The 55,587-nt window shown below is 41.0% G+C and carries 69 protein-coding genes (2 of these 69 cut by a window edge); 48 read left to right on the top strand and 21 right to left on the bottom strand.

The features are described from left to right. Positions 1-1,463, bottom strand: the 5' portion of a protein-coding gene (locus tag FGL37_RS05060; RefSeq protein WP_028070657.1) for a 3-keto-alpha-glucoside-1,2-lyase-like domain-containing protein. It extends 1,939 nt beyond the left edge of the window; only the first 1,463 of its 3,402 coding nucleotides appear in the window; it begins with the start codon at positions 1,461-1,463; its stop codon lies beyond the left edge, outside the window. A gap of 76 nt (positions 1,464-1,539) precedes the next feature. Then, positions 1,540-2,808, bottom strand: coding sequence for a Gfo/Idh/MocA family oxidoreductase (locus FGL37_RS05055; protein WP_028070656.1), 1,269 nt, complete (start codon positions 2,806-2,808; stop codon positions 1,540-1,542). Between the two features lie 399 nt (positions 2,809-3,207). Between FGL37_RS05055 and FGL37_RS05050 the strand changes: the two genes are divergently transcribed. Together FGL37_RS05050 and FGL37_RS05045 are read left to right on the top strand one after the other, a co-directional pair. Beyond that, positions 3,208-5,352, top strand: coding sequence for a glycosyl hydrolase family 95 catalytic domain-containing protein (locus FGL37_RS05050; protein WP_037533777.1), 2,145 nt, complete (start codon positions 3,208-3,210; stop codon positions 5,350-5,352). A gap of 37 nt (positions 5,353-5,389) precedes the next feature. Continuing rightward, the gene (locus tag FGL37_RS05045) at positions 5,390-6,640 is read left to right on the top strand and encodes a glycoside hydrolase family 88 protein (protein ID WP_028070654.1); all 1,251 of its coding nucleotides are present in this window, start codon (positions 5,390-5,392) and stop codon (positions 6,638-6,640) included. Here FGL37_RS05045 and FGL37_RS05040 read toward each other — a convergent pair. Then, entirely contained in the window at positions 6,592-7,038 is a 447-nt protein-coding gene (locus FGL37_RS05040; protein WP_028070653.1) for a helix-turn-helix domain-containing protein, read from the bottom strand. The genes FGL37_RS05045 and FGL37_RS05040 overlap by 49 nt on opposite strands. Positions 7,039-7,066: 28 nt before the next feature. Between FGL37_RS05040 and FGL37_RS05035 the strand changes: the two genes are divergently transcribed. The 3 genes from FGL37_RS05035 to FGL37_RS05030 all read left to right on the top strand — a co-directional run bounded on the left by FGL37_RS05035 (position 7,067) and on the right by FGL37_RS05030 (position 8,669). Continuing rightward, positions 7,067-7,267, top strand: a complete 201-nt coding sequence (locus FGL37_RS05035; RefSeq protein ID WP_081817914.1) for a DUF2264 domain-containing protein — start codon at positions 7,067-7,069, stop codon at positions 7,265-7,267. A 243-nt stretch (positions 7,268-7,510) separates the two neighbouring features. Beyond that, positions 7,511-7,762 (top strand): glycoside hydrolase family protein, encoded by a 252-nt coding sequence (locus tag FGL37_RS25685; RefSeq protein ID WP_232048637.1) that lies wholly within the window; start codon positions 7,511-7,513, stop codon positions 7,760-7,762. A gap of 10 nt (positions 7,763-7,772) precedes the next feature. Beyond that, positions 7,773-8,669 carry a YyaL domain-containing protein gene (locus FGL37_RS05030; RefSeq protein WP_232048636.1) on the top strand — a complete coding sequence of 299 codons (897 nt, stop codon included), beginning with the start codon at positions 7,773-7,775 and terminating at the stop codon, positions 8,667-8,669. Between the two features lie 120 nt (positions 8,670-8,789). Here FGL37_RS05030 and FGL37_RS05025 read toward each other — a convergent pair whose 3' ends face one another. From FGL37_RS05025 to FGL37_RS04995, 7 genes are all read right to left on the bottom strand, one after another. After that, positions 8,790-9,500 carry a hypothetical protein gene (locus tag FGL37_RS05025; protein ID WP_028070652.1) on the bottom strand — a complete coding sequence of 237 codons (711 nt, stop codon included), beginning with the start codon at positions 9,498-9,500 and terminating at the stop codon, positions 8,790-8,792. Positions 9,501-9,759: 259 nt separating this feature from the next. Continuing rightward, on the bottom strand, positions 9,760-10,377 hold the full coding sequence (locus FGL37_RS05020; RefSeq protein ID WP_028070651.1) for a fibronectin type III domain-containing protein: 618 nt from the start codon (positions 10,375-10,377) through the stop codon (positions 9,760-9,762). A gap of 728 nt (positions 10,378-11,105) precedes the next feature. Continuing rightward, positions 11,106-12,101 (bottom strand): helix-turn-helix transcriptional regulator, encoded by a 996-nt coding sequence (locus FGL37_RS05015; protein ID WP_028070649.1) that lies wholly within the window; start codon positions 12,099-12,101, stop codon positions 11,106-11,108. Between the two features lie 105 nt (positions 12,102-12,206). Then, positions 12,207-13,145: an IS66 family transposase gene (tnpC, locus tag FGL37_RS05010; protein WP_407695578.1), complete on the bottom strand. Its 939-nt coding sequence runs from the start codon at positions 13,143-13,145 to the stop codon at positions 12,207-12,209. Between the two features lie 158 nt (positions 13,146-13,303). Further along, complete coding sequence (tnpB, locus tag FGL37_RS05005) at positions 13,304-13,642, bottom strand: IS66 family insertion sequence element accessory protein TnpB (protein WP_028070648.1); 339 nt, start codon at positions 13,640-13,642, stop codon at positions 13,304-13,306. Beyond that, positions 13,642-13,923, bottom strand: a complete 282-nt coding sequence (gene tnpA, locus FGL37_RS05000) for an IS66 family insertion sequence element accessory protein TnpA (protein WP_232048635.1) — start codon at positions 13,921-13,923, stop codon at positions 13,642-13,644. Before tnpA ends, tnpB begins: the two co-directional genes overlap by 1 nt. Positions 13,924-14,116: 193 nt before the next feature. Beyond that, positions 14,117-14,974, bottom strand: coding sequence for a M57 family metalloprotease (locus FGL37_RS04995; RefSeq protein WP_160169509.1), 858 nt, complete (start codon positions 14,972-14,974; stop codon positions 14,117-14,119). A 197-nt stretch (positions 14,975-15,171) separates the two neighbouring features. On the opposite strand from FGL37_RS04995, the gene FGL37_RS04990 reads away from it, so the two are divergent. Then, positions 15,172-15,687 carry a hypothetical protein gene (locus FGL37_RS04990; protein WP_028070645.1) on the top strand — a complete coding sequence of 172 codons (516 nt, stop codon included), beginning with the start codon at positions 15,172-15,174 and terminating at the stop codon, positions 15,685-15,687. 9 nt (positions 15,688-15,696) lie between these two features. Here FGL37_RS04990 and FGL37_RS04985 read toward each other — a convergent pair whose 3' ends face one another. The 4 genes from FGL37_RS04985 to FGL37_RS04970 form a co-directional block, all read right to left on the bottom strand. Then, complete coding sequence (locus FGL37_RS04985; protein WP_028070644.1) at positions 15,697-16,578, bottom strand: hypothetical protein; 882 nt, start codon at positions 16,576-16,578, stop codon at positions 15,697-15,699. Positions 16,579-16,706: 128 nt separating this feature from the next. Beyond that, on the bottom strand, positions 16,707-17,558 hold the full coding sequence (locus FGL37_RS04980; protein WP_028071708.1) for an IS3 family transposase: 852 nt from the start codon (positions 17,556-17,558) through the stop codon (positions 16,707-16,709). After that, positions 17,555-17,833, bottom strand: a complete 279-nt coding sequence (locus tag FGL37_RS04975) for a transposase (protein ID WP_028071709.1) — start codon at positions 17,831-17,833, stop codon at positions 17,555-17,557. Before FGL37_RS04975 ends, FGL37_RS04980 begins: the two co-directional genes overlap by 4 nt. A gap of 612 nt (positions 17,834-18,445) precedes the next feature. Next, the gene (locus FGL37_RS04970) at positions 18,446-20,068 is read right to left on the bottom strand and encodes a TlpA family protein disulfide reductase (RefSeq protein WP_028071584.1); all 1,623 of its coding nucleotides are present in this window, start codon (positions 20,066-20,068) and stop codon (positions 18,446-18,448) included. A gap of 511 nt (positions 20,069-20,579) precedes the next feature. Here FGL37_RS04970 and FGL37_RS04965 point away from each other — a divergent pair. Next, the gene (locus tag FGL37_RS04965; RefSeq protein WP_028071583.1) at positions 20,580-21,533 is read left to right on the top strand and encodes a helix-turn-helix transcriptional regulator; all 954 of its coding nucleotides are present in this window, start codon (positions 20,580-20,582) and stop codon (positions 21,531-21,533) included. A gap of 287 nt (positions 21,534-21,820) precedes the next feature. Here FGL37_RS04965 and FGL37_RS04960 read toward each other — a convergent pair whose 3' ends face one another. Then, on the bottom strand, positions 21,821-22,291 hold the full coding sequence (locus FGL37_RS04960) for a DinB family protein (RefSeq protein ID WP_028071582.1): 471 nt from the start codon (positions 22,289-22,291) through the stop codon (positions 21,821-21,823). 333 nt (positions 22,292-22,624) lie between these two features. On the opposite strand from FGL37_RS04960, the gene rplC reads away from it, so the two are divergent. From rplC to FGL37_RS04790, 34 genes are all read left to right on the top strand, one after another. Then, positions 22,625-23,242, top strand: coding sequence for a 50S ribosomal protein L3 (rplC, locus tag FGL37_RS04955; RefSeq protein ID WP_028071581.1), 618 nt, complete (start codon positions 22,625-22,627; stop codon positions 23,240-23,242). A 5-nt stretch (positions 23,243-23,247) separates the two neighbouring features. Next, positions 23,248-23,877, top strand: a complete 630-nt coding sequence (gene rplD, locus FGL37_RS04950; RefSeq protein ID WP_028071580.1) for a 50S ribosomal protein L4 — start codon at positions 23,248-23,250, stop codon at positions 23,875-23,877. Position 23,878: 1 nt separating this feature from the next. Then, positions 23,879-24,169: a 50S ribosomal protein L23 gene (rplW, locus tag FGL37_RS04945; RefSeq protein WP_028071579.1), complete on the top strand. Its 291-nt coding sequence runs from the start codon at positions 23,879-23,881 to the stop codon at positions 24,167-24,169. A gap of 6 nt (positions 24,170-24,175) precedes the next feature. Further along, entirely contained in the window at positions 24,176-25,003 is an 828-nt protein-coding gene (gene rplB, locus FGL37_RS04940; RefSeq protein WP_028071578.1) for a 50S ribosomal protein L2, read from the top strand. Beyond that, the gene (gene rpsS / locus FGL37_RS04935) at positions 25,003-25,269 is read left to right on the top strand and encodes a 30S ribosomal protein S19 (RefSeq protein WP_002997495.1); all 267 of its coding nucleotides are present in this window, start codon (positions 25,003-25,005) and stop codon (positions 25,267-25,269) included. Before rplB ends, rpsS begins: the two co-directional genes overlap by 1 nt. Before the next feature lie 6 nt (positions 25,270-25,275). Continuing rightward, positions 25,276-25,710: a 50S ribosomal protein L22 gene (gene rplV / locus FGL37_RS04930; RefSeq protein WP_028071577.1), complete on the top strand. Its 435-nt coding sequence runs from the start codon at positions 25,276-25,278 to the stop codon at positions 25,708-25,710. 11 nt (positions 25,711-25,721) lie between these two features. Beyond that, the gene (rpsC, locus tag FGL37_RS04925) at positions 25,722-26,507 is read left to right on the top strand and encodes a 30S ribosomal protein S3 (protein ID WP_028071576.1); all 786 of its coding nucleotides are present in this window, start codon (positions 25,722-25,724) and stop codon (positions 26,505-26,507) included. Between the two features lie 62 nt (positions 26,508-26,569). After that, complete coding sequence (gene rplP, locus FGL37_RS04920) at positions 26,570-26,992, top strand: 50S ribosomal protein L16 (protein ID WP_028071575.1); 423 nt, start codon at positions 26,570-26,572, stop codon at positions 26,990-26,992. Between the two features lie 90 nt (positions 26,993-27,082). Then, positions 27,083-27,301 (top strand): 50S ribosomal protein L29, encoded by a 219-nt coding sequence (rpmC, locus tag FGL37_RS04915; protein ID WP_028071574.1) that lies wholly within the window; start codon positions 27,083-27,085, stop codon positions 27,299-27,301. Between the two features lie 14 nt (positions 27,302-27,315). After that, entirely contained in the window at positions 27,316-27,570 is a 255-nt protein-coding gene (gene rpsQ, locus FGL37_RS04910) for a 30S ribosomal protein S17 (protein WP_028071573.1), read from the top strand. Position 27,571: 1 nt separating this feature from the next. Next, positions 27,572-27,940: a 50S ribosomal protein L14 gene (gene rplN, locus FGL37_RS04905; protein ID WP_028071572.1), complete on the top strand. Its 369-nt coding sequence runs from the start codon at positions 27,572-27,574 to the stop codon at positions 27,938-27,940. A 2-nt stretch (positions 27,941-27,942) separates the two neighbouring features. After that, positions 27,943-28,287 (top strand): 50S ribosomal protein L24, encoded by a 345-nt coding sequence (gene rplX, locus FGL37_RS04900; RefSeq protein ID WP_028071571.1) that lies wholly within the window; start codon positions 27,943-27,945, stop codon positions 28,285-28,287. Then, positions 28,287-28,856, top strand: a complete 570-nt coding sequence (gene rplE / locus FGL37_RS04895; RefSeq protein WP_028071570.1) for a 50S ribosomal protein L5 — start codon at positions 28,287-28,289, stop codon at positions 28,854-28,856. The genes rplX and rplE overlap by 1 nt, the downstream gene beginning before the upstream one ends. After that, a complete protein-coding gene (gene rpsN, locus FGL37_RS04890; RefSeq protein WP_028071569.1) occupies positions 28,849-29,118 on the top strand; it encodes a 30S ribosomal protein S14 in 270 nt (89 codons plus the stop codon). The genes rplE and rpsN overlap by 8 nt, the downstream gene beginning before the upstream one ends. A gap of 138 nt (positions 29,119-29,256) precedes the next feature. Beyond that, complete coding sequence (gene rpsH, locus FGL37_RS04885) at positions 29,257-29,655, top strand: 30S ribosomal protein S8 (RefSeq protein WP_028071568.1); 399 nt, start codon at positions 29,257-29,259, stop codon at positions 29,653-29,655. A 21-nt stretch (positions 29,656-29,676) separates the two neighbouring features. Further along, the gene (gene rplF / locus FGL37_RS04880) at positions 29,677-30,231 is read left to right on the top strand and encodes a 50S ribosomal protein L6 (protein ID WP_028071567.1); all 555 of its coding nucleotides are present in this window, start codon (positions 29,677-29,679) and stop codon (positions 30,229-30,231) included. 5 nt (positions 30,232-30,236) lie between these two features. Then, positions 30,237-30,590: a 50S ribosomal protein L18 gene (rplR, locus tag FGL37_RS04875; RefSeq protein WP_028071566.1), complete on the top strand. Its 354-nt coding sequence runs from the start codon at positions 30,237-30,239 to the stop codon at positions 30,588-30,590. Between the two features lie 13 nt (positions 30,591-30,603). Further along, positions 30,604-31,122: a 30S ribosomal protein S5 gene (gene rpsE / locus FGL37_RS04870; protein ID WP_028071565.1), complete on the top strand. Its 519-nt coding sequence runs from the start codon at positions 30,604-30,606 to the stop codon at positions 31,120-31,122. A gap of 5 nt (positions 31,123-31,127) precedes the next feature. Then, positions 31,128-31,307 (top strand): 50S ribosomal protein L30, encoded by a 180-nt coding sequence (gene rpmD, locus FGL37_RS04865; protein ID WP_028071564.1) that lies wholly within the window; start codon positions 31,128-31,130, stop codon positions 31,305-31,307. A 118-nt stretch (positions 31,308-31,425) separates the two neighbouring features. Then, positions 31,426-31,872: a 50S ribosomal protein L15 gene (gene rplO / locus FGL37_RS04860; RefSeq protein WP_028071563.1), complete on the top strand. Its 447-nt coding sequence runs from the start codon at positions 31,426-31,428 to the stop codon at positions 31,870-31,872. A 3-nt stretch (positions 31,873-31,875) separates the two neighbouring features. Then, entirely contained in the window at positions 31,876-33,213 is a 1,338-nt protein-coding gene (secY, locus tag FGL37_RS04855; RefSeq protein WP_028071562.1) for a preprotein translocase subunit SecY, read from the top strand. Positions 33,214-33,222: 9 nt separating this feature from the next. Then, positions 33,223-34,005, top strand: coding sequence for a type I methionyl aminopeptidase (gene map, locus FGL37_RS04850; protein ID WP_028071561.1), 783 nt, complete (start codon positions 33,223-33,225; stop codon positions 34,003-34,005). A gap of 74 nt (positions 34,006-34,079) precedes the next feature. Then, positions 34,080-34,298 carry a translation initiation factor IF-1 gene (gene infA / locus FGL37_RS04845; protein ID WP_002997456.1) on the top strand — a complete coding sequence of 73 codons (219 nt, stop codon included), beginning with the start codon at positions 34,080-34,082 and terminating at the stop codon, positions 34,296-34,298. 45 nt (positions 34,299-34,343) lie between these two features. Beyond that, the gene (ykgO, locus tag FGL37_RS04840) at positions 34,344-34,460 is read left to right on the top strand and encodes a type B 50S ribosomal protein L36 (RefSeq protein WP_013665024.1); all 117 of its coding nucleotides are present in this window, start codon (positions 34,344-34,346) and stop codon (positions 34,458-34,460) included. Between the two features lie 27 nt (positions 34,461-34,487). Beyond that, positions 34,488-34,865, top strand: a complete 378-nt coding sequence (gene rpsM, locus FGL37_RS04835) for a 30S ribosomal protein S13 (protein WP_028071560.1) — start codon at positions 34,488-34,490, stop codon at positions 34,863-34,865. A gap of 10 nt (positions 34,866-34,875) precedes the next feature. Then, positions 34,876-35,265: a 30S ribosomal protein S11 gene (gene rpsK, locus FGL37_RS04830; protein WP_028071559.1), complete on the top strand. Its 390-nt coding sequence runs from the start codon at positions 34,876-34,878 to the stop codon at positions 35,263-35,265. Between the two features lie 61 nt (positions 35,266-35,326). After that, a complete protein-coding gene (rpsD, locus tag FGL37_RS04825) occupies positions 35,327-35,935 on the top strand; it encodes a 30S ribosomal protein S4 (protein ID WP_028071558.1) in 609 nt (202 codons plus the stop codon). A gap of 95 nt (positions 35,936-36,030) precedes the next feature. Next, complete coding sequence (locus tag FGL37_RS04820) at positions 36,031-37,023, top strand: DNA-directed RNA polymerase subunit alpha (protein ID WP_028071557.1); 993 nt, start codon at positions 36,031-36,033, stop codon at positions 37,021-37,023. Between the two features lie 106 nt (positions 37,024-37,129). After that, entirely contained in the window at positions 37,130-37,639 is a 510-nt protein-coding gene (gene rplQ, locus FGL37_RS04815; protein ID WP_028071556.1) for a 50S ribosomal protein L17, read from the top strand. A 160-nt stretch (positions 37,640-37,799) separates the two neighbouring features. Next, entirely contained in the window at positions 37,800-38,945 is a 1,146-nt protein-coding gene (locus tag FGL37_RS04810) for an aspartate aminotransferase family protein (RefSeq protein WP_028071555.1), read from the top strand. A gap of 125 nt (positions 38,946-39,070) precedes the next feature. After that, positions 39,071-40,033, top strand: coding sequence for a Rossmann-fold NAD(P)-binding domain-containing protein (locus FGL37_RS04805; RefSeq protein ID WP_028071554.1), 963 nt, complete (start codon positions 39,071-39,073; stop codon positions 40,031-40,033). A gap of 52 nt (positions 40,034-40,085) precedes the next feature. Continuing rightward, positions 40,086-40,883 carry an acetylglutamate kinase gene (argB, locus tag FGL37_RS04800; protein WP_028071553.1) on the top strand — a complete coding sequence of 266 codons (798 nt, stop codon included), beginning with the start codon at positions 40,086-40,088 and terminating at the stop codon, positions 40,881-40,883. Between the two features lie 27 nt (positions 40,884-40,910). After that, the gene (proC, locus tag FGL37_RS04795) at positions 40,911-41,717 is read left to right on the top strand and encodes a pyrroline-5-carboxylate reductase (RefSeq protein WP_028071552.1); all 807 of its coding nucleotides are present in this window, start codon (positions 40,911-40,913) and stop codon (positions 41,715-41,717) included. Beyond that, positions 41,707-42,771, top strand: coding sequence for a M20 family metallo-hydrolase (locus FGL37_RS04790; protein WP_028071551.1), 1,065 nt, complete (start codon positions 41,707-41,709; stop codon positions 42,769-42,771). The genes proC and FGL37_RS04790 overlap by 11 nt, the downstream gene beginning before the upstream one ends. A gap of 34 nt (positions 42,772-42,805) precedes the next feature. On the opposite strand, the gene FGL37_RS04785 is transcribed toward FGL37_RS04790, so the two are convergent. Then, positions 42,806-43,279, bottom strand: a complete 474-nt coding sequence (locus tag FGL37_RS04785; RefSeq protein WP_028071550.1) for an Lrp/AsnC ligand binding domain-containing protein — start codon at positions 43,277-43,279, stop codon at positions 42,806-42,808. Between the two features lie 229 nt (positions 43,280-43,508). Here FGL37_RS04785 and FGL37_RS04780 point away from each other — a divergent pair, with 229 nt between their 5' ends. Beyond that, positions 43,509-44,555, top strand: coding sequence for a hypothetical protein (locus FGL37_RS04780; protein WP_028071549.1), 1,047 nt, complete (start codon positions 43,509-43,511; stop codon positions 44,553-44,555). A 2-nt stretch (positions 44,556-44,557) separates the two neighbouring features. Here FGL37_RS04780 and ruvC read toward each other — a convergent pair whose 3' ends face one another. Next, positions 44,558-45,124: a crossover junction endodeoxyribonuclease RuvC gene (gene ruvC / locus FGL37_RS04775; protein WP_028071548.1), complete on the bottom strand. Its 567-nt coding sequence runs from the start codon at positions 45,122-45,124 to the stop codon at positions 44,558-44,560. A 100-nt stretch (positions 45,125-45,224) separates the two neighbouring features. Between ruvC and FGL37_RS04770 the strand changes: the two genes are divergently transcribed. Both FGL37_RS04770 and FGL37_RS04765 read left to right on the top strand, forming a co-directional pair. Next, positions 45,225-46,199 (top strand): lysylphosphatidylglycerol synthase domain-containing protein, encoded by a 975-nt coding sequence (locus tag FGL37_RS04770; protein WP_028071547.1) that lies wholly within the window; start codon positions 45,225-45,227, stop codon positions 46,197-46,199. Continuing rightward, the gene (locus FGL37_RS04765; protein WP_232048634.1) at positions 46,183-47,313 is read left to right on the top strand and encodes a glycosyltransferase; all 1,131 of its coding nucleotides are present in this window, start codon (positions 46,183-46,185) and stop codon (positions 47,311-47,313) included. Before FGL37_RS04770 ends, FGL37_RS04765 begins: the two co-directional genes overlap by 17 nt. Before the next feature lie 5 nt (positions 47,314-47,318). Here FGL37_RS04765 and FGL37_RS04760 read toward each other — a convergent pair whose 3' ends face one another. Further along, positions 47,319-48,053: a lysophospholipid acyltransferase family protein gene (locus FGL37_RS04760; RefSeq protein ID WP_028071545.1), complete on the bottom strand. Its 735-nt coding sequence runs from the start codon at positions 48,051-48,053 to the stop codon at positions 47,319-47,321. 424 nt (positions 48,054-48,477) lie between these two features. Between FGL37_RS04760 and FGL37_RS04755 the strand changes: the two genes are divergently transcribed. Next, complete coding sequence (locus FGL37_RS04755) at positions 48,478-49,851, top strand: alpha/beta hydrolase family protein (RefSeq protein ID WP_051607249.1); 1,374 nt, start codon at positions 48,478-48,480, stop codon at positions 49,849-49,851. Between the two features lie 116 nt (positions 49,852-49,967). Here the strand turns inward: FGL37_RS04755 and FGL37_RS04750 are convergent, their stop codons facing one another. Together FGL37_RS04750 and FGL37_RS04745 are read right to left on the bottom strand one after the other, a co-directional pair. Further along, positions 49,968-50,675, bottom strand: coding sequence for an SDR family NAD(P)-dependent oxidoreductase (locus FGL37_RS04750; RefSeq protein ID WP_028071543.1), 708 nt, complete (start codon positions 50,673-50,675; stop codon positions 49,968-49,970). A 2-nt stretch (positions 50,676-50,677) separates the two neighbouring features. After that, positions 50,678-51,592: a lysylphosphatidylglycerol synthase transmembrane domain-containing protein gene (locus FGL37_RS04745; protein WP_028071542.1), complete on the bottom strand. Its 915-nt coding sequence runs from the start codon at positions 51,590-51,592 to the stop codon at positions 50,678-50,680. A 263-nt stretch (positions 51,593-51,855) separates the two neighbouring features. Between FGL37_RS04745 and FGL37_RS04735 the strand changes: the two genes are divergently transcribed. The 3 genes from FGL37_RS04735 to FGL37_RS04725 all read left to right on the top strand — a co-directional run bounded on the left by FGL37_RS04735 (position 51,856) and on the right by FGL37_RS04725 (position 55,056). Beyond that, positions 51,856-52,617 (top strand): lipocalin family protein, encoded by a 762-nt coding sequence (locus FGL37_RS04735; protein ID WP_232048633.1) that lies wholly within the window; start codon positions 51,856-51,858, stop codon positions 52,615-52,617. A gap of 261 nt (positions 52,618-52,878) precedes the next feature. Next, positions 52,879-54,030: a GDP-mannose 4,6-dehydratase gene (gene gmd / locus FGL37_RS04730; RefSeq protein WP_028071539.1), complete on the top strand. Its 1,152-nt coding sequence runs from the start codon at positions 52,879-52,881 to the stop codon at positions 54,028-54,030. 99 nt (positions 54,031-54,129) lie between these two features. After that, positions 54,130-55,056 carry a DUF8428 domain-containing protein gene (locus FGL37_RS04725; protein ID WP_138096676.1) on the top strand — a complete coding sequence of 309 codons (927 nt, stop codon included), beginning with the start codon at positions 54,130-54,132 and terminating at the stop codon, positions 55,054-55,056. Positions 55,057-55,211: 155 nt separating this feature from the next. Here the strand turns inward: FGL37_RS04725 and FGL37_RS04720 are convergent, their stop codons facing one another. Then, on the bottom strand, positions 55,212-55,587 hold the final stretch of the coding sequence (locus FGL37_RS04720; protein WP_051607248.1) for a sensor histidine kinase. Its footprint extends 3,371 nt past the window's final position; only the last 376 of its 3,747 coding nucleotides appear in the window; the start codon falls outside the window, past its right edge; the stop codon is at positions 55,212-55,214.

Genomic DNA, 55,587 nt, shown 5'->3' with positions numbered 1-55,587 from the left:
AAATCCGATTCTTGTGCCACGTTTGGCACGGCTTTATAAATAGCTTCTTCTACAGCTGGATTTGTTGTTTTTATGGCTAATACTGCCTTAGACGACGCATTGTTGGATCGTTTGCTCAGAATATCGAGCAATTGAATTTTTTTATTGTCATCAACAGTCGCAAGTGCATTGTTGACCTCATTGATGGCATTCGCGTCCTTTGAAGAAAGGATAAGCGCCTTGACTGAACTGTTGAATTCCTGGTCTGTATCAAGCGCCTGTATCAAGGTGTTGGTTTCCTTACCCTGTGAGAGCGTGTGTATCGCATTTAAGCCGGCGAGCTTCGTGGCGGGGGATGTTGTCTTAGCGACCAACGCCTGTATCTGGTTTAGGCTGGCCGCCGAACCATTGTGCGCCAAGTAGTTCAATACACTTTCCTGTACGTCCGGGCTAGCCTTACTAGCGAGTGACAGCAGGCTTTTTGCATCTCCGCCATTGCCGTATTTTCCGAGCAATTGTAGTGCAAGATTACGGTAGGCGCCGTTGTCACTTTTTACAGCAGTCAATAAATTTTTTTTCTGCTTTTTAGAATCAATAGCGGCTAACAGTTTTAGAGACGCAAACTGCCCGTTGACGGATTTTGCTTTTTGTGATTCCTGGAAAAATTTATTCAGGAATTTAACCGCTTCCTTTTCGTGCTGATTATCGATCAATGACTGTGCATAATCAATACCCAGTCCTACCGCATCGAATTTGTCGTAGCCATAGGCTGCGTCGTCTAATTTATGTTCAAATAGAGACGCAGAAGCTGTTCCGCCGATCTTACTTAGGGCGATCAGGGCAGTACGCTGGAAGCTATCTGAATTATATTTCTGGGTGAGCTCCAAAATAGTGTTTTCGGTGCTTTTAACTTTTAAGTCGCCAAGAGCAGTGACAATAGCGATAGCGGTCTTTTCTGTAGCGGAAGTGGACAGTGCTTTTTCTAAGGCAGCAGCAGATTCATTGCTGCCTATGGAAACGAGCGTTCTTGCGGCGGCATCCGCCAGATAATCGTTGGTAAGGCAATTTGCGACAGCGGGGATAGCTGAATTGTCAGCACATTGACGTAATAGACGTAATGCAAACACCTGGTTTGTGGGTTCGCTGAGCTGCGACAGTGCTTTAGCAAGCCCTTCGACAAATACTCTTTTTTGCTGTTCCTTCCCAGGTTGGTTCACATAGAAGGAATAGCTGTTGGCAGCAAATTCAATTGGCGCGTTGTTGCTGCCGGGGGCTTTTAGTCCTTTTAAGAAAGCGACAATATCGTCGGATGTAAATCCTTCTAGCTCATGCATGGCCAGCAGAAATTTTTCTTTTTCTTCAGCGGGTTGCTGGGCTAAAACATCAGCTATTTTTGTGGCTGTGGTTCTATTTTGTGGCTGCTGGGCGTAGGAAGCTCCTGAGATGAGGAGCAAAACGGCCAGCGAGTTAAATATCTTTTTCATTTGGTTATTTTTTCATTTGTCGGCTCACGGGAGCGCGATATAGATATTGTTTGTCTTTTTACCTGAATTATAATGGTTAGATGGACCAAGGACCTCGCATTGGTTGATCGATTAACCGGTTTGCTGCATCATCATCGATAAACTGCTCTTTTTGGGAGTCGTATTTTAATGATCTATTCAACCGTAGTGCAGCTAATCCCATATTGACAAGTGTACAGGAACGGTGTCCATTTATTTCATTCAGTGCAAATTTTTCCCGTGTTCGTACGGATTCCAGAAAGTCGGTAATTTGCGGAGCTGGTTCGGGATATTGTGCAAGCTTTCGTTCGAGATCAGGGATATCCGATTTAAATCCTCGATATAATTTCCCGTTCGGCCCCTCGATATAAGCTGCTTTTTCATCTTTAGCCTCTCCATCCAGAATGATCTGGCATCCGTCGGCGTACGTAAATGTAATGCGCCTCCAGGTTCCGACGGCGTCAGGGTGCTGCTGGGGTGCGTCCACGTCTACGCTGACAGGGCTCTCGTTATCTTTTCCAAGAAAATATTGAACGGGGTCCATATAGTGCTGGCCCATATCTCCCAAACCACCGCCATCATAATCCCAATAGCCTCTAAAGGTAGTATGTACACGGTGCTTGTTGTATGGTTTATACGGGGCCGGACCTAACCAGAAATCATAATCCAGTTCAGCAGGAACCTGCTCCTCCGGAAGATTTTCTTTGCCTACCCAGTAGAACTTCCAGTCGAAACCCGTATGCTTACTGATGGTCACCTTCAGTGGCCAGCCCAACATGCCGGTGTCAACAAGTTTTTTGATTTTGCTGACCGGTACATTCATTCCATAAAAATCATCTTTGAAGCGAAACCAAGTGTTGAGGCGAAACATGTTGCCATGTTGTGCGATTGCTTCTTTCACCTTTTTTCCTTCGCCGATAGTCCGTGTCATCGGCTTTTCACACCAAATGTCTTTACCCGCTTTTGCTGCTTCAATGGACATCAGGCCGTGCCAATGCGGTGGAGTTGCAATGTGGACAATATCCACTTCTGGTGATTTAATGAGCTCCCGAAAATCATGATATTCTGTTACGCCACCCCCGAGGTCTCTTTGAGCTGCTGCAAGATGAGTTTTGTCTACGTCACAGATGGCTACTGTTTTCGTACCTGCGTAACCGAAGTGTCCACGTCCCATATTACCGACGCCAATTACGCCTTTGGTTAGATGATCGCTTGGAGCAAGATATCCTTGGCCCCCAAGTACAAAGCGTGGTACAATAGAAAATGCTGCAGCACCTATTGCTGATTTTTTAATGAAATCACGCCTCGACGAATTCTTTTCTTTCATGTTGGTTGGATTAGTTGTTTTATAATTGATCCATCATAGCATTATAGGCTATCACAAATAACTGCATTGGATATTGATTCTAAAAATAAGTAAAAAACTGATAAAAGTAAATTGATAACTAAAATTTTACTCATTGTATCTGTTTCTTTTGTTAAAAAATAACAAAAGAATGATGCTAAACCTATTTATTTCCTGTGTTGACTTTGCATTTTCTGATATAAGGCAATATTTTGATACAGATTTGTTACAGGACGAGCTGTTTTGCTGATATGCTTTTGTATAAGGTTCTCTGAATGATCCGCTGTATTTCCACTCAATCGTTTTCGTAAAACGAGCTTGGTAATGGCCGAATAATCCAGCATCTTTATGGCTGTCTTTAAAAGATAAATAACCATTAAAATGAAGCGAAGAGTTCTGCTTTCCATTATTTATACTTTAGTTCTGTATCTCAGTGCGGCTTTAAGCCAAGTCAAGGTGGCACCGCTTGGCAGGACGATTTATGAGGGAATCTTTACAGGCAATGGCCTGCTGGGAACCATGACCTATGTATCGGACCAGAATTCATTGCGAATTGATATTGGCCGAACAGATGTTTACGATCATCGTCCTCATTCTGCCGATAAGTTGTTTGACAAGGCCCGTATGTCATTGGGACATTTTAAACTGGATTTCGGAACTGCGATCCTCGGAGCTGAGGGCGATATTTATCTGCAAGAGGCGTTTGCCGATGCGAAAGTTGAGACGGATAGGGGAAGTGTCAGCGTGAGGACGACCACGCTTTCCGAAGATAATATTATCGTCGTGGAGGTATTCGGAAAGAATTTTAAAGGTCAGCATACACTACTGTGGGTGCCGGATTCGGCCATCAGTCCGCGCATGAAATTTTCCTATACACAAAAGCCGAAGCATTATGTTCCCAATCCAAGGGGATCCCAGGGCCAACGGGGCGATGTAAAGTACTTTGACCAGCCGTTGACTGCAGGTGGAGGATATACAACGGCCTATCGGCGATGGACATCCGGAGATATGGATACCTATGTGATCACAATAGGCTATAGTCAAAAGGGACAAGATTATACAGCAAAAGCAATTGATTATCTTGGAAACTTTGACCGCCGGAAGATTGCATCAGCGCTTAAAGTACATCGGCAATGGTGGGCCGACTACTATAAGGCCTCTACGTTGCGATTGCCGGATGCCAACTATCAGCGATTCTATGATATGCAATTATATAAGTTGGCCAGTGCAACCCGTGCCGACAAACCCGCGATAGATCTACAGGGTCCATGGACCAGTCCTACACCATGGCCTGCTTATTGGCATAATCTAAATATTCAGCTTACCTATTCGCCGGTCTTTAAAGCGAATCAGCTCGGTATTGCCGAGTCCTTGATCCAGATGGTCGACCGCAATCGAGAAAATCTCCGTCTCAACGTCCCCGAACCGTATCGTCATAACAGTATTGCACTAGGCCGGTCTTCTGCTCCGGATCTCTGGAGTCCGGTCGCGTTGCAGAAGAATGTTTCCCTGGACGGAGTGCCCGACGAGAAAAAAGAATTAGGCAATCTACTATGGCTTTTGCATAGCTACTATCTCTATTACAGAGCGACGATGTCTTCGGAGGTCTATGACCGTCTGTTTCCCCTGTTAAAATCGGCGGTCAGCTATCATCTGCATTTATTGGAAAAAGATCATGCCGGTAAATACTATATCAGTGTCAAAACGTATTCGCCGGAATACTCGAAAGGATTTGCTTACAATACAAATTATGACCTTTCTATTCTTCGATGGGGATTGAAAGCTCTTTTGGATTTAGATAACGAACGGGGGGGCAGAGACAGTCTACATGGCATGTGGAAGGATGTGCTCACCCATTTAATAGCATATCCACAGGATGAAAATGGCTTTATGATCGCTACCAATGTTCCCTACGCAGAGTCACACCGCCATTATTCGCATCTAATGATGATCTATCCCTTTTATGATGTGAATTGGGATCAGCATGAAAACAGGTCGCTTATTGAACGGTCTGTTGCTCATTGGCAGAGCAAAAAGCAATGGCTTCAGGGATATTCATTTTCGGGTGCGGCATCGATGTATGCCATGATGGGAAAAGGAGATGCTGCACTCGCATCGCTCGATACACTATTAAACCGGTATGTCAAGCCAAATACCTTATATGCAGAATCAGGACCTGTGATCGAAACTCCTCTGGCGGCGATGGCGAGTATTCAGGAATTGTGCATGCAGCACTGGAACGGCGTGTTACGTATATTTCCTGCTGTACCTACAACATGGCGGGAACTGTCGTTTATCAATTTTTTGGCTGATGGCGGGAATTTAGTATCCGCAAATCGACGGAACGGAAAGACTGAACGTGTTCAGATAAAAAGTCAGTATGGAGGCACTGTCGTTTTGAAAGTAGACTTACAGGATCCTATTGTAAAACTGGATCGTAAAGGTCAGTACACGATACAGGAAAATGGCTTCATTCGATTGAATCTGAGCAAGGGCACTACCGCGCTTATTTACGAACGGAAATAACCGACCAAACGTAATCATTGATTAAAAGGAATATATAATGAAATTAAGAACGCAATTTTTGATGATGCTGTGGACGGCTTTGGGAACAAGCACAATGGTCCATGGTCAGGTAGTAAAACCGAAGCTATCCAAAGAATTTATTCAGCAGCAGCTTGATGGAGCTGCCAAACAGATCAAGGTACTGGCGGAGCAGACACCAGCGGACAAATTTCCAAAGACTTTTGAGCATAACAAGGAAGTTTTCTCCTCATCGAGCTGGTGGTGTTCGGGTTTCTATCCGGGAACATTGCTCTACCTGTACGAGGGGACCAAAGATCAGGATCTTTTGAAAAAGGCGGAGGAGAAACTGACCTATCTTGAAAAAGAAAAGAATAATAAAGGAACACACGATTTGGGTTTTATGCTGTTCTGCAGTTTTGGCAATGCCCTCAGGATAACCGGTAACACGGCGAAATACGAACCCGTACTAACCACGGGAGCAGGTTCATTGGCATCCCGTTATAATCCGCAGACGAAAACCATCCGTTCCTGGGATCATGGGGCGTGGCAATATCCCGTGATTATAGATAATATGATGAACTTGGAGTTCCTGACACAGGTATCTAAATTGACCGGTGATAAAAAGTATTACGATATTGCTGTCGCCCATGCTGAAACGACATTAAAAAATCATTTCCGCAAAGATTATAGTTCGTATCATGTCATTGACTATGACAAAAATACCGGTAAGGTCATCGGCAAAAAAACACATCAGGGTGCATTTGATGAGTCTGCCTGGGCAAGGGGACAGGGCTGGGCCTTGTACGGCTATACCATGATGTACCGTGAGACGGGGAAAAAGGAGTTTTTGGAACAGGCTCAGCATATAGCGCAATATATTTTAAACAACCCCAATCTACCTTCCGATCTCATTCCTTACTGGGACTTTGATAAGGATAAGATCGCAGCGTCGGATAAGATGTATCCCAATAAAGATCTACGGGATGTATCCGCAGCGGCTTTGTACGCTTCGGCTTTCCTTGAACTTTCTCAATATAGCCAAGGAAGCGAATCTGGAAATTACTTTGCAAAGGCCGAAACCATCATTAAAAACTTAGCTAAGGCGCCTTATCTGGCAGCGTATGGCCAAAATGGCGGATACATTCTCCAGCACAGTGTCGGCGCACTACCGTTGAACTCCGAAGTGGATGTGCCGCTTACTTATGCTGATTATTATTATGTGGAGGCTCTGGTACGCTATCAGCGTCTACTGGCCGGCGAACCCATGGTTAAGGAACTAGCAAAATAAATGAGAGCCGGAGCTGCTTGCTTTTGAGTAACTTGCGGCTCCGGCTTTTTTACTCGATTAATCCCGGCGTAGCGTCTCTCCGATGGATTGTATCCAAACTGTTTTTTAAACTCCCTACTGAAATACTTTCGCTCAGAGAATCCCACCGCGTAGGCCACTTCACTAATATTCATGGAGGTTTTTAAAAGTTCTTTCGCCTTCTTTAGTCGATAGATTTTGACGTAATTATTGATCGAAAGATTGGTTATGGCTCTCAGTTTTCGGTAAAGTACCGGTGCGCTCATTCCCATCTGTCGTGAGATAAAGCTGACATCGAAATTATCCGACTGCATGTTTTCTTCGATCAGCTGATCTAATGATGCGATGAACTGTTGGTCAAGATCATTGTCGAACTCCACTTCTTGAAGCTGGAATTCGTGGCTTTTTTTGTTGGTCCGAGCAGCATTGACGTCGGTGCTCAGACATATTTATACCGATAAGACGTTTGCGCCGTCCGGATGGCTTCGCATGGGAGTAGTCGGCGATAAGCAATCAAACCTTGCTGATTATTATACCAATGCGGGTTCGATGTATGTTGCATCGTTGTCTTTTCTGCCGCTGGGTTTACCGGCGGACGACGAATTCTAGACTTGTGCTCCCGAAAAGTGGACCTCGCAGAAATGCTGGGATGCAGAACCGTTTCCAAAGGATTATTACGTCAATTACTAGGTCAAAATAAAATGTCTCACTCCTCAATACTCATTAATCAATATTCATGATGAAGATACGAAACTATATTACAGGAGCTTTGCTAGCTGGATTTGCATTGCAGGGGGTGTCCTGCTCCAGCCAGCAGAATTTAGGGCCAAGCTGGGGCTTGACAAAGAATTTGTGCATTCCAATTTAGAAGACGCCCGAAAACAGATCGCTTACTTGGCTAGATCGATCAATGAATCGGATATGCCAACAACTTATAAAGATGGAAAATACATAAACTGGGGGACCGACTGGTGGTGCTCAGGCTTCTATCCGGGGACGGTACTCTATCTGTATGAATATACTAAAGACGAAAAGCTGCTGGATGAGGCCAGGCGAAAATTAAAGTACCTGGAAAAGGAGAGGTATAATAAGGGAACTCCATGATCTCGGTTTTATGCTCTACTGCAGTTTCGGAAACGCCCTGCGTTTGACAGGTGATTCGGCTGCCTATAAGGAAGTGCTGAGCACGGGTGCGGCTTCGCTGGCAACGCGTTTCCACGAAGCCCCTAAAACAATCCGTTCGTGGGACGGTGGTAAAAACTGGGATGGGCAGCCCTGGACATATCCGGTTATTATCGACAAAATGATGAACTTGGAGTTTCTGACCGAAGTTTCGAAAATCACCGGCGATAAAAGATATAAGGATATTGCTATAATACACGCTAATACAACCATGGTGAACCACTACAGAAAGGACTACAGTTCTTACCACGTCGTGGATTATAATCCAGAGGATGGTAGCATTATTTCCAGAAAGACTGCGCAAGGTGCATATGATGAGTCTGCATGGTCGAGAGGCCAGGCCTGGGGTTTATATGGTTATACGATGATGTACCGTGAAACAGGTGACAAGAAGTATCTGGAACATGCGCGCAAGATTGCTAAATTCTACTTGAATCACCCCAATCTGCCCAAAGATCTGATTCCTTATTGGGATATGGATCAAAATAAGCTGACCAAGGAAAGTAAGTACTATAGCCAAAAGGATCTACGCGATGTGTCTTCCGCTGCCGTTACGGCTTCTGCACTGTTGGAATTGGCTCAATATACAAAGGACAATGAAAGTCAGTTGTACATTTCCAAAGCTGAGCAGATGTTAAAGTCACTTTCTTCGAAACCTTACAAAGCAGATTACAAAGAAGCCGGTGGTTACATATTAAAACATAGTGTAGGTTCTATTCCGCATAAGACTGAGGTAGATGTGCCGCTGACCTATGCTGATTACTATTACGTTGAAGCACTGGTCCGGTATAGCCGGTTACTTAATGACGAAAAGGTAATTAAACAATAACGTTGGTACAGAAGGTAGGTATGAAGCAATTTTAATACCTGTGCATCAGATGTCAAAAAAATCACGATCCAGCTATTTTGAGTCGTGATTTTTGTTGTGGCTTAAGCAGTTGGCATCAGGTCACGACAGTTTATCCTGGTCAGTAAGGTCGTCCAGCCGCTTGTTGACGATTTCGGCTCGTTGGTAGCATTCTTTCGATCGTGCCTGCAGTGTATTGAAGGATTCGAACAGGACCTGGCCATATTCGTTATATCTATCCTGCAGCTTGAAAACTTCGGACAATGCCTCTTTAAATTCCTCCTGATCACGATCTAAAGATACAATATCGACCTGAGCTTCCAGATAATTGCTATAGATCTGATGGATATCGTTCCAGAGCTGTTCGTCAATCCAGCTTTCTTTTTCATAGATCATCTCAAAATGGGTATTGAACCACTGGTATGCTGCTGATACATCATTATAAAGATCCTGCATCCGCTGGTTGTGGTAAATGACTCCCTGATAGAAGTCTGCGATATCAATGCTGACTTCAATACCGTCATCGTGTCTGTCAAAAGGCAGAACAGAAGGGTCTTTGATTTTCAGAAATACTTCGAGAATATCCAGATCCTGCTCAATGGGTAATAGGAGGTATTCAAGTTCTGCTATTTCATAATCAATCTCCTCCAAAATGCGATATTGCTCCTGCAGTGCCTGTAGCATGTCCCAGGTAAGGTCGTGCATGTGATAGTGGGCATCGAGGCCTTTCTTCTCAAAATCCGGTTGCGGCTTCGCGAGGTCAAAGCGAAGGATAATCGGTCTCAATGGATGTTTTCTGACGATTTCTTTCATAATTGTGGTGTTACATCTGGAATTACCGTCATTTTCAGCTTCCTGACCGGTCTAATTTTAAGCTTTCCGGTATCAAGATAGAAAATGACGGTATTTTTTCCAAATCTGTTCATTCTTTCCGTGCAATACATACACGCTGTCGTTATTCATTTTATACCCCTGATCCAGGAGTTGAGGTTGTTCCAGAAAATTTCATGTTTCCAAGGCTATTTGTATTTTATAGTCCATGGAAAAGCATGTCGCTGTGCAACTGTACAGGCTATAGCACGTAGCTGCTTGTTAGATCACTATAATTTGGGGTTGGATTGATCCCGATATAGGTCACCCTGAACTCGTACTCCTTAAAGGTTTCCAGCCCTTCAATAATACAGGAGCTCTTTGAACAGAGCTGCGACGACCATTCCGCATTGCTCCCTTTGAGCCTGAACTGGTATTCATACATTCGTGCTCCGGTCCATGCGACGGTCTTCAGGACAATACGTCCGCTGCCTATCTGACCAGGTTCGGCAATCGGGCGCTGTGCCCTGGGGACAAAGCCGTCATAGGAAGTATTTGTTTTCCGGATATTGAATCCCGCAGCCAGTACGATAGTGTCATCATTGTTGGCAATGGTGTCCACGTATTTACCGAGCTCTTTGAGGATATACACAAGTTCCTGCCTTTTCTGCTTACGGATCATAATGGCCCTTGTATCCCTGTAGGCCGCTTCGGTGGCCGAATTGCGGAAGGCGGTGAGAGCCGCATTGAGCACCGACAGCGCCGGTACCGGATCCGGAAACAGTGTGGTCTCATTGGCCATTTTGGTTGCAATCTGTTCGGCAGTCTGCATTAACTGTACATCTGTCTGCCCTCTTTCATTAATTGTTAACTGACTCATAATTTGAAATGTTAAAAGTTTAAAAAATAGTATTGTGCTAGCAACGATACAAACATACGGAAGAGGTAAGGACGCGAAGGGGGTAAAATTGTCCCAAAATGCATAAAACTGAAAATTCTTTTTGGGACAATTTTACCTCTTTTGTTTATAGAATTAGGGTGAAATTTTTCTCAAAAACTCGTCTTGGAGATAATAGAAGCAGATTCTGCGCAGTTGATTCTGTGAAGCTGATCTTCAGGTAAAAGTAAATTGCATCAAAGGATTTTAACAGCGCACCGAAGTAGAAGCCGGGAGCACCGGGGTAAAAGCAGATCACATGCCGGAGGCGTTGTTATGCATCAGCGTAAAGATCTCTGCTATCGTTGCGATACTCATTTACAAGGATGTTATTTGGCCGTACACAGATGCAAAAGTTTGGGACACTGCTGTCATGGTAAATTTACTTCACGAGATTTTGTTATGTGTCGGTGCCGAAGGGCACAACCTGCGTGCGGGGGTAAACTGTGTTAATGAAATTTTGCGGTACACTGCTGTAAATGACCGGTGCGGTGGTGCGGCAGTAGATGACATGGAGGAAGTTTGCTGATACATGAAATAAAAAGATCATGGCATCGGTGTATCAGTAGGCCGCATAAGGGATGTCCTGCAGTACGCTCCAGAGACATCCGTAGCCAGGAGGGCGAAACTGTATGCTTGTACACTTTCGTTGATGATTCCGGTCATCAGGATCATTGCCGGTTCTTGTTGCCCTTGTTAAAGTTGTAGTTTGGTCCGGGCGGCGGCGGATGTAGTTTTCGTTCCATTGCCGGCGTATGCCCGAAATAGCGGACATAGGTTTTAATAAAATACTTGGCGGTTGAAAACTGTAATGTAAAGGCGATCATGTCGACAGATTCGTTGGATGTGCGGAGCATTTCGCGACCTTTATGGATCCGTATGGTTTGAATTGCTCTATTTATGGTGAGATTATTTTCTTGGAAGACACGACAAAGTGTAGTTTTGCTCGTTCGAAGAGCTTTCACTATTGTGTCCACCCGGAGGCCTTCATCCATATAATGTTCATAGATATATGCCTTTGCACGATGCAGAAGTGAGATGTCTTCCTGTTTTGTAGATTTGCGTTGTTCGACTAGGTCCCGGTGGTACAGCTCGATTAAATTGCTGGTGTAGAACTGTAATTTAGTCATTAGTGAATAAGGGGCGGGGCGGGTCTGTTGAATAAGCTCTAAGGCCTTTCTGATGCGGTAGCCGATCTTTTCCAAATCAAATACCTGGGTTGCCTGTAATCTGTCGATCTGTAGCGTGTCCCATTCCTGTGTGAACCGGGCCGAATCTTGTATGTGCTGTCCGATCAGGATCATGGCCACTTTACCTGCTTTTATGTGATAGGTGACTTCTTTGTCGGTATTAACGTAAGCCAGGTACTGCTGGTGGGCCAGAACGGACTGGTCAATAGCTGCTAAGCGGGAAGATCCGTGAAACTGAAACGCAAGCCACAGCGTCGTCTGGCTATTATGGATATTAAAACTCCAGTCTTCGTCAAAAGTTCCGGCTACTTCCAAAAAAGTGTGCGTACCTATCTTTTTATTGGCAATGTATTGGTTTTTGGTGCATAGGATGGCATCTTCGGAAGCTATAAAATTAAAATATAGTCCTTTGGGTGCCGTATGTCGCGGTGCTAAATGGTAGGGATATTTAAGGTCTATACTCTCATTGACCAGCATACTTTATCAAAAAATTGGTTAGTGTCGTTAAGATACAAAAATGTTTCGGTAGGAGCAAGTTGAATAGATAAATGTACGTTCATTCTGTGACCAAGGAAATTGTTTTTATCTTACTGTCAATATTAATTCACTTTTTTGACGATGTAGCTGTAATAGAGTTAGCAAAGCCTTTTCAGCTCTTGCTTTATCATTATCTAATGCTTTTTCAAACTCACGACCGGCATGCGCCCAACAGGCCAGGTGCCTCACCTCTTTCTTTTTGCCATACTTTTCATACACGGCATAGCCGTCTGTCTGGAGATAACCTTTAAAGTTCCCTAACATGGGGGCAGCGGCGATACCACCACGGGTAAGACTATAATCAAATAAAACGGTTCCTTCCAATGGAGCGTGGTATACCCAATAATAACCCTGATGGGCAGCTCCTTTTTTATCGCTGTCCAATACTTTTATTACCGTTTCGTCTACCTGTAAATATCCCTGTGCCTTGGTATCGAAGACCAGTTGTTCATACAATGGCTCGAGTTTTTCCAGTGCCTGTCTGGTCCATCCTTCGATCGTTGAGGATGGTATCTGTATATTTTCTCTGGCGAAGATCTGTTTCTGTCGGTATAGCGGAAGGTGATCCATATATTTAGCGGTAAGTATCATCGCCGGTAAGCTCGGCCCTGCAATTCCTTTATCGATGACCCGTTCAGGAAGTTCGGCGATGGCTACGGCAGATTTATCTTTAGCCGCATATTTATAACGGATGTAACGTTTGATGTAGAACTTAGCAGGATCCCACTCCAGTTCTTCGGTAATTTCTTTGCCGATACAGACCATTTGGGATAGATCTCCCTCGGGGTGGATTTCAATCTCTTCTACAGGAAGGTGTGCCGGTAATTTAGCACGTCCTTTATGATTAGTTCGTTTACGCACATACTCGATCTTTTCTTTGATTTCTTCCTGTTGCTGCTCTACTTCAGCAGGCTCTGCTTCAAAGGGAAGCATGGTGTGATTGGGATCGCCTTCGAAGCGTTCACGCTTCTGACCGAATTGCATATACGGCGAAGCATTTCAACCTGAGATTTTAAGTGATCGCGCTCCTGTGTGAGATATTCTATCTTTTGGTCGCGACTGGAAATGACCTTGAGAAGGTCTTCTTTTGATAGGTTTTCCAGTGCTGTTTCCATACGGTAAATATACGGCAAAAGCGGCTTTTAAGTCAAATAAAAACGTCTTTTTTGAATGCTTTTTACAACCTGTATGCCTTCAACCATCAGGACCAGGTCACTCCAAGACAACTCGCTGTTTTTTGTGTCTGGCGCCAGAAAAGTTCCCCTTTCCAAACGTTTGTAATACAACACAAAGCCATCCTGCTCCCAATGCAACAGCTTCACGTGCGTACGGCTACGGTTTAGGAATACGAACACCTCTCCACTGGTAGCCTGTCGCTGCATCCCTGAACTGACTAGTCCACAGAGGCCATCAAAAGACTTCCTCATATCGCAAAAACCATTATAAAGATAAAACCTATGCGATGAGCCCAGCACAAACATCAGTATAAACGTATCAATTGAGAAAGAAGCCCAAGGTCGTTTTCTACCTTAATACGTACACCATTGGGATAGATAATTTCAATATCACTATGTTTACCGGCTTTATCGATTGTTAAAAAGCCAACAGCAGAATTATCAATTTCCTTGATTCGGGAAATCCAATAATAAAACTTGGTCTCATTGATCCCTTTTTCAGCACAATATGACTTCTTACTTTTTCCGCTCTGCCGCCAGTCTGCTATCAGCGACAGCATATATTCTCTTTTTTCCTGTATGCTCATGCAACAAAGATCGAAACTAGGCTTCCTTTATAAAATATGTACTTGGTAGGGCGGATATCTTCTATGTTGATTGGAATACAAGGTTTGCCTTCTAAGGCAAATTTGGCGATAATTAATACGAAATAGAAAAGCCAGCAAAACATTTAATTCTACTGGCTTTTTCTCAATAAAGCTTTGGGATTCATGAAAGCTATTATCTACTAGAAGTCTGACCCCTAGTAATAAATTTGATAGAATGTATATCCGCATCAGAAAACCCGTTCCAAGAATACCCACAAGTATACGAGTTAAATACAGAGTTAGGATCAGGGTTAGCAGAGCTGTTTCCAGTGAAAGGAATCCCATATGCTCCATAACCGCCTGAATATTGAGGCTCATCGGTTCTCCAATTCGTATGTCTAAAACCGAGCATGTGTCCAAATTCATGAACAATTAAAAACTTCCTTTGCGAATCATTAAGGTTATTCCTAAATTGGCCAATGTTAATCCTTAAATTTCCGCCAATCTGCACAGCATTAAAACCATTATCTATTACGGCCGATGGAAAGTCTGCCTGTCCGCATACATTCGAAGGTAAGTTTGCCTGTACAACACTCACACTGTGCGGATCAGCGCTGTTTGTTGTATAGGTTATCGAAAAAAATCCCATAGTTGGAGGGAAATTCGAGCTTAAAAACTCATTAATTCCCGACTTGATGACAGCGATTTCTGAGCTAGTAAAACCAGTACTCCCAGACTGGGGCTGAATATAAACCTTTAAAAAAAGATCGTCATATTTTATAAAAGGAAAAGCGTGTGTAGTTGCCTGACGGGGTTTAGTTTTATCCAATAATTTAGACTTGTAGAGAATAATATCCCCCTCAACAATAATGGTGTCACCATTGATTTCTACATCGTCATAATTGAATCCAAGTGCCTTTAATCCATCTTTAATTAACTGATCTGGGTCTTGTGCAGACTCTTCTACTGCATTTTTTGATTGGTCATCCTTACTACAATTTGAGAACAAGAGGACTGACGCAAATAAGGGTATAATAATAAATTTTCTCATGTGTGATAAAATATTGGTTATATACATGGGATAACATATCATTAATAATATTGTTTTAATGACAAATTGAGAAACAATAAAACTCCTTTAAAAACTACACTATTGTGTAAAAAACAAAATACTTAAATCATGTAGCAATTTTAAAAATTATACGTTATATTTTATATGAACATTCAATAAAACTATATTATAAAGTTATGAGAAATCTAATTTTAATTTTCGGGGCATTACTGATTAATGTAGGGTGCACTAAAAACGATAACCTTTATTTTAAAGCAGATACTATGGTTGAAGTCGTTATCGTCAATGATAAGAATGAGGATCTACTCAATCAGAAATTAGATATACCTAGTAAAATACATACAGATAAACTAAAGATTGAAGCTTCTGGTAATAACGATGCTAATCCATCGCCAACTGGGGGAAAGCTTGTTCCAGACATGCTCTCGCCGGAATATTTCACAATAAGAGAAGTTGACGGCAAAAACCGTCTCATCTTAAACTTCTATCCAACTTATTCGACTTCGGTTTTAAAATTAGTTTATGATAACGAAGGTTTTCCACCAGACGAATTAAAAGCGGAACTAACTAACAAAAGCGGAACAGTTGTCTATGAAAAGCTGTACCTGAATGGTAAATTAGTGTGGGATGGAAAAGGTAAAGAAAAATTAATTACAATACAAAAAGGGAGTGATACTCACCCCCCTTTATAAAAAGTATATTTAGATACCGTATATTAAACCGAAGGATACTCCTGTTGTATAGTAAGACGACCCGTTAAATCGGGTCGTCTTACTATTACCATATTTATAATAAGCGATATCAACCCCATCAGATGACGATTGTTTACCCGATAGCATACCTATATATAAATTAAATCGGTCAGCAATTTTTCTTTCAACCTGTATTTTTATAGACCATCCATTCCCATTCGCCCATTGCTCAAAACTCAATGGATGCTGAAAATCTTTGATAAGATTCCAGTTCGCTTTAGAACCGTATTTTATAAATGAGTAGGCCACTTCTGAACTGATAGAAGTTTCCTTATTCATAATATAGTCAGCACCAATATTTAGCGATAAAACTTTCCATCTAGTATCGTAAGTCGTATTAAGGTCTGGAATCTCATCTTTAAGTAGATAAAATCTATGTTTATTTTGATTAATATGGGCACCGGTGTTAAATGATATTCTATTGAAATTTAAAAAAGTATAACGTCCTCCTAGTTTTATGGAACTTTGATACCCTTTATTGCTTAAGAAAGTTTCATCATATGTCATATTTGTCCGGTTATCCCCCGAAAAATCACGATCATTAGCCTTTCCAGAAATAGTCAATCCTCTTTGATAATCAAGAAAAACACTAATTTTTTTGTGAACCCGATATACAAATTCTAATTCAGGGCCAAGTGTAAGAACGTTGCTGTATTTTAATTCGGAAAGTACATTAGGGTCTGTTCCATCAATAGTCCCAGCAATTGACCAGTCTAACTTGGAAATATATAATTGGGAGCCAACAGATATTTGAAAATCCTTATCCTGAGCATAGGAATAATTCAAGGAAAATATTAATGTTATAATTAGCCAGTTGAAATAGTTTTTCATTTAACAGTTTTGAGTCTTTCTACCCTAACTTAAATATCTAGTAAATCATATTGCACCTTTATTATCAATCGTCTTTCCTGCTGAAATTGTATGATACTCCCCATTGGTTGGACAACTATTTCACTAAATTAAGATACATTTTTCACTTTATCTGCATATTTTTCATCAGGTGTAACCCTACCGATAGATTTGTGCCGTCGCTCAGAATTATAAAAGGCGATATAATCTCTGACCTGTCGGTAGAGATCAACCCCTCCATTAGGGGGATTGATATAGATTTTCTCCCTTTTGATTGATCCCCAGAACCTTTCAATAAATATGTTATCCAGTGCACGGCCCTTACCATCCATTGAGATCTCGATATGATGATCCTTTAGCGCTTTGGTGAATACGGGAGAAGTGAATTGAGAGCCCTGATCGGTATTGAATATTTCAGGCACACCATAAGTCCCTATGGCTTCCAATAACACATCCCTGCACCATTCCACGTTCATGGTATTGCCCACAGACCAGCCAACAATCTTCCTGCTGTACACATCAATAATGGCAAACAGGTACATAAAGCCACGGAACATGGGGATATAGGTGATATCGGCCTGCCATACCTGATTTGCACGTTCGATTTTCAGTCCCCTGAGCAGATAGGGATATTTGTAATCCGCTTTATTTGCCTTGCTCAGGTTCTTTTTCGGACAGATAGCTCTCAGGTTCATCATGTGGTAAAGACGTCTTACCCGCTTTTCCCCCACTGGATGACCCAAGTCATATTTCAGGTAGGATGTCATCCGTTCCACTCCATAGAAGGGACAGTCAAGGAATTTCCGATCTATCAGCCTCATTATTCTCTGGTTGAACAGCGATTCCCCTTTGGGTCTGTAGTAATAATTACTGCGCGGAAGGCCGATAAGTTTGCACTGCTCCGAAACGCTGATCTTTTTTTCGGACGGGGAAACCAGTTTGCGTTTCGCTTCCATGCTCATTTCCCCAATACTTTTTTTAAGAAATCCACCTGGATCTGTAACTCACCGATCTTGGAATAGAGTTCTTTCTCTTTCGAATCATCTTTCTCTTCTCTCTTTTCACTGGCGAACACCTGTTCGGCATTGGCCAGAAATTCACGTTTCCAGCTGTTGATCTGCGTGGGATGTAACTCATATTTCGCCGCCAGTTCCTGGATGCTCTGTTGCTCTTTAATGGCTTCTATGGCTACCTTCGTCTTAAAGCCTGAACTGAATTTTCTACGTTCCTTTTTCATTTTCAACTGCTAATTTAAACATTTACGCAGTTGTCCAGTTTTTGGGGAGTACTATACACCATCGGTACCCCCCATTTTCTTACCTTCATAAAGGCCTTTCATCGCTTCCTCTTTGAAGCGATCAAAATCAAATTTCTCCTTGTTCATTGTCTGTGTCTAAATATATAATTTTTTTATGTGACACAGTTCAATTTACACCCTCGAACTTGGAAAGATTGCATTTAAGACGCTATACGCAAGATTGACATCATCAATATATTCAATCTGTAAAACATAGTCATAATTAACAATAAATGCCCCTTTAAAGGATTTCTTCAAAATAAGTGCATCCTCGCATGTAACCACGCCCTTTACTCCTCATGCTTTATACTGTCAATTGCTCCTTCAAATGGGATGCTACTATTATAAAACTTCCCACCTATGGGTGGATAAAATTTTACTTCAGTCAAGTAATGTGTATGAATATCTTTATCATATTCAATGATAAGGGTTGAAGTTTGATGCTTTCTAGTCTGGCAGTTGCCTGTGACAGAGGTAAGTATTAAAAGAATAGAAAGAGATATTATGTATCGTAGTCCCATCATGATTCTCGTTTTTTTTATAAAAAGGTTTTTACCGTTCGGAATGGTAATTCTCAGCTATTGTATCCGGATCAGAGTGATTGAAAGTTTGCGATGTATCTGATTTATGAAATTCATCAATTTCGGCTAATAGTTTCTTCATCGAAGAAGGGCGGGCGAGATCTTTTTTTATAATATTTCCTTTGGGATCGATCAGTATATAACGTGGAATCGATTTTAATTGAATGTTTTCTTTAAATTCATTATACAAAGATTGAGAAAGCATTAAATGGCAGCCCTTAAGATCATTATTGATAATGTATTTTTCCCATTTAATACGATTTTCACGATCGTCAATTGAAGCATAAACATATTGCATATTTCGACTCCGGAGTTCTTCATACAAAATTGGACTATACTTGAATTCTTCAATGCAAGGGTGGCACCATGTGGCCCAAAAATCGACCAATAAAAACCTGCCATTTGCGATTTCCTGAAAAAAAGGTTTGATCTGCTCTTTTACTTTACTCAAGCCTAAGCTTTTATGGTTAGGCATATTGAAGAAACACAATGTACGTGAGGTGTCTGTAAGATCATTTCCAGTTTGATAGACGACGGGATTTTCTTCATAATGTTTGAGAAGAGGTTTTAAGAATGCGGTTCGGGAACCTTTAGGAAAGGTCTCCATAAATAATTTAGCACCTTTAATAAAGTTAAATTCCGAAGAACTGTGTTCATATTGCCACATTATAGCATTGAATGCGATGTGCTCAAAGAAATTACTTGGGAGTATGCTTGAATCCGCATATGGTCCAAAGAGGTTGTATACCCCGAAATTTGTGACAGATTGTTCTCTTGCTATTTTAGATTGATAGTCACTCAACAGAAAATTATGAATTACAGTTAATTGTATGGAGTCCAATTTTGTTTTTCGGGCAGTGATGCTATCTGTTAACGACCTCCGTCGCATAAAAACCGAATCCTTTTCTTCGGGATTATGTCTATTGTAATTATAAATTAATCCTACGGAAAGAGCACGGTCGGCTAAATTGCGCTCGGCTATTTTATAAAAGGTACTATCAATTTTTTTTTGAACTAAAAGCTCATCCAATGGTTTAATAAAACGTCGATACAAATGAAACGTGCTATCCAAACAACGTCTGGTATCCATTGTATCTTTGTTCATAATCAAAAAATCAGTAATCTCTTTCAAAGGCTCTCTTTTCCAATATAACTGCTGAAAGTTTTTGTTTTCGGTGGAAAGATCGCCATGGAAACTAACATCTATTTCACCAAGACGTCCTACATTGATATTCAACTCCAAAATAGACATAGGCTTTACGAAAATATAGATTTTCTTGGAGCTAATCTTCAATTGGAGCATAGTCGGCATTTCCAGATTAACCGCCGCTTTAAAACGCCCTTTTGAATCCACTTTAATTCTCTTTTTTATATACTTATTAAATTCATACCCATTATGAGGGGGAAAAACAAATAGTTCATCGGTAAAATATTTGTGGCTCTTCTTTTCCAGATCCTTGCTAAAATAAATAGTCCCCATGACGACGGCTTCGTCAGATTTCTGACCGATACAAAGGAATGGCATGAAAAAAAATATGAGAAATAGAAGATTAAAAATATAATAAGACGGTTTTTTCATTTCGTTATTATCCATGTTTTTAAAGTTTAAATTTCATGCTTGCTAAAAACTGCCTAGGTCGTATTTCGAAATAAGTCTGTATCAGTTGATAGTCTGTCATATATTGCTGTAGGTAGTTTCTGTTATTAGATATATTCAGCACTGAGAGTTCGATATAGGTTGAGGGTGAGCTTTTTTAATAGCGCCATATTGATACCGTATTAAAAAATTAGTTTATAATTGGTTAAAATGTCTTAATGTATAAAGATGTAATGGTGTTGTTTTTTGTCAACGATCTTTGTTTCTTTAAGCTCTATCCAATTTATATATAAAAATTCCCTTTTCAAAGAAAATAATGGTTTACTACACAAAAGTGTGATAAATAGCTGTTAAGACGTTTGTTCACGTCCTTTCGATTCGTGAGTAGCTCCTATAAGTCCAAATACTGCGAGAAAAGATATTTTGTCCTCCGTTGGAGGTACTTTAGATGTTGCCGCACCCTTTTGGGGATAGCATGCGAAATGTTTTTTGTCGTACCTTTATCCCTATGACCGACATTCAGAAAAGATTTGACCGTATACTTGCTATTTATATGCATCTGCAGGCCAAGCCTGTGGTAACTGCAGCTTCGCTGGCAGAAAAATTTGAAGTGAGTCTGCGCACGATATATCGTGATATCCGTTCTCTAATGCAGGCTGGTGTGCCCATCTATGGTGAGGCAGGAAGTGGCTACTCATTAGTAGAAGGCTATAAAATGCCACCCTTGCAGTTCACGCGGGAGGAAGCACTGAGTTTTGTTGCGGCTGAAAAATTGGTCGAAAAATATACCGACAGGAATCTGGCGCATCACTTTGCGACCGCTCTCCTGAAGATGAAGGCGATACTGAGAGGCAACGAAAAGGAACAGGTCGCCATGGTGGGGGATAAGTTCCTTGTGCGGGGAGGACGTCATCAGTTTAACGAAAAGCTGACTTATGGAACCAATACCTTGATCGAAAGTATGGCTGCCAGAAAATGCGTCGAAATCTATTACGCGAAACCGACAGACAGATCTCCAGAAAAACGGGAAATTGAAGCGGTCGGTATTTTTGTGGAAAGCAAATTCTGGTATATCCTCGCTTTTTGCAGACTGCGGAATGACTATCGGCAGTTTCGCCTCGACCGGATCAGCAATATACGTATGCTGCCTGACGATTTCAGTAAGGAGCACCCCGAACTTTCCTTTTTCCTGAATAAAAGACACGAACTGCCGACGACAAAAGTGGTGGTGCAGGTGGATAAAGAAATAGCGAGATATATGGAATGGGACCGCGACTATTTTGGTTTTCAGAAAGAGGTGGTGACAGACAATCATGTCGAAATGCATTTTGACTGTATCAATATGGAGAATGGCTTTGCGCGCTGGTATCTGATGTTTGCAGATCGGGGGAAGATTATCGAACCACAGTCACTGAAAGAAATCGTGAGAGAACTGCTGACTGCCGCACTCACCCAAGTCTGAAGCCATTGAGTCAGGGCTTTATCCCTTGGAACATATTTCGAGTATTTGCCAAGTCCAAGATGATTCGATCTTTATGATAAAATCCTTAATCATGCCGTTATCGGCAATAATTAAGCAATATGTAGTTGTAATTTGTCGTATATTTGCCGGTAACGGCAGATATAATCAAAAGCTATGAATTATATTTCAGTAAGTGAGTTTGCAAAAAAATGGAATGAATACGTGCCCGGATTTCAACCCGAACACGTATGTCTCTTGTTCTCATCCTAAAATATCAGACTTGCTGATTATTCCCGCTCCCAGAAAAATGGAGGTTCAATACCAAGTAAGCGCAGGTAAACGTATCCCTGGCCACGGTGATGAATTTCATTGTCGATAAAATAAAGTATGCTGTGGATGATCGGTGACTTGTATTGTCCAAATAAGTTGAACTCTTCCGTAAAACGGTCTTCTGGAATTTTTCCGAACAATTCGATGATTTGTGGGGTGGCTTCGTCCCATGCCTGCAACAATTGCGCTTTCGTTGAATAATTCAGGTTCTCATCAAGCTCACCACTTTTGTTATCGACAATTTCCTGAAGTCCGGGTACGGCGATCCCCAGCAATTCTTTGACCATGGCAGCAAAAGGACGCATACCTTCCACCTTAAAATTGAATAATTCCTCTTCTGGAAATCTATCAATTGTCTGTCTTGTTAGATTTCTGTGGCCCAGCCAATGCTCGAGCAAAGTGTTTTTGGAAATGATTTCTGTTTTCATATCTATTTAATTATTTCATGAGCGCACGCCGCTCGGTTCGTTTGTCCCTAATGTTGTAAGACAAGTCAAAATTACCACAGGCTACGACAGCTGTATGGCAGCAGAAAAAATAAAAAGATTGTTTTCAGATTATTTTCGATTGTCGGTGACAGCGGGGAATGGGGTACGGAGAGTAGACTCCATGAAATGGAGCTAAGAAATATAAGAAAAATAATTCATTAATTATTTGACAGTTATAAAAATGTTTGTAACTTTGCAGTCCCTTAATGGGAATAGTATGTCTTGAGCGAAGCCCTACTGCTTCGAAGGACTTTTAATTAATTAATTTACAACATGTCAGGTATTATTGGAAAAAAAGTAGGAATGACAAGCCTGTTTAATGCTGAAGGGAAAAATATTCCTTGTACAGTGATTCAGGCTGGGCCGTGCGTGGTTACGCAGATACGTACGGAAGAAAAGGACGGCTACTCGGCAATTCAACTTGGTTTCGACGAAGCTAAGGAGAAAAACACGACAGCTCCTTTGAAAGGGCATTTTGCGAAAGCAAATACAACGCCTAAGCGTAAGTTGGTAGAGTTTAAAACTTTCCCAGATGCAAAACAACTTGGTGACGTAGTTGACGTTACAATTTTTGAAGAAGGTGAGTACGTAGATGTAGTCGGTACTTCAAAAGGTAAAGGTTTCCAAGGGGTAATGAAACGTCATGGATTTGGTGGTGTAGGTGGTGCGACTCACGGTCAGCACAATAGACTACGTGCTCCAGGTTCATTAGGTGCTTCATCATGGCCTTCACGCGTATTCAAAGGTATGCGCATGGCTGGTCGTACAGGTGGTGACAGGGTTAAAATTCAAAACTTACAGGTGTTGAAAGTTTACGCTGAGCAAAACCTTATCGTTGTTAGTGGTTCCATTCCAGGAGCTAAAGGTTCTTATGTAATCGTAGACAAATAGTAGAGATGGAAGTTAAAGTTTTAAATTTATCAGGTAAAGAAACAGGTGCCAAGGTGCAACTTCCTGAGTCGGTATTTGGGTTAGAGCCTAACGATCATGCGATCTATTTGGATGTGAAACAATACTTAGCGAACCAACGCCAAGGAACTCACAAATCTAAACAACGTAACGAAATCGCGGGTTCTACTCGTAAATTACACAAACAAAAAGGTACTGGTGGTGCTCGTGCGGGTTCTATCAAATCTCCATTGTTTAATGGTGGTGGTCGTGTATTCGGTCCTCAACCTCGTGACTACTCGTTCAAATTGAACAAAAAATTGAAACAAGTAGCACGTAAATCAGCGCTGTCTTACAAAGCGAAAGATAACAATGTAGTTGTTTTGGATGCAGTTCAATTCGATTCTTGCAAAACAAAAAACTATGTTGCTTTAGTAAACGCGTTGAATATTGCTGATGAAAAAACCTTATTGGTTTTACCAGCATACGATAAAAATGTTTATTTATCAAGCAGAAACTTGAAAAAAGCAAAAGTTGTTGTTGCTTCAGATTTGAATACATATGATGTATTGAACGCGACAAAATTGTTGTTAACTACAGATTCTGTTAAAACTTTGGAGGAAGCACTAGCTAAGTAATATGGAAATTATCAAAAAACCTATCTTGACTGAGAAAGCTTCTATCTTAACGGAAAAATTGAACCGTTACGCTTTCAAAGTAGATCACAGAGCAAACAAAATCCAGATTAAATCAGCTGTTGAAGCTATGTTCGGTGTTACAGTTGTTGCTGTAAACACTGCGGTAGTAGCCGGTAAAGCGAAAAGCCGTTACACGAAAGCAGGTTTTGTATCTGGTAGAGCTCCTAAGTATAAAAAAGCTATCATTACAATTAAAGATGGCGAAACTATTGACTTTTACAGTACTATATAATAAAAAATGGCAGTTAAAAGATTCAAACCGGTAACCCCTGGTACTCGTTTCAGAATAGGCGCAGATTATTCTGATGTTACTACAAACGTTCCTGAAAAATCGTTGGTAGTAAAAATCAACAAGAAATCAGGTGGTCGTAATAACTCCGGTAAAATGACTATGCGTTATATCGGTGGGGGACACAAAAAAGTATACCGATTAATAGATTTCAAACGCGATAAAAAAGATATCCCTGCAAAAGTAGCTACTATCGAGTACGATCCAAACCGTACTGCTCGTATTGCCTTGTTGCACTACGTTGATGGTGAAAAACGTTACATCATTGCTCCAGCTGGTTTACAAGTTGGTCAAACTGTAATTGCAGGCGATCATGTTGCCCCAGAAGTTGGTAATACATTGCCATTAGCAAACATTCCATTGGGTTCTATTATCCACAACATTGAATTAAATCCTGGTCAAGGTGGTTCAATCGCTCGTTCGGCTGGTACTTATGCTCAATTGTCTGCTCGTGATGGAAAATATGCCATCATCAAATTACCTTCAGGCGAAACACGTATGATCTTATTGACTTGTGTGGCTACAATTGGTTCGGTATCGAATCATGAAAGATCTAACCAAGTGTTAGGTAAAGCTGGTCGCAAACGTTGGTTAGGTCGTCGTCCAAGAGTTCGCGGTGTTGCGATGAACCCAGTTGATCACCCAATGGGTGGTGGTGAAGGCCGTGCTTCAGGAGGTCACCCACGCTCACGTACAGGTGTATTGGCTAAAGGCTTCAAAACACGTTACAAAAAGAAAACATCGAATCGTTACATCATTGAGAGAAGGAAAAAATAATGGCTCGTTCAATTAAAAAAGGTCCTTATATCGATCACAACTTAGAAAGAAAAGTTCTTTCTATGAATGAAACTAACAAAAAGTCAGTTATCAAAACATGGTCTCGTAGATCAATGATTTCACCTGATTTTGTTGGCCATACCTTCGCAGTGCACAACGGGAATAAATTTATCCCTGTTTATGTAACGGAAAATATGGTAGGTCACAAGCTTGGTGAATTCGCGCCTACGCGTACATTCAGAGGCCACGCAGAAAAGAAAAAATAATAGGTAATGGAAGCAACAAAAAAACTTAAAAAGTCTGTCTTAATTAGACAACGCAAAGAGCAAGAGAAAGCTCAACAAGGTGGAGCTTCGGATGCCAAATTATTGAACTGCCCTACTTCGCCTCGTAAGATGCGTTTGGTGGTAGACTTAATTCGTGGTGAGCGTGTTGAAAATGCATTATACATTTTAAAACACTCAAGCAAAGAAGCTGCTGCTCGTGTAGAAAAATTATTATTATCTGCAATCAAAAACTGGGAAGCCAAAAACGAAGGTAAATCAGTGGAGGATAGCGAACTATATGTAAAAGAAGTATCTGTAGGTGGCGGCCGTCAATTGAAAAGATTACGCCCAGCACCTCAAGGTCGCGGATACAGAGTTCGTAAACGTTCAAATCACGTTACATTGGTAGTTGATAGCAAATTAAACGTTGAACAAAACTAATTTATTGAGAAATGGGACAAAAAGCAAATCCAATAGGTAGCAGATTAGGAATCATCAAAGGTTGGGATTCTAACTGGTTCGGAGGTAAGAACTATTCCGATAAATTAGTTGAAGACGAAAAAATCAGAAAATATCTTTCTGTTCGTATTGCAAAAGGTGGTGTAGCTAAAGTTGTAATCGAAAGAACTTTAAAACGTATCACTGTTACGATTCACACAGCTCGTCCAGGTATCGTTATCGGAAAAGGTGGTCAGGAAGTGGACAAGATCAAGGAAGAGTTGAAAAAATTGACAAAGAAAGATGTCCAAATCAACATTTTCGAGATCAAACGCCCTGAATTAGATGCGAAGTTAGTCGCTGAAGGTGTTGCAAAACAGTTAGAGGCACGTATTTCATTCCGTCGCGCAATGAAAACTTCAATCGCTTCGACCATGCGTATGGGCGCTGAAGGTATCAAAATCATGTGTTCTGGTCGTTTGGGCGGTGCTGAGATGGCACGTACCGAACAATATAAAGAAGGAAGAACTCCTTTGCACACATTGCGTGCCGATATCGACTACGCTTTAGCTGAGGCATTGACTACTTACGGTAAAATTGGTATCAAAGTTTGGATCTGTAAAGGTGAGGTTTACGGTAAACGTGACTTATCTCCAAACATTGGCCAAGCATCAGGTGTGAAATCACGTGGCAACCACGAAGGTGGTGGCGAACGCCGTGACAACCGTAAAGGTGGCCGCGGAGGAAACAACCGTGGTGGCAACAACCGTGGCGGCAACCGTGCTCCGAAAAAAGATTAATAGAGTTTATTTAGATTACAACAAAAACCTGCTGAAGAAGCAGATTTAAAAAGTATACGAACATGTTACAGCCAAAAAGAACGAAGTTCAGAAAGATGCAGAAAGGCCGCATGAAAGGTAACGCTTCTCGTGGAGCGGAGTTAGCTTTCGGTTCTTTCGGTATCAAAACAATGGAGCAAGCATGGATCACTAGCCGTCAGATCGAGGCAGCTCGTATTGCGGTTACACGTTATATGAAACGTGAAGGTCAAGTTTGGATTCGTATTTTCCCTGACAAGCCTGTTACGAAAAAACCTGCAGAGGTACGTATGGGTAAAGGTAAGGGTGCTCCAGAATACTGGGTAGCAGTAGTACGCCCAGGCCGTATGTTATTTGAAGCAGAAGGTGTGCCTTTGGAAGTTGCCAAAGAAGCTTTACGCCTTGCTGCTCAAAAACTTCCGGTTCAAACTAAGTTTGTGATTCGTAGAGACTACGTTGAAGCATAAAATCTTGGTAATGTCATCATTTAAGCGTTAGGGCCGTTACCCCTAACGCTATATTAAACTGATGATAACCCAAATAACAACTGAAAAAACATGAAAAATTCAGAAATTTTAGAATTATCTAATGAGGACTTAGCAGCTCGTCTTGCAGAGGAGAAAGCAGCCCTTACGAAATTGAAATTTGCACATGCTGTTTCAGCTATTGAGAACCCTAACGTGATCAAAGCAGCACGCAAGACTATCGCTCGTATCAGTACAGAGATCAGTGCACGCAAAGCTGCAGCTAAAAATGAAACAGCCTCTGAGGCGTAAAATGTAAAGTCGAAATGGAAAGAAATTTAAGAAAAACAAGAATCGGCTTAGTAGTTAGCAACAAGATGGACAAATCTATCGTTGTAGCTGTTGAACGTAAAGTAAAACACCCTATCTACGGTAAATTCGTTAAAAAAACTACTAAATTCAAAGCTCATGACGAAACAAATACCTGCGGTATCGGCGATACGGTATTAATCATGGAAACTCGTCCGCTGAGTAAGACAAAAAACTGGAGATTAGTTGAAATTATAGAAAGAGCTAAATAACATGGTACAACAAGAATCAAGACTTAATGTAGCTGACAATAGCGGTGCTAAAGAAGTTTTAGTAATCCGTGTATTGGGCGGTACGCGCAAGCGTTATGCATCAATCGGAGATAAGATTGTTGTATCGGTGAAAAGCGCTTTGCCTTCTGGAAACGTGAAAAAAGGTTCGGTTTCCAAAGCAGTAGTAGTTAGAACTAAAAAGGAAATCCGTCGTAAAGATGGTTCTTACATCCGTTTTGATGACAATGCTGCTGTATTGTTAAATAATAATGATGAGCCACGTGGTTCACGTATCTTCGGCCCAGTTGCCAGAGAATTGCGTGAGAAACAGTTCATGAAAATTGTATCATTAGCACCGGAGGTTTTATAATTATGGCACAGAAAACAAAAACAACTAAGCACAAAATCAAAATTAAAAAAGGTGATTTGGTGAAAGTTATCGCTGGTAACTCTAAAGGTGTTCAAGGAAAAGTATTGACTGTTTTAGTGGATAAAAATAGAGCTATCGTTGAAGGCGCTAACATCGTAAAAAAACACACTAAACCAAGCGCAGCTAATCCTAATGGTGGTATCATTGAGAAGGAAGCTGGTATTCACATCTCTAATTTAGCGTTGATCGATCCTAAGACAGGTGAAACTACACGTGTAGGTCGTAAGTTAAATGCAGATGGCAAATTAGTTCGTTACGCTAAAAAATCAGGGGAGGAAATTAAATAATGACTTACGTACCAAGATTAAAAGTGAAATATGCGGAGGAAATCCGTAAAGCACTTCAAGAAAAATTTCAGTATAAAAGTGTTATGCAAGTTCCTAAACTTGAGAAAATTGTTGTTTCACAAGGCGTAGGAGCTGCTACAGCTGACAAAAAATTAATCGATAACGCTGTGGCTGAGTTGACTTTGATTACTGGTCAACAGGCTGTTGCTACAAAATCGAAAAAAGATATCTCAAACTTTAAATTGCGTAAAGGTATGCCGGTAGGCGCACGTGTTACTTTGCGTGATAATAACATGTACGAGTTCTTGGATCGTTTGGTAGCAGTATCGCTTCCACGTATCCGTGACTTCCGCGGCATCAACGATAAAGGTTTCGATGGTCATGGTAACTACAACTTAGGTATCACTGAACAAATCATTTTCCCTGAGATCAACATTGACAAGATCAACAAGATCCAAGGTATGGATATCACTTTCGTGACTTCTGCAAAAAATGATGTTGAAGCTTTAGAATTGTTGAAACAATTCGGTTTACCATTTAAAAATCAAAATACTAATAACAATGGCTAAAGAAGGATTAAAAGCACGCGAAGTAAAACGCGCTAAATTGGTAGCTAAATATGCGGCAAAACGTGCAGAATTAAAGGCTGCTGGCGATTACGTTGCATTAGATAAATTACCTAAAAATGCTTCTCCGGTACGTTTGCACAATCGTTGTAAATTGACTGGTCGTCCTAAAGGATATATGCGTCAATTCGGTATCTCTCGTGTAACTTTCCGTGAGATGGCTTTAGATGGCAAGATCCCAGGGGTGAAAAAAGCTTCTTGGTAATTAAAAAAAAATACTTAATTTTGCCCGGGCAATTCAGTGAAGGATTGCCGGGTTTTTTGCATTTTAAAATTGTTTAACAGATAGTAGGTCCCATACCAACGGTTGGGAGGGAAACCGCTGTCATAATTTTCATATATAATGACTACAGATCCAATTGCGGATTACCTTACACGAGTAAGGAATGCCATCAAGGCCAACCACAGGGTTGTTGAAATTCCTGCATCGAACCTTAAAAAAGAGATCACTAAAGTTCTTTTTGACAAAGGTTACATTGCTAATTACAAATTCGATGACAGTAGCGTACAAGGTACGATCAAAATTGCATTGAAATATAACCCAATTAGCAAAATTCCGGCTATTCGTACGTTGACACGTGTGAGTAAACCTGGTTTAAGAAAGTATGCAAGTGTTGAGACTATGCCTCGTGTTTTGAATGGTTTAGGTATCGCTATTTTGTCTACATCGAAAGGTGTGATGACAGACAAAGAAGCTAGACTTCAAAATGTTGGTGGTGAAGTTTTATGTTACGTTTATTAATCTAGGTAAAAACACAAAGAAATGTCAAGAATTGGAAAAGCGCCTATCGCTATCCCTGCTGGGGTAACTGTAACTATTTCGGACAAAAATTTAGTTTCAGTAAAAGGTCCTAAAGGCGAATTAACACAACAGGTTGACCGTGACATCAAAGTCGCTCAAGAAGATGGTAACATCGTGGTGACACGTCCAACTGATCAAAAGAAACACAAAGCATTACACGGTCTATACCGCTCCCTGTTGAACAACATGGTTTATGGTGTGACTGAAGGTTACAAAACTACTCAAGAGTTAGTCGGTGTAGGTTACCGTGCTTCAAGCACTGGTAGTGTATTAGAGTTAACTTTAGGTTTCTCTCACCAGATTGTTTTTGTATTGCCAAAAGAAGTTAAGGTATCAACTACTGCTGAAAAGGGTAAAAACCCTACGATCACTTTAGAATGTGCTGACAAACAATTGATCGGTCAGGTAGCGGCTAAAATCCGTGGCTTCCGTAAACCAGAGCCTTACAAAGGAAAAGGTGTCAAGTTTGAAGGGGAAGTGTTGAGAAGAAAAGCAGGTAAATCAGCTAAAAAATAATAATCATGGCAGGACAAAAAGCATCTCGTAGAGAGAGAATCAAAAAAGGAATCAGAAAAAACCTTGCTGGAACGTCTGAACGTCCACGTTTATCGGTTTTTAGAAGTAACAAAGGTATCTATGCACAAATTATTGATGACAACGCAGGTAAAACACTAGTTGCTGCATCTAGCTTGTCTAAAGAATTAGTTGCATCTGGTAACAAAGTTGAACAGTCTAAAGCTGTAGGTAAATTGGTTGCTGAAAAAGCGTTAGCAGCAGGAATTAATAAAGTAGTTTTTGACCGTAATGGGTACTTATACCATGGCCGTATCAAATCTTTGGCTGAAGGTGCTCGCGAAGGCGGTTTAGACTTTTAATCATAGAAAAGAAATGGCATTAAGCAATATAAAAAGAGTAAAATCGAGCGAAATTGAATTAAAAGATCGCTTAGTAAGTATCCAACGTGTAGCAAAAGTTACTAAAGGTGGTCGTACTTTCAGCTTCTCTGCAATTGTTGTAGTAGGTGATGAAAATGGTATTGTTGGTTATGGCTTAGGTAAAGCTAAAGAGGTAACTGAAGCAATTACTAAAGGTATCGACGATGCAAAGAAAAATTTGGTGAAAGTTCCTGTAATCAAAGGTACTGTTCCTCATGAACAATATGGCAAATATTCTGGTGGTTCTGTTTTGATCAAACCAGCTATTGCCGGTACAGGAGTTTTAGCAGGTGGTGCGATGCGTGCAGTATTGGAATCTGCTGGTATCAAAGACGTATTGGCTAAATCATTAGGTTCTTCTAACCCACACAACGTGGTAAAAGCAACTGTTACTGCTTTAGCAAACATGCGCGATGCATATACAGTGGCACAACACCGCGGTGTCGATTTAAATAAAGTATTTAACGGTTAATTATCATGGCAAAAATCAAAATCACCCAGATAAAGAGCGTTATCGACAGAAGCGAGCGCCAAAAGAGAACTATTGAGGCTTTAGGTTTAAAAAGAATCAACCACTCAGTAGAAGTTGAAGCTACTCCAGCAATTATTGGAATGGTACGTAAAGTAAACCATTTAGTAGCTATCGAAACTATTTAATATTAGCATATGGAAAGGCTCTTTGAGCTCTTTCCATTACTTGTTATTAATAATCAATATTTTTTAATCGCTAGTACCTGTTTAGTGAGAGCGAAGGGCTAGCACAATTTAGTTTAAGATGAACTTAAGTAATTTAAAACCTGCAAAAGGTTCTGTAAAGAGTAGAAAACGTATTGGCCGTGGTACTGGTTCAGGTCGTGGTGGTACTTCTACACGTGGCCACAAAGGTGCTGGTTCTCGTTCAGGTCACTCAACGAAAATCGGTTTTGAAGGTGGTCAAATGCCTTTACAACGTCGTGTGCCTAAATTTGGTTTCAAAAGCATTAACCGCGTGGAGTACAATGGTATCAACTTGGATACTTTGCAAACGTTGATCGAGAAGCACAATTTGACAGCTGTAGATTTCGATGCATTGAAAGCTCATGGATTGGTGTCTAAAAATGACAAAGTTAAAATCTTGGGCCGGGGTGAATTGAAAGCTAAAGTTGAAGTAACAGCGCACGCGTTTACTGCTTCTGCTCAAAAAGCTATTGAAGCTGCAGGCGGTTCTATCGTTAAAATTTAATAAATGAAGAAACTAATCACAACCTTAACCAATATTTGGAAAATCGACGATTTACGTACGCGTATTCTAAATACGTTACTTTTTCTGTTGATTTACCGTATTGGATGTCACGTGGTATTACCAGGTGTAAATCCTCACGCTTTGGCTTCTGGCCAGAAAGAGGGTTTATTGGGCCTATTGGATATGTTTGCGGGAGGATCTTTCTCTCGGTCGGCAATCTTTGCTTTAGGGGTAATGCCATATATCTCGGCATCCATTGTTGTTCAATTGCTGGGCATCGCGGTTCCTTACTTCCAAAAGATGCAGAAAGAAGGGGAAAGTGGTCGTCAAAAAATGAATCAAATTACCCGTTATCTAACATTAGGGATTACTTTGCTTCAGGCTTTTGCTTATGTACGTACTCAGATTGAGCCAAGTGCTAAGACAATTGCAGACCCATTGTTCACCATTCTGACTGCCATAGTTTTGACAGGCGGTACATTATTTGTGATGTGGTTAGGAGAGAAAATTACGGATAAAGGTATCGGTAATGGTATTTCCTTGATCATCATGACTGGTATTATCGCACAATTGCCAAGTGGTATCACTGCGGAATGGGTTTCTAGAATGGCGAAAGGTGGTGGTGGTCCAATTCCATTGTTGCTTGAATTTGTAGCTTTGTTCTTCGTTGTGATCTTTACGATTCTGATTGTACAAGGGGTTCGCAAGATTCCTGTACAATATGCGAAGAAAATTGTAGGCAATAAACAAGTCGGTGGCGTTCGCCAGTATATACCTTTAAAGGTAAATGCAGCGGGGGTAATGCCGATCATTTTCGCACAGGCAATTATGTTTGTGCCAATGAGTTTGGGACAGTTTTTCCCGAATCTTCAGTCTGAATTTTTGACCTCGCTGAGTAACTATACTTCTGTTGCGTATAACGTGACATTTGCGTTTTTGATTATCGCATTCACGTTTTTCTACACAGCAATTATGGTTAATCCACAGCAAATGTCGGACGACATGAAGAAGAACGGAGGATTTGTTCCGGGTATTAAACCAGGATTGGAAACTAGTAATTTTATAGACCGCGTAATATCAAATATTACATTTCCGGGGGCAATTTTCTTAGCGATCATTGCTATTTTACCTGCTATTGCAAGTTTGTTTGGTATTAATAATCAATTTGCGCACTTCTACGGAGGTACGTCCTTATTGATTTTAGTAGGTGTGGTGTTGGATACTTTGCAACAGATCGAATCCCATTTATTGATGCGTCATTATGACGGATTGATGAAAACAGGACGTATTAAAGGCCGTTCGGCCGCTTCTGTAGAGGGAATGGATCATTCGGCAATTTAATTTCTTTAGATGTCTAAAGTATTTTATAAGTCAGCAGACGATATAGAGCAATTGCGAAGGTCAGCAGATGTGCTTTCGCAATTGCTTGGTGAAATCGCAAAAGTGATTAAACCTGGAATAAAAACTATATCTCTTGATAAATTAGCTTATGAGTATATTCATGATAATGGTGGAACGCCAGCGTTCTTAAATTATCAGGGATTTCCATATTCTTTGTGTATTTCAGTCAATGATCAGATTGTTCATGGTTTTCCGGGTGATTATGAAATTAAAGATGGTGATCTTGTTTCGGTCGATGGTGGTGTCAATCTAAACGGTTTTATCAGTGATTCAGCTTATACCTTTGGTGTAGGCGAAATTTCTGAAGAGGCGCAGTTGTTACTGGATGTCACAAAGGAATCATTGTATAAGGGTGTTGAGCAGGCTGTGGCCGGTAAACGCGTCGGGGATATCTCTTCTGCTGTCCAGGAGTATGTCAATAAATTTGGGTTTGGCATTGTGCGCGAGCTGGTGGGGCATGGCGTTGGATATCACTTACATGAAAAGCCTGAAGTTCCGAATTATGGAAAACGCGGATCTGGCCCCAAGTTGGAGGAAGGTTTGGTCATTTGTATCGAACCGATGATCAATGCGGGACGAGCTGGTGTCCGTTTTTGGGACGATGGCTGGACGGTAAGTACAGTTGATGGAAAATTATCGGCGCACTTCGAGCAAATGGTGGCGATCCGTAAGGGGCAGCCAGATGTGTTGCTGACATTTGAACATGTAGAGAAAGTTTTGAATAAAAAGTAGTTGGTTTTCAATTATTTTTATTTATCTTTGCACTCCTGTTCGCAGGCTTTTAAATTAAATTTAATCGAGAATATATGGCTAAACAAGCCTCAATAGAACAAGACGGTATAATTAGAGAGGCACTTTCTAATGCTATGTTTAGGGTAGAATTGGAAAATGGACATGAAATCATTGCCCATATTTCAGGCAAAATGCGTATGCACTATATCAAGATTTTGCCCGGGGATAAAGTTAAGTTGGAAATGTCTCCTTATGATTTGACTAAAGGAAGGATCACTTATCGCTATAAGTAGTAGGTAAGCCTTTAATTAGCGCAAGCTTTTGAAAAAATAAATATCATGAAAGTAAGAGCATCAATTAAAAAACGTAGCGCGGACTGTAAGATCATCCGTCGTAAAGGTAAAGTTTTTGTAATTAACAAAAAGAACCCTAAGTTTAAACAACGTCAGGGTTAATCATTAAAAATAATAGCTTAATATTATATGGCAAGGATAGCAGGTATTGATTTACCTAAAAACAAAAGAGGTGTGATCGGCCTTACCTATATTTTTGGTATCGGTCGTGCAAGTGCTCAATATATCTTGGAAAAAGCTGGTATCAGCGAAGATGTGAAGGTGCAAGATTGGAATGATGAACAATTGTCAGCAATTCGTAACATCATTAATGACGAATTGAAAGTTGAAGGTGCGTTGCGTTCGGAGATTCAATTAAACATCAAACGTTTAATGGATATCGGCTGTTACCGTGGACTACGTCACCGTAAACACTTACCAGTTCGTGGTCAGCGTACTAAAAACAACTCACGTACTCGTAAAGGTAAACGTAAGACAGTTGCAAACAAGAAAAAAGCTACTAAATAATAAATAAGAAATGGCTAAAACTAAAAAAGCTGCAAAAAAGCGTATCGTTGTTATTGAACCTGTAGGTCAGGCTCACATTAACGCAACGTTTAATAATATCATTGTAACTTTGACTAACAATCAAGGACAAACTATTTCTTGGTCTAGTGCTGGTAAAATGGGTTTCCGTGGTTCTAAAAAGAACACGCCGTACGCAGCTGGTCAAGCTGCTCAAGACTGTGGAAAAGTTGCTTATGACTTGGGTTTGCGCAAAGTAGAAGTGTTTGTTAAAGGACCTGGTGCTGGTCGTGAATCTGCAATCAGAACATTACAGACTGTAGGAATTGATGTGACAACTATTAAAGACATCACTCCACTTCCTCACAACGGTTGTCGTCCTCCAAAACGCAGAAGAGTTTAATTAATTTTAAAGATAAGATTCGTCGGCTACAGGCTGATAGATACTTTAATTGTAAAAGAAAATGGCTAGATATACAGGACCTAAGTCCAAAATTGCCCGTAAATTTAGAGAGCCGATCTTCGGCCCAGATAAAGCGTTAGAAAAGAAAAATTATCCTCCTGGACAACACGGAGCTTCTAAACGCAGAGGTAAACAATCTGAATACGCTATTCAGTTGTTGGAAAAACAAAAAGCAAAATACACTTACGGTGTGTTAGAGCGTCAATTCTCTAACTTATTTGTTAAAGCTGCCTCTAAACAAGGTATTACAGGTGAAAACTTCCTAAAATTATTGGAAGCTCGCTTAGATAACGTAGTTTACCGCTTAGGTATTGCTACTACTCGTGCTGCTGCGCGTCAGTTAGTATCTCATAAACACATTACTGTTAACGGAGAAGTTGTTAACATTCCATCATATAGCTTGCGTCCAGGTGACGTTGTAGCCGTTCGTGAACGTTCTCAAACACTTGAAGCCATCACAAATTCAGTTGCAGGTCGTACTGTAAATAAATTTTCTTGGTTAGAGTGGAATGCGAAAGAATTGAAAGGTACTTTCTTAAGCTATCCAGAAAGAGCTGATATTCCTGAAAACATTAAAGAGAACTTAATCGTTGAGTTATACTCTAAATAATAAATAAAATAGAAGCATGCATAGTCCAATTTTTGGGGTATGCATCTTCTATTGTATTACAATTATTATTACAAATAAACATTAAAAGAAAATAAATGGCAATTTTAGCATTTCAAAGACCGGATAAAGTTATCATGCAAAAATCTACGGATTTTGATGGTACGTTTGAATTTCGTCCATTGGAGCCTGGTTTTGGTGTAACCATTGGTAATGCTTTGCGCCGTATTCTATTGTCCTCGTTAGAAGGATATGCAATTACGTCGATAAGGTTTTCTGGCGTTTCGCACGAATTTTCAACGATCAAAGGTGTTGTTGAAGACGTAACTGAAATTATCTTGAACTTGAAACAGATCCGTTTCAAAAAAACAGGTGAGATTGGCGACAGCGAAAAGGTATTTGTAGTAATCAATGGTCAAGAACAATTCTTAGCTGGTGATATCACAAAATTCTCTAATAACTTTACTGTCTTAAACCCAGACTTAGTAATCTGTAATATGGATAACTCAGTGACAATTGAATTGGAATTGAGTATTGCTAAAGGTCGTGGATACGTAAATGCAGATGAGAACAAGGTTGCCGATGCTCCAGTTGGTGTTATCGCAATCGATTCGATCTTTACTCCGATTAAGAATGTTAAATATACCATTGAGAATTACCGTGTAGAGCAAAAAACCGACTATGAGAAATTGTTGTTGGATATCTCTACAGATGGCTCAATTCACCCCGAAGAGGCTTTGAAAGAGGCTGCTAAGATTTTGATTCAACACTTTATTTTATTCTCCGACGAGAATATGCTTCTTGAGTCTCAAACGAAAGAGGAAACTAAGGTTGTTGATGAGGAAATCTTACATATGCGTAAGATCTTGAAAACAGAATTAGTAGATCTTGATCTTTCAGTTCGTGCATTGAACTGCTTGAAAGCTGCTGATATCCGTACATTGGCTGAGTTGGTAACATACGACGTAGCTGATATGCTGAAATTCAGAAACTTCGGTAAAAAATCGTTAAGTGAAATTCAGGAATTGGTAAAATCGAAAGGTTTGTCATTCGGAATGAACTTAGCCAAATATAAATTAGACGAAGAATAATAAATTATTAAGCGACCACTAGTCGTAATTCCTTTTGGCCAATCCTATGGGAGTATTTCCATAGTTTACATACAAAAACGGTACGATTAGTATAATAAAATCCAAAATGAGACACGGAAAAAAAGTAAATCACTTAGGCCGCACGGATAGCCATAGAAAAGCAATGTTGGCTAACATGGCAACGTCATTGATCAAACACAAACGTATTACTACTACTTTGGCTAAAGCTAAAGCGTTACGTACCTATGTTGAGCCTTTGATTACTAAATCTAAAAACGATACGACTCACTCTCGTCGTACAGTATTCGCTTACTTGAAAGATAAAGATGCAGTTTCTATCTTATTCCGCGAAATATCTGAAAAAGTAGCTAACCGTCCAGGTGGTTATACGCGTATCATCAAAATGGAAAACCGTTTAGGTGATAATGCGGAAATGGCTTTCATCGAGCTGGTTGATTACAACGAAATCTACGGTAAAAAAGCTGCTGCTGCTGAGAAAAAAGCTACTCGCCGCCGTGGTGGTAAAAAAGCTGCTGCTCCTGCGCCTGCTGAAACGGAAGCTCCTGCTGAAGTGAAAGCTGAGGTTGAAGGTGAAGAAAAAGTTGACGGAGAATAATAGTTGCTCTGTTCTATAAAATAAAAAAAGTCTCCTTTTTAAGGGGACTTTTTTTATTTTATAGCCAATCCTACCGTTATAACTGATATATTTGTAATGCTAAAATCTGATCGCTTTTCTGATGCTAGCTATTTCGTTTATCAATCTATAATTCATTAAGATGAAACCATTTGATGTTTATCCCATTAATCCCATTAACATAGTTAAGGCTAGTGGGTCTACGGTGTGGGATGCCGAAGGAAATGCTTATTTGGACTTGTATGGAGGGCATGCCGTGATTTCAATCGGCCATACCCACCCACATTATGTAAAGCGTATCACGGATCAGTTGAACCGTATTGGCTTTTACTCGAACTCTGTGGAGATTCCAATTCAGCGTGAACTGGCTCGATTACTTGGAGAGGTTTCTGGCAAGATGGATTATGATTTATTTCTTTGTAACTCCGGAGCCGAAGCGAATGAAAATGCGTTGAAACTTGCTTCTTTCTATAATAAGAGACGAAAGGTGATCGCTTTTTCGAAATCCTTTCATGGAAGGACCTCATTGGCCGTAGCTGCTACAGATAATCCGAATATAGTGGCGCCTGTTAATGAAACTGAAAATGTGATATTTCTGCCATTTAATGATGAAAAAGCTCTTCAGGACGCTTTCGGCACCTATGGCGACGAGATCTCGGCTGTGATTATTGAGAGTATTCAGGGTGTTGGCGGGATAAGGGAAGCTTCTATTCCATTTCTCCAATTGATCCGCTCGCTATGTAATCAGTATAATGCGGTATTTATAGCGGATGAGGTACAATGTGGTTATGGCCGGACGGGTCTTTTCTATGCACAGGACTATTCAGGGGTGGAGGCCGATATTTATACGATGGCGAAGGGTATGGGCAATGGATTCCCCATCGGAGCAATAAGTATATCTCCGAAATTTAAAGCTGTTCATGGTAGCCTGGGTACGACTTTCGGCGGTAACCACCTAGCCTGCGCTGCGGCATTGGCCGTACTGGAAGTGATTAGGCAGGATAACCTGATGGAGAACGCACTGCAGGTTGGACAATATCTTATCGATGAACTGAAGAAAATTGACGATATCGTTGAGGTCCGTGGCCGAGGGCTGATGATTGGGATTGAATTGCCCGCTTCTTTGGCGCATGTTAAAAAAGACCTGCTATTAAAGGATCGCATTTTCACTGGTGAAGCCAAGCCGAACGTTATACGCTTACTACCGGCATTGAATATCACCAAACAGCATGCCGATCAGTTTCTGTCGGCTCTACAACAGCAATTAAAGGCTGTTACAGTACTGTAATATACTATGATGTTGCTGTATCCGTTATTTAAGATGGGGCGGCGAATGGTATGGGTTAACATTAATATAAATGGAGTGAAACTAGCTTAGCTGTTTAGAAGACACTCATATAGATAATTACATTGATGAAAAAGTTTTTCTCTGTTAAGGACGTTGACAGCGTAGCGGATGTTGTGCAAGAAGCCTTGGCGTTAAAGTCATCACCTTTTGATTTTCAGGAGCTTGGTAAGCACAAGACTCTGGGGCTGGTGTTTTTAAATCCTAGTTTGCGTACGCGTTTGAGTACGCAAAAAGCGGCGATGAATCTGGGTATGAATGTGATGGTGATGAATATGGACAAAGACGGTTGGGCTTTGGAGACTCAGGACGGTATTGTTATGAATGGCAGTACAGTGGAGCATATTCGTGAAGCAGCAGCAGTAATGGGAGAGTACTGTGATATTCTTGGATTGCGTTCCTTTCCAAAGCTAAAAGATCGCGAAGAAGACTATAGTGAAGATCTGTTTAATAAATTCATTAAGTATTGCGGCGTGCCTGTCGTTTCCCTTGAGAGCGCCACGCGCCACCCACTGCAGAGTCTGACGGATATGATCACGATTACTGAGCATAAGAATGTGGCCAGACCAAAGGTCGTATTGGCGTGGGCACCGCATGTGAAAGCCTTACCTCAAGCTGTGCCAAACTCATTTGCTGAATGGATGTGCAAAGCTCAGGAAGAAGGATTGGTGGACTTTACAATCGCACAGCCCATGGGCTACGAACTGAGCGACGACTTTACTAAAGGAGCGACCATATCAACTAATCTGAATGAAAGTCTAAAGGGGGCCGATTTTGTCTATGTGAAAAATTGGTCGTCTTATGAGGAGTATGGCGAAGTGTATACGGTGGATGAAGACTGGATGATGGACAATGAAAAGTTAGCCGTGACAAACAGTGCTAAAGTCATGCATTGTCTGCCTGTACGACGGGATCTTGAGCTGTCATCGGAGATTTTGGATGGGCCAAATTCACTGGTTATTAAAGAAGCGAGCAATCGTGTCTGGGCGGCTCAGGTTGTCTTAAAACGTATGCTGGAAGAGCTAGGATAAATCCTAACCTTTTGATTATTGGAAAAACTATTTTATAGGGAAAAGTTGCGTAATGGCAAATAGTGTATTAAATATTATAAAAATCGGCGGAAATGTTATAGATGATGAAAGTCAGCTGGATTCCTTCCTGGAAAAATTCTCCGCATTATCAGGGAAAAAAATTTTGGTGCATGGTGGCGGTAAGATCGCTACCCGCTTAGCGAACGAATTGGGTATACAAGCGCAAATGGTCGAGGGGCGAAGAGTGACCGACGAGGATATGTTACGCGTGGTAACTATGGTGTATGCAGGCTTGACAAATAAGACGATTGTAGCTAAACTGCAAAAATTAAAATGCGACGCAGTGGGCCTTTCTGGCGCCGATGGCGACGTTATCAAGGCGATAAAGCGACCAGTTAAAGATATTGACTACGGCTTTGTCGGAGATTTATTGCATGATTCTGTCAATACACTGGCGATCAAGAAATTTTTGGAAGCCGGATTTGTTCCTGTATTCTCGGCGATAACACATAATGGTCTGGGTCAATTGCTGAATACAAATGCAGACACGATCGCGTCTTCGCTGGCAGTTTCATTGGCTTCACTTTATGAAACATCGCTAGTCTACTGCTTTGAGAAAAATGGCGTGCTCCGGGACATTACGGACGAAAACTCCGTAATACCGGCAATCAAATCCGAGGAGTTTGAATATTTAAAGGAATCAGGCGTGGTAAACGAAGGCATGATCCCAAAATTACAAAATGCATTTAACGCTATAAACAAAGGCGTACAGGAAGTGTATATTGGCAACGCCAACAACCTACACTTGTTTCAACAAGGGCAGTTTGGTACCTGTTTGACATTAAAATAATATGTAATCTAACCTAAACCGAATACTATGAAAAAGGTCACCATCATTGGCAGCGGAAATATTGGTCTTTCACTGGCCAAGGGGCTTGTAAAGAGTCAATTTGCACAAGCTTCTGATATTACACTGACGCGAAGAAATTTAAACGCTTTAGCTGAGGAGGCGAGTCAAGGATTTATCGTAAGCAATGACAATAAAGCTGCTGTAAAAAGTGCTGATATTGTTGTATTCGCTATTCTACCACAGCAACTCAAAAAGGTGTTGATGGAGGTATCTCCTGTCGTCGACAAGGGAAGACAGATTTTCGTATCTATTGCCTCTGGTGTGTCCTGTGCTGACCTGAAGGCTGAATTGGGGGAGGACGCGACTGTCATACGTGCTATGCCGAACACGGCGATTGCCATCGCCCAGTCGATGACCTGTATCGCCAGCGATAGTGCTTCAACAGAAAGTTTAGAGCAAGTAGAGAAAATGTTTGAGACGGTCGGATCGGTTGTGATCATCAACGAGGACCTGATGACCTCGGCGACAGCGCTCTGCGCCTGTGGGATTGCATTTTTTCTGCGTGCTATACGTGCAGCATCCCAGGGTGGGGTTGAAATAGGCTTTCATGCACATGACGCACTGAAAATGGCTGTTCAGACCGCCAAAGGTGCTGCAGATCTCTTGCTGCATACAAATGCTCATCCCGAGAGAGAGATTGATAAGGTGACCTCTCCAAAAGGATGTACGATTGCCGGCCTGAATGAAATGGAACATAATGGGTTTAGTTCTGCATTTATTAAGGGTATAAAATTGTCTGCAGATAAAGCAGGAGGGTTATATAATGAGGGATAAGGATGGCTTATTTCGTGATAGCCTAGCATTATTGAAAAGGTTAATCAGCTTGCCGTCCTTGAGCAGGGAAGAAACCTTAACGGCAAACTTGCTTGTGGAGTTTTTTAATGAGCGCGGTATCAGAACTTTTAGGAAAGGCAATAATGTCTGGGCATACAATGCACATTACGATATAAATAAGCCAACCATTCTACTTAATTCACACCATGACACAGTAAAAGCGAATACAGGATATACGCGCGACCCACTGGCGGCGACAGAAGAGGACGGCAAACTGTATGGCTTGGGTAGTAATGATGCTGGAGGCTGTTTAGTGTCGCTAATCGCAGCTTTTAGGTACTTCTATGAACATGCTGACCTAAAGTATAATTTCTGTTTCGTGGCAAGTGCAGAGGAGGAAATTTCAGGTAGAGATGGTATAGAGTCTGTGCTTGCGGATATCGGCCCTATCGATTTTGCCATCGTGGGTGAGCCGACGTTAATGCACTTGGCTATTGCGGAAAAAGGGCTCATAGTATTGGACTGCGTAGCTAGGGGAACGGCAGGACATGCTGCCCGTGACGAAGGTGACAACGCTATTTACAAAGCGATCAAAGATATCCAATGGTTTAAGGACTATACCTTCGAGAAGACATCGCCGACATTGGGCCCGATTAAAATGTCAGTGACTGTCATTCAGGCTGGTTCGCAGCATAATGTAGTGCCTGCTACCTGTAGTTTTGTCGTGGACGTGAGGACGACTGACGCTTATTCTAATGAAGAAACACTGGAAATCATAAAATCTCATGTTGCTTCTGAAGTAACTGCGAGGTCCACCCGGCTAAAATCTTCCTCCATACCAGAACAGCATCCCATCGTGCAGTCCGGACTGTCGTTCGGCAGGAAACTATATGGCTCACCAACAATGAGCGATCAGGCGCTTATTCCCGTGCCTTCGTTGAAGCTTGGCCCCGGAGACAGTGCAAGATCCCATATGGCGGATGAGTTTATTTATATTGATGAGATTAAAGAGGGGATAGACCTGTATATAGCGCTGCTGCAAAAAATAGTATAAAAAAGCCTCCTACATGGAGGCTTTTTTTATTAGATTAGAGCAGACTAATCTGACGTTTAATGCTTTCTTCGAGAGAAATGATTGTCTCTGTACGTTGTATTCCCGGTACAGATTGGATATCTTCATTCAGTACCTTTCTGAGGTGCACCGTATCCCTGCAGATGATTTTCGCAAAGATACTATACTGTCCAGTACAATAGTGTAATTCAACAACCTCTTTGATTTCTTTTAATTTGTCTACCGCATCTGCATATTGTGAACCTTTTTCTAGATAGATACCCAAGAACGCAGTAATATCAAAGCCTACTTTTTGTGGATTGATAATCAGGTTTGAACCCCGGATGATACCTAACTCTTCCATCTTCTTCATTCTAACATGAATTGTGCCGCCGGATACAATCAGCTTTTTAGCTATTTCTGTGTAAGGGATGGAGGCATCGTTCATTAGAATAGACAAGATTTGGATATCCAAATTGTCTAGATCATAGTTTGCATATTGATTTTCCATTAACAATGGTTTTTTTATGTTTTCATCATTTGGTCAATGCACGTAAATCTGACCAACAACTAAAATAATTAAATTTATTTCAAAATTACTAAGAATTTTCGGTTTATAGATGTAAATTTAATAAAAAATAGTTATTGATATTGATAATGTTATTATCGAATACCGTCTCTACAGATGTACAGATGACGGTGCCAAGTATTCAGATATCAATATAAATGCGAAAAATAAAATGGAAGAGGTTCAAGACGTTAAGATTTCGAAGAAGAAGCCAATTTTTGAAGTGGGAGAAGGGCTTCATAAATATCTTCGAATGTATCAGCGGGATGAAAAGTTGCCTATCGGGTATAAGGACTTATTGAATTTTACCGAAACAGTACCCGTAATGGACAAATTTGGGAAAGATACATTCTGGGAGACACCACTTTACCCGCAACATCTGATCGACCAGCTGTATGATGGACTAAAAGTCATTTATGCCAAACTCAAGGCTTCTGGAAATACACGTATTGTACAGCATAAGTATATTGACCGTGTTGAATATTGCGGTTTTGGAAATACAAAACCGTTTCGGATTCGTATTGTCAACCGCCTGAACGATGTCTATGACTATTTCTATATCAAGCAGGCTGATGCTTCGCGAATTTATGGATTGGAACTCGAGGAGATATTGTCTCCCAACCAAGTGAATTATATGGTGGATCAAGATACATTGGTTGAGGAACATATTGTTGGTATTCCGGGCGATACATTCTCGCAGACGAGGATGTTTTCGCCGGATTACAATTTGACTCGTATTTCCAAGGAATTTGTCAAATTTAATGAACGCTGTATCATCACCTTACTCGGCGATATGCGTGCTTATAATTTTGTCATGCAGATCACGCCCGATTTTGATGACTTTCAGTTCAGAATCAGGGCTATTGATTTTGACCAGCAGTTTTATGAAGGCAATCCGAAAGTATATATGCCACAATTTTTCAAGGAAAATTATCCGTATGTCAAACTGGCAATGGAGCATCTCAATGAGAAAACGGTCTTGCAATATCAACAGGAGGAGCGATCTTCCATTGTCCACAGAGTGCGCAGTGAAAGACACCGGATTGCTGACCTGCGGGATGCTTCCCAGACTCAGGTACTATCCACGCCGGAAAATATCAGACAATTGCGAGAAGGTTATGCGGAGTTTTACCAGAATAATTCTTATCTGAAATGCAGAACCATGACCGATATAGTTGAACTGAATGTGAAAAATGTGATCCGTCAGGTGCAGATGTAACTCTATCGGATCCGGTCCTTATTATCGTTGATGAAGGCAGACCAGCCAGAATAAGATTTAGCGTTGCCCGATGTGCTATTTTTCTGAAAAGAATGGCATACAGCAATAGCCAGACCATCTGTGGCATCGAGAAACTGAGGTGTTTCTTCAAATTTTAAGAGTGTTTTGAGCATCGCAGAAACCTGCTCTTTGGTCGCATTTCCGTTTCCAGTAACAGATTGCTTGATTTTTCTGGGTGAATACTCAAAAATAGGAATGTCTTGCGCGAGGGCTGCCGCCATTGCTACTCCCTGTGCACGGCCCAATTTGAGCATGACCTGAATATTTTTTCCATAAAAGGGCGATTCCAAAGCGACACAGTCTGGATTATATTCCTGCATTAAGGCTGAGGTTTTCTTGAAGATCCGTTGCAATTTCAACGCATGATCATCGAGATGTCCCATTTTGATGACTCCCATGGAAATAAGGGATATCGTGTTGCCGACTTCTTTGATGATCCCGTAGCCAAGTACTACTGTGCCCGGGTCAATTCCCAAAATTATTCTTTCTTTCGCCTTTTCCTTCTGCATGTACAATATTACAAATTTTGCTTTTTATTAGCGGATTGCACGCGACAAAAGTTAATGATTTGGCTAAAATTTAGTAACATTGCTCTCTAAATATCGAAAGTTGACGGGGAGACAAAAAAAATATATCGGTCTACTAATAAAGATACTGGTTTTCGTACTTGCAACGTGGTACATTGTTGCGAAGGTGTCCGATCAGAGCAATATAAATAAATTCAAGACCTTGATTGCAGGATTAGAGCAGCATTCAGTAGTCTTGACATTGCTGTTGATCGTAGTGCTGATGCTAGTAAATTGGCTGTTGGAAGTCGTCAAATGGCGCTATCTGGCATCCAAATTAGAGCATCTTTCCTTTTGGAAGGCACTCCAGTCGGTCTTCTGTGGCCTTACCTGGGCTATTTTTACGCCCAATAGGATCGGCGAGTATGGTGGTCGTGTACTCTTCTTACAACCGCAGAACAGGGCACAGGGTGCTGTGGCGATGGGCGTTGGGCTATTTGCCCAGTTGGTGCTAACCAGTGTTGCTGGATCATTGAGCATCGCTTGGTTTATCTGTCAGTTTCTATCTCCACCGCTATCTGTTCAGTTCAGCGTCTGGTTGCTGGCGATTATCTATGCTGCAGGATTTGTTATTTTGTATTTTAACGTACGATGGGTGGATCTGCTGGTTGGAAAGATTAAATTTCTAGCCAAAATCAAACCCTTCTTTGGGGTATTAGAGCATTATACGACACGCGAGCTTTGCGTGGTACTGCTAAATTCATTGGCGAGGTTTATCATCTTCACCTCACAGTATATCATACTCATGAAATTGACCTTGCCCGAACTTCCGGTTCTGTCGATGGTGTTGATGATCTTTATTCTCTTCTTTGTTCAGGCAGCACTTCCGACGTTGGATATTTTTGATTTTAGCGTCCGCAGTTTTGTCGCAAGCAATCTTTATAGTTATATTACAACGCAAGAAATAGCAGTAATGGCAATTGTATCGTGTATCTGGTTTGTGAATCTCATACTTCCTGCTATATTTGGTTCTATATTTGTTTTTAAGATTAATTTTTTCGGTGATACAAATCCTTAGTTATTTACTGATCATTTTTGCCTGTGTATACGCCATTTTGGTCCTATGGATGCGTAAAGGCTGGATGGGGCTTCAGGTACACAAGTGTCTTCCGGAAGCGACGAAGACGGTGTCAGTCATCATTGCCGCCCGCAATGAAGAGCTAAACATCCGTCGGACAATAGAAGCGATATTGGGGCAGCATTTTCCCAGAGAGCAACTTGAACTGATTATCATCGACGATCATTCAGACGATAATACTTCTGCCATCGTGCAGGAATATCAGGGGGAAGGTGTTAAACTGATCCGGCTCAATGAAAATGGTCGTCTGAATTCCTATAAAAAGCTCGCGATCTCCAGAGCAATTGATTGTTGCTCTGGAGACATCATAATAACAACGGATGCGGATTGCAGGATGGGGCCAAAGTGGCTCGCGACAGTGGTTGGCACTTTTGAAAAGGAACATGCTTACCTATTGTCTTCGCCAGTTGTCTATTCGGAAGAAAAAAGCTATTTTGAACAGCTGCAGACGCTGGAATTTTTGTATCTGATCGGTTTGGGTGCTGCAGGTATTGGCAACGGCAAGCCAACCACATGTAACGGAGCAAATTTGGCCTATCGGAAAGATGTCTTTTGGGAAATGGGTGGATTCAATGGCATAGATGAGCTGGCGTCAGGTGACGATGAACTGTTTTTGCATAAAGTTGCAGAAAAATACCCGGAAAAAATTATATTCTGCAAGTCAAAGGACGCCACCGTGTATACGGATGCGAAGCCGGATTTGAAATCGTTTATTAGTCAGAGAAGACGTTGGGCTTCAAAAAGCACCAAATATAAAAACAAAGGTGTAATCGCCCTTGGAATCTCCATTTGGCTTTTTAATGTGTTGCTGCTGCTGTGTGGGATACTAGCGATTGCCGGAGTAAAACTGATCGGCTGGGTGGTGCTCTTTGCTCTTTTTCTCAAGATGGCAGTCGAATTTTTCTTTATTCAGCCCCTGACAAGGTTTGCTAGCCGGAACGAGCTGCTCTGGTATCTGCCGATATTGAGTGTATTGCATGTTTGTTATTTAACTTATATCGGTATGTTGGGTAACATCGGAAAATATGACTGGAAAGGTCGGCAGGTAAAATAATCCTTTTACTTTTCTACTTTCATTTTGATCGTTTCTTCTGCCAGTTTCACGATTTCTTCGGCACTTTTTCCTTCAGTAGATAAAGGATCAAGAACCTGCCATGTCATATGCAAGAAGGGAGTCAGTGGATACATACCGTATTGCACCATTTCGTACGATCCTGTAATCGCAACGGGTACAACCAGGGCATTCGGATTTTTCTTCAATAAAGTAGCGATTCCGCCAACATGAAACGCTTTCATTTTTCCGGTCTTTGATCTTGTTCCCTCCGGGAAGATAAAAGCTGACCAATTTTTAGTTTTCATATTGTTCGCCAGTTTTAGTATCTCCGCGATAGACTGTTTGGGATCATTACGGTCAATATTCGCCGCTCCGCCATGTTTTAGGTTGAATGATATGCTTGGGATGCCGCTAGCGAGTTCAATTTTAGAAATAAACTTGCCGTGAAATCGACGCAGAAAATAAATAAGTGGTGGAATATCAAAAGTACTTTGGTGATTTGCGACAAAAATCACTGGCTGGCCCAATGGAATCGATTTATTGTCGATAAAAGTTACCCGGTTAAATAATGTGTAATAGGAAGCAACTAAACACGCATTCAGCATATCCACGCTTTTCTTATGCGCACCATAACCACCCAGCTTCAGGCATAACCATTGGATCGGATGAAATATAATCAGGGACAGACCAAAACAGAACCAAAATATAATTGATAGGATATAACCCAAAACTTTTCTCATATGTTTTATTTAGTGCTACAAATATATCATTAAGCAATGATTTTTGAAATACATTGACAGTATTGTGTCTTTCATTGAATAGATATACCTTATATTTAGCCGCGAAGAGGCTCACCAGGCTGATAAATACACTCAAGTATTAGCTAGTGTTCATAACGCTGTTGACTATAAGCTACGGACTATCTGGTAAAAGCTTGTCATCCCGTCTCCTGATGCCGTGACCAGGGACATGCAGCATGCTTAGCTTGCCAGCAACAGTAGTAGTATTTAGACAATCGTAACAACGAATAATCTCTTTCGACAGCGGTATGGCAGGTGGGCCATGATAATCATTTTGTCGGGTGATTCGAATGTTGACTATTATTGTGGCATTATATTTTATGATGGGAAATAGGTATATTTTTATTTTGATTGAAAAAGAAATATGAAGAAGATTCTTTATTTATTTTTGATCTGCTTGCACTTTTCCTGTAGCAATGCACAGTCATTCGATGGGTCGTGGAAAGGGGAGGTAGAGGTCTCAGGACAGAAATTATTGCTGGTCTTTAATCTTGAGCAAGATAGCAATGATAGATGGATCGGTACATTTGAAAGCCCGATGCAGACTGCACAACGTTTTCCGATTGACGCTATTAAAGTGCAGAAAGATTCCATATGGATGGATGTCAAAGCGATCAGACTCTTTTATGCGGGATACCTGGACAGAGACAAAGATGTCATGAAAGGCGTGATGAAGCAGGGGAGCTTTGAATCAGCGATGATATTAGTTCGGAGTGAGAACGAAATGAGTGGGCTGTCCCGCAAACAGGACGTTTTCCCTCCTTATGACTATTTGGAGCAGCAAGTCTCATTTCGTAATCCCAAAGGAAATGCATCCCTCGCTGGGACTCTGACCTATCCAAAGGGAGGAGGGCCGTTCCCGGCCGTTGTTTTGGTCAATGGCAGCGGACAGCAGAATAGAGATTCGGAAGTTTTTGGGCACCGCCCTTTTAAAATACTGGCCGATCACTTGAGCAAAAATGGTTTTGCTGTATTGCGGTACGATGATCGTGGCATCGGCGGTTCGAAAGGAGAGGTAAATTTAGCTACCACTATTGATTTTGCTTCAGATGCAGATGCTGCAGTGGATTTTCTGAGCAAACAAAATACGGTCAAGTTAGGCAAGATTGGTATTGTGGGGCATAGTGAAGGAGCTCTGATAGCTGAAATAGTGGCAGCCGAAAACGATAAAGTCGATTATGTTGCATTATTGTCCGGCCCAGTTATTAAAGGTGATTCTTTGCTGATTTTACAGAGCTATGCGCTCGGAAAAGCGAGCGGATTATCCGAATCTGTACTGAATGAGAATAAAATCAGCAATCGCAGGATATATAATATTTTATTGCGAGACGAAACACCGCAGGAACTTTCGGGAATGCTGGAAAAGGAACTTGTACGCCAAAACCGTGGCAACCCATTAACATCGGATATGAAAATTAAACTGAGCCCGATGCTTATCCCTTGGTTCAGGACTTTTCTTCGTATCGATCCTGCCTATTATCTTAAACAGTTACGCGTGCCGATATTTGCCTCCTTTGGTGGGAAGGATGTGCAAGTGCCTGCAAATGAAAATATTTATGCTTTGCAGCATTTGCGCCTTAATACAACGGATGTTACGATTAAAGATTATCCCAATCTGAATCATCTTTTTCAGCAGGCTGAAACCGGAAAAATCGAAGAATATTTTGAAAATTCTGAAAGTTTTAATGAGCAACTGATGGACGATCTGACTCATTGGCTTAAACTGAAGGCGAGATAAATAGACTTGACTGGATTTTCGGCAAGGCAGCCGTCGTATAGAACGGAATACTCTTTCAGACAATTTTTACATTTCTAAAATTGTCTGAAAGAATTAAATGACCGGAGTCTTAATGATTAAGGAGTGGTATTTGCAACCGGCAATACTTTGCCATTGAAATAATGGTGACCTGTTTGTGCAAAATCAGCAATATATCTCCCCATTTCATAGGCGAGAGTACCGGCTTGCAAATCTGGGAAGGCCGCTTCGAACATCTCCGTTTGTGCAGATCCCAAAGCCAGACAGTTGACTTTAATACCTTTATCTTTAAACTCTTCGGCCAGGCATTCTGTCAATACTGCGAGTGCGCCTTTACTGGCCGAATAAGCTGAAAGTCCAGCAAATTTCATTGATCCCTGGAATCCGCCCATACTGCCGATGTTTACAATATGTGAGCCTTCATGCATCATTGGGACGACATGCTTTATCATGTTGACGTGCCCGATCACGTTGGTCTGTAGCATTTCAGCGAAATCTTGAGTGTCGGTTTCCATGAAAGACTTGTTAATCAAAGCACCCGCGTTATTGATCAAAATGTCCACACTATCAAACTTCGATTGGATGAAAGGTACAAGTGTAGCATAATCGTCATAGACAATATCGAATTGAGCGGGATAAAGTTCGCCGCCATCATAGTTGAGCTGGCTGGATATTTCATGCAGTTTCCGCAGCCTGTCGGCTGATCTGGCCAGGGCGATGACCTTGTTGTCTTTTTTTGAGGTCAAATCTAATACGGCTTCAAACCCTACACCGCTGCTTGCTCCGGTAATAATAATATTTGCCATGTCTATTCTTCTAGTTTTTGACTTTGTTCAACTTCTTCTACGGAAGGCAATTTATCTTCGCCAATTGCTTTCGGATGAAAAATAAAATAAATTCCCGATACAGCCACAATAGCCGAAATAATATAAAACAATAAAGTGATTAATACTGCGTTGTGCGAATCCACATGAAATATGCCCGCTCCCCACATAATGACTAACTCGCGCATGCCCAATCCGCCCACAGAAAAAGGAATGATGGAAACCAGGGAAGAGGCCAGAAATAAAAATAAGTAAGGAGAGAATTTACCGTTGAATCCTAAGGCGTAAAGAATGAGGATAGCTGCAATAACTTGCATGGACTGTACGCCTATCGCTTTTAAATGGGCTTTCAGAAAAGTAGTTTTATATTCTTTAAAGAACTTTGTGACGACCACATAATAGATGCCGCTGCCTAATATAAATAAAAGGATGGTCAGATAGTTCGGAATGCCTAGCTGTGGCATATAAGTGACCAGGGCAGCGATAATAAGGCACAAGGCCCATAATCCGCTGAGGCGATCTAGGAATAATGCAGTAAACAATTTTCTGCCTTTAATACTGAATCGTTTCCTGAGGAAGAAAATTTTATAGCCATCACCGCCAACGCCCCCAGGTAGAATCAGGTTATAGAACAGTCCCAGTTGGTACAGTTTCAGATTATACTTTTCAGACACATCCAGACCAATTGCTCTCAAGAAGGTGAGCAGCCGGGAGGAGGAGATCAGGATTGAAAGACTATAGGAAAGCAAGGCCAGCAATAAATAAATAGGGTTGGAATTAATGACAGCTTCCTGTAGATCTTTGAGTGAGACTTTGCTGAATACCCAGTATAAGGCTCCAATGGTAACGACAACCTTTAGTATGTTTTTTGCTATTTTTAACCCTTTTTTTTTGTTCATAGAATTTTTGCTTCCGTTCTGATCGGCGTTGTTGTCGATTTTGGAGAATCCAAAGTTAGGAACTTTGGCGAATTAAGCAATTTTAGTTACGCGATCGCTGGGTAAATTCTTGAATACAATAATATCAAATATAGAATGCCGAAGATTGTGGCCAGAGAAAATAGCCAATTTAGGTCAATTCTATTATATTTGTGCTTTAACACGGCTATCATCAATCCCAGGATAAAACAGAATAGCAATACGGGTGCGACAAGGGCAGCTTTGTGGGTGAATGCGAGGCTGATGTGACCCAGTTTTGCTTTCGATTCCTGTCCCAGAAAGAGTGGATAGGCGGCAAACGCCAGGAGGATGATAAACAACCTCATAAGAGTTTTCGCGATTATCTTGCTTGTGGTATGATTTTTGGCTGTGATCTTCATGATTTGTGGACTTATTTACTCCAAAAATACAATTTGAAATTAAAATTTATAGATATGAATCGATTAGTTTTATCATTAGCAACTATTTTTGCTACGGTGACCTTATTCTCTTGTGGTGCACAAAAGCAAGGTACATCATCTGGAAATGTTTCCAATACCAGTGTGTCTTCGGGACCAAGTGCTTCGGAATGGAAGTCCGCCGTTAAAGGAACTTGGACACTGAATTCAATCGATAGAGAAAACTTACCATCTACCTTTACTATTAAAAGTGTATTTGAGGAGGCTCCTGCAGAATGTTTTGTAGGGAGCACATGGAATTTCATAGGTAATGGAAAAGGGTCGATTACGTTCAACGCCCAAGGAACATTATGTGCACCCGGTGCTTCCCGTGAGATCTTTTGGTCAATTTATAATCCGGGCAAAGGCCTGGGTGAGCCACAGTTTCAGTTTAAAAAAATCTACGCAGGTGATAAAGCTAAAAATGTGACTACTGGTTATCGTATGGATCTCTCATATTCTGACGGTAACAAATTAGTCATGAAAATGCCCCTGACAGTTGCAAACGGAGAAGCGTATTTGGTGTTTAATTTCTCCCGAGTAAACTAAGTCAATAATAAAACCCAACAATAACAGAAAGCTATAGGAATTCCTATGGCTTTTTTTGTTTAAAATTTAATACTTTTACATTCCGAAATCTTCCGGATCTATGCAATGGGCTGTGAGTTTTAGAAAACAGTAAAAGAAACTGTTCATGATAACTTCGGTGCTGGTCTGGCAATGAATTCTACCAGCGCTTTTAGGCAACAGAAGAGGCTAAACATGTAGTATGTCAAAGGAACAAGGAGATCGGACTAATAAGAGAGAAATATGGCTGAACAAAACACGAAAACTGCATTAATAACAGGTATAACAGGTCAGGATGGCGCCTATTTGGCTGAATTCTTACTGAAAAAAGGGTATAAGGTGCATGGCCTAAAACGGAGAAGCTCCTTGTTTAATACGGATCGTATCGATCATCTTTATCAGGATCCTCATCTTGACAATAGAAATTTTACCTTGCATTTTGGTGATTTGACCGATTCGACCAACTTGATCCGCATTATCCAGGAAACACAACCCGACGAAATTTATAATCTGGCCGCACAATCTCACGTTAAAGTTAGTTTTGATACTCCTGAATATACAGCTAATGCCGATGGCATTGGTACGTTACGCATATTAGAGGCTGTCCGTCTGCTGGGATTGGTTGAAAAGACCCGAATCTATCAAGCATCCACTTCCGAATTATATGGACTGGTACAGGCGGTTCCACAAAGTGAAACAACGCCGTTTTATCCCCGGAGCCCCTACGCCGTCGCCAAGATGTATGCTTATTGGATTACCGTAAACTATCGTGAGGCGTATAATATGTATGCATGTAACGGTATCCTGTTCAATCATGAAAGCCCTGTCAGAGGAGAAACGTTTGTAACCCGCAAAATTACACGTGCTGTGGCTAAGATAGCATTGGGCTTGCAGGACAAGCTTTACTTGGGAAATCTTTCCGCGCAGCGGGATTGGGGACATGCCAAAGATTACGTAGAAGCGATGTGGCTTATCCTTCAGCAGGAAAAGCCGGAAGACTTTGTTATTGCTACCGGCGTGACGACCACCGTTCGGGACTTTGTCCGTATGGCATTTGCTGAACTGGGGATGGAAGTAGAATTCAGTGGTAAGGGTGAACAGGAAAAGGGCGTTATCATCGATGTGGATGAAGAACGTCTCGCCGCTTTAAATATTGATAAGTCCCTGATCAAGTTTGGTCAGACCGTTGTTAAAGTTGATCCTGCTTATTTTAGGCCGACTGAAGTTGACTTGTTAATTGGCGATCCCACTAAAGCCAATACAAAATTGGGCTGGAAACCAAAATATGACCTCCAGTCATTGGTAACAGATATGGTACAATCGGATCTACACCTGATGCGTAAAGAGGAATACCTCAAACAAGGTGGTTTTCAGACCCTAAACTACTTCGAATAAGTCTCCTTGGATAAAGGAAAAATAAAACTGGAATAATTTTTGTTTAAACATTTAATAGAAATGATGAAAAAACATCTACTATGAATATGACAGGCTATTATGATGAATTCAGAGGTTGTTTCGAGTAAACAGGAAGAGGAAAAAAAGAAGGATTCTTCTAAGATTTATTTCTTTATAATTGCAATAGCAGCGTTACTTGCCACCAATATATATTTTTATGTCAAATTTAAGACAAATGGTGAGAAAGTGTATGCATTGACTGTGGAGAAAGAAAATCTCCAAGTTCAGATTGATCGGATCGAAGCGGAATTGGATAAGATTGACGTCGAAAATGTACAGCTTACACCGGAGATGACGCTACAAAAGGAAGATTCGAGAGCTGAAATTGCAATTTTGCGAAAAAAATTGGAAAATCAAAGCATCACGGCTAGAGAAATTGATGATGCGCAACAAAAAATCAACCGGCTAAAAAAGCAGGTGGATAGCTATCGCATCAATGTACAGCGGTTGATTCAGGAAAACCAGATATTGTCAAAGCAAAATTCCAATCTTAGCGAATCTGTTGTTGAAAAGGAGAAACAGATTACGTCATTGGTGAACAGTAACTCCGAATTAAAGGAGAAAGTGGCGACAGCGTCTGCCCTGAAAGTCTCCAGTATAAGTATTAACGGTCTGGCTGTTAAAAGAAATGGGAAAGAATCGGTCGAAGAACGCGCCAAACGGGTAGATAAATTGAAAGTCAATTTTACTATTGCCGATAATGCGTTGGCCAAAACCGGTGAGCGGGATATTTTTGTACGGATTATAGATCCGCAAGGTAATCTGGTTGTGCAAGGTGACAACATTTTCTTTGTACATGGCGAAAAGTTGCAGTATACCTTTAAACACAACATTATGTTCACGAACAAAGGAGAAGAGTATATCGTCTATTGGGCTGCCGAAAATGGCTTTTCAAAAGGAGCTTATACAGTACTTCTTTATGAAGACAATGCGATCATGGGAAGATCAACCATTGTATTGCGTTAGGACTAATTATTGTTAGTCGATGGCGAAAGAAATAGATGTATATATGTGCTGCATTCAACAGCAATAAATATAACGGGTTAGATGCATTAGGGATCTAACCCGTTTTCATTTGGTCAATATCCCCCGAGCTTCAGACTCCAGCGTTCCATGCTTCATTAGGACTCGATCTGCTGCAAGGGCAATAAGATATGAAATGTGGTGCCTTCACCTTCCGCCGATTCAAAGAATATTTGGCCATTACATGCTTCTATTGTTTTTTTTACCAACACCAAACCCAAGCCGTTGCCCGAACTTTTTGTCGTAAAGTTGATTTGGAATATCTTGTCCTTCATGGCTTCGGGGATGCCGTAACCGTTGTCCCGCACGTCGATTTTTACAAACTTGTCCGAATAACGTTCGATGGAGATCTCTATTTTCATGTTTTTCCGGCCATATCCACCTTCGATGGCATTTTTGATTAAATTATTGAACGTACGTAACAATTCATTACCATCTGCTTTAACAATTAAGGTTTTTTGATCTGCGTTGTTG

It is taken from the genome of Sphingobacterium thalpophilum, assembly GCF_901482695.1.
GTDB classification, from domain to species: domain Bacteria; phylum Bacteroidota; class Bacteroidia; order Sphingobacteriales; family Sphingobacteriaceae; genus Sphingobacterium; species Sphingobacterium thalpophilum.
The sequence above is the reverse complement of the archived record's forward strand: the minus strand, read 5'-3'. Positions and strand labels throughout refer to the sequence as shown.

Bases quoted from the DNA above. Each gene is read 5' to 3' on its own strand.
- FGL37_RS05055 (WP_028070656.1), bottom strand. From the start codon at position 2,808: ATGAAAGAAAAGAATTCGTCGAGGCGTGATTTCATTAAAAAATCAGCA.
- FGL37_RS05050 (WP_037533777.1), top strand. From the start codon at position 3,208: ATGAAGCGAAGAGTTCTGCTTTCCATTATTTATACTTTAGTTCTGTAT.
- FGL37_RS05045 (WP_028070654.1), top strand. From the start codon at position 5,390: ATGAAATTAAGAACGCAATTTTTGATGATGCTGTGGACGGCTTTGGGA.
- FGL37_RS05030 (WP_232048636.1), top strand. From the start codon at position 7,773: ATGCTCTACTGCAGTTTCGGAAACGCCCTGCGTTTGACAGGTGATTCG.
- FGL37_RS05025 (WP_028070652.1), bottom strand. From the start codon at position 9,500: ATGAAAGAAATCGTCAGAAAACATCCATTGAGACCGATTATCCTTCGC.
- FGL37_RS05020 (WP_028070651.1), bottom strand. From the start codon at position 10,377: ATGAGTCAGTTAACAATTAATGAAAGAGGGCAGACAGATGTACAGTTA.
- FGL37_RS05015 (WP_028070649.1), bottom strand. From the start codon at position 12,101: ATGCTGGTCAATGAGAGTATAGACCTTAAATATCCCTACCATTTAGCA.
- tnpC (WP_407695578.1), bottom strand. From the start codon at position 13,145: ATGCAATTCGGTCAGAAGCGTGAACGCTTCGAAGGCGATCCCAATCAC.
- tnpB (WP_028070648.1), bottom strand. From the start codon at position 13,642: ATGTTTGTGCTGGGCTCATCGCATAGGTTTTATCTTTATAATGGTTTT.
- tnpA (WP_232048635.1), bottom strand. From the start codon at position 13,923: ATGAGCATACAGGAAAAAAGAGAATATATGCTGTCGCTGATAGCAGAC.
- FGL37_RS04995 (WP_160169509.1), bottom strand. From the start codon at position 14,974: ATGAGAAAATTTATTATTATACCCTTATTTGCGTCAGTCCTCTTGTTC.
- FGL37_RS04990 (WP_028070645.1), top strand. From the start codon at position 15,172: ATGAGAAATCTAATTTTAATTTTCGGGGCATTACTGATTAATGTAGGG.
- FGL37_RS04985 (WP_028070644.1), bottom strand. From the start codon at position 16,578: ATGAAAAACTATTTCAACTGGCTAATTATAACATTAATATTTTCCTTG.
- FGL37_RS04980 (WP_028071708.1), bottom strand. From the start codon at position 17,558: ATGAGCATGGAAGCGAAACGCAAACTGGTTTCCCCGTCCGAAAAAAAG.
- FGL37_RS04975 (WP_028071709.1), bottom strand. From the start codon at position 17,833: ATGAAAAAGGAACGTAGAAAATTCAGTTCAGGCTTTAAGACGAAGGTA.
- FGL37_RS04970 (WP_028071584.1), bottom strand. From the start codon at position 20,068: ATGGATAATAACGAAATGAAAAAACCGTCTTATTATATTTTTAATCTT.
- FGL37_RS04965 (WP_028071583.1), top strand. From the start codon at position 20,580: ATGACCGACATTCAGAAAAGATTTGACCGTATACTTGCTATTTATATG.
- FGL37_RS04960 (WP_028071582.1), bottom strand. From the start codon at position 22,291: ATGAAAACAGAAATCATTTCCAAAAACACTTTGCTCGAGCATTGGCTG.
- rplC (WP_028071581.1), top strand. From the start codon at position 22,625: ATGTCAGGTATTATTGGAAAAAAAGTAGGAATGACAAGCCTGTTTAAT.
- rplD (WP_028071580.1), top strand. From the start codon at position 23,248: ATGGAAGTTAAAGTTTTAAATTTATCAGGTAAAGAAACAGGTGCCAAG.
- rplW (WP_028071579.1), top strand. From the start codon at position 23,879: ATGGAAATTATCAAAAAACCTATCTTGACTGAGAAAGCTTCTATCTTA.
- rplB (WP_028071578.1), top strand. From the start codon at position 24,176: ATGGCAGTTAAAAGATTCAAACCGGTAACCCCTGGTACTCGTTTCAGA.
- rpsS (WP_002997495.1), top strand. From the start codon at position 25,003: ATGGCTCGTTCAATTAAAAAAGGTCCTTATATCGATCACAACTTAGAA.
- rplV (WP_028071577.1), top strand. From the start codon at position 25,276: ATGGAAGCAACAAAAAAACTTAAAAAGTCTGTCTTAATTAGACAACGC.
- rpsC (WP_028071576.1), top strand. From the start codon at position 25,722: ATGGGACAAAAAGCAAATCCAATAGGTAGCAGATTAGGAATCATCAAA.
- rplP (WP_028071575.1), top strand. From the start codon at position 26,570: ATGTTACAGCCAAAAAGAACGAAGTTCAGAAAGATGCAGAAAGGCCGC.
- rpmC (WP_028071574.1), top strand. From the start codon at position 27,083: ATGAAAAATTCAGAAATTTTAGAATTATCTAATGAGGACTTAGCAGCT.
- rpsQ (WP_028071573.1), top strand. From the start codon at position 27,316: ATGGAAAGAAATTTAAGAAAAACAAGAATCGGCTTAGTAGTTAGCAAC.
- rplN (WP_028071572.1), top strand. From the start codon at position 27,572: ATGGTACAACAAGAATCAAGACTTAATGTAGCTGACAATAGCGGTGCT.
- rplX (WP_028071571.1), top strand. From the start codon at position 27,943: ATGGCACAGAAAACAAAAACAACTAAGCACAAAATCAAAATTAAAAAA.
- rplE (WP_028071570.1), top strand. From the start codon at position 28,287: ATGACTTACGTACCAAGATTAAAAGTGAAATATGCGGAGGAAATCCGT.
- rpsN (WP_028071569.1), top strand. From the start codon at position 28,849: ATGGCTAAAGAAGGATTAAAAGCACGCGAAGTAAAACGCGCTAAATTG.
- rpsH (WP_028071568.1), top strand. From the start codon at position 29,257: ATGACTACAGATCCAATTGCGGATTACCTTACACGAGTAAGGAATGCC.
- rplF (WP_028071567.1), top strand. From the start codon at position 29,677: ATGTCAAGAATTGGAAAAGCGCCTATCGCTATCCCTGCTGGGGTAACT.
- rplR (WP_028071566.1), top strand. From the start codon at position 30,237: ATGGCAGGACAAAAAGCATCTCGTAGAGAGAGAATCAAAAAAGGAATC.
- rpsE (WP_028071565.1), top strand. From the start codon at position 30,604: ATGGCATTAAGCAATATAAAAAGAGTAAAATCGAGCGAAATTGAATTA.
- rpmD (WP_028071564.1), top strand. From the start codon at position 31,128: ATGGCAAAAATCAAAATCACCCAGATAAAGAGCGTTATCGACAGAAGC.
- rplO (WP_028071563.1), top strand. From the start codon at position 31,426: ATGAACTTAAGTAATTTAAAACCTGCAAAAGGTTCTGTAAAGAGTAGA.
- secY (WP_028071562.1), top strand. From the start codon at position 31,876: ATGAAGAAACTAATCACAACCTTAACCAATATTTGGAAAATCGACGAT.
- map (WP_028071561.1), top strand. From the start codon at position 33,223: ATGTCTAAAGTATTTTATAAGTCAGCAGACGATATAGAGCAATTGCGA.
- infA (WP_002997456.1), top strand. From the start codon at position 34,080: ATGGCTAAACAAGCCTCAATAGAACAAGACGGTATAATTAGAGAGGCA.
- ykgO (WP_013665024.1), top strand. From the start codon at position 34,344: ATGAAAGTAAGAGCATCAATTAAAAAACGTAGCGCGGACTGTAAGATC.
- rpsM (WP_028071560.1), top strand. From the start codon at position 34,488: ATGGCAAGGATAGCAGGTATTGATTTACCTAAAAACAAAAGAGGTGTG.
- rpsK (WP_028071559.1), top strand. From the start codon at position 34,876: ATGGCTAAAACTAAAAAAGCTGCAAAAAAGCGTATCGTTGTTATTGAA.
- rpsD (WP_028071558.1), top strand. From the start codon at position 35,327: ATGGCTAGATATACAGGACCTAAGTCCAAAATTGCCCGTAAATTTAGA.
- FGL37_RS04820 (WP_028071557.1), top strand. From the start codon at position 36,031: ATGGCAATTTTAGCATTTCAAAGACCGGATAAAGTTATCATGCAAAAA.
- rplQ (WP_028071556.1), top strand. From the start codon at position 37,130: ATGAGACACGGAAAAAAAGTAAATCACTTAGGCCGCACGGATAGCCAT.
- FGL37_RS04810 (WP_028071555.1), top strand. From the start codon at position 37,800: ATGAAACCATTTGATGTTTATCCCATTAATCCCATTAACATAGTTAAG.
- FGL37_RS04805 (WP_028071554.1), top strand. From the start codon at position 39,071: ATGAAAAAGTTTTTCTCTGTTAAGGACGTTGACAGCGTAGCGGATGTT.
- argB (WP_028071553.1), top strand. From the start codon at position 40,086: ATGGCAAATAGTGTATTAAATATTATAAAAATCGGCGGAAATGTTATA.
- proC (WP_028071552.1), top strand. From the start codon at position 40,911: ATGAAAAAGGTCACCATCATTGGCAGCGGAAATATTGGTCTTTCACTG.
- FGL37_RS04790 (WP_028071551.1), top strand. From the start codon at position 41,707: ATGAGGGATAAGGATGGCTTATTTCGTGATAGCCTAGCATTATTGAAA.
- FGL37_RS04785 (WP_028071550.1), bottom strand. From the start codon at position 43,279: ATGGAAAATCAATATGCAAACTATGATCTAGACAATTTGGATATCCAA.
- FGL37_RS04780 (WP_028071549.1), top strand. From the start codon at position 43,509: ATGGAAGAGGTTCAAGACGTTAAGATTTCGAAGAAGAAGCCAATTTTT.
- ruvC (WP_028071548.1), bottom strand. From the start codon at position 45,124: ATGCAGAAGGAAAAGGCGAAAGAAAGAATAATTTTGGGAATTGACCCG.
- FGL37_RS04760 (WP_028071545.1), bottom strand. From the start codon at position 48,053: ATGAGAAAAGTTTTGGGTTATATCCTATCAATTATATTTTGGTTCTGT.
- FGL37_RS04755 (WP_051607249.1), top strand. From the start codon at position 48,478: ATGAAGAAGATTCTTTATTTATTTTTGATCTGCTTGCACTTTTCCTGT.
- FGL37_RS04750 (WP_028071543.1), bottom strand. From the start codon at position 50,675: ATGGCAAATATTATTATTACCGGAGCAAGCAGCGGTGTAGGGTTTGAA.
- FGL37_RS04745 (WP_028071542.1), bottom strand. From the start codon at position 51,592: ATGAACAAAAAAAAAGGGTTAAAAATAGCAAAAAACATACTAAAGGTT.
- gmd (WP_028071539.1), top strand. From the start codon at position 52,879: ATGGCTGAACAAAACACGAAAACTGCATTAATAACAGGTATAACAGGT.
- FGL37_RS04725 (WP_138096676.1), top strand. From the start codon at position 54,130: ATGATGAATTCAGAGGTTGTTTCGAGTAAACAGGAAGAGGAAAAAAAG.